Below are 51,432 nucleotides of genomic sequence, written 5' to 3' on the forward strand. Positions count from 1 at the left end.
CCCGGCTCCGGCTCCCGCCCCCGCGCCGGCTCCCGCCCCCGCGCCGGCACCGGCCCCCGCGCCGGCAGTGGCCCCGGCGGTGGCGGTGACCGCTGCCTCCCCGTCCACGGTCGCCCAGATCAGCAACAGCTCCGGTCCCGTGCAGCCGCGCGCGCAGGCCGCCGCGAACGCCGTCGTGACCGACGTGCCGGGCGCCACGGGCATCACCATCGGTGGGACGCGGGCCAGCGCCACCGACCCCAACGGCCACCCCTCCGGGCTCGCCCTGGACTACATGGTCATGTCCGACACCGCGCTCGGGGATGCGATCGTCGAGTACCACATCGCCAACTGGGACGCCCTCGGCGTGGACTACATCATCTGGCAGCAGCGCATCCTCATGTCGCCGACCGGCTCGTGGAGCCCCATGGCCGACCGCGGGAGCGCCACGGCCAACCACATGGACCACCCGCACGTGAACTACCTGGCGGGCTGACCCGCCCGGTCCGCTCCACCCGGACACAGTGCCCCCCTGCCCGTACCGCGGGCAGGGGGGCACTGTCCGTCTCCGCCTCGGAGGGTCGCCGGCGGTGTCCGGCCGTCCGCATGGGATGGTCGGGGCAGAGCCCACCGCCACGGACGGCCCGCCACGGCGCGGGCACCGTCGACGGCGACCGTGCGACGCCCGTGATCCGATCGAGGTCCCACGACGTCGTCGCACGGCGGACGTCGCACGATCAGCACCCGACGCCGGTCGGGTGCTGGTCCCCCGGTGGGCTCGGCGTGGCTCGCCGTCGCGCCGGTGCCCGGACGACGACGAGGGATCATGTCCACGACCGACTTCTCAGCACCACGCAGGTCCAGGCGTCGCCGCGTGCGGCGGACCGCCGCCCTGGCCGCCCGACCGGTGACGCGGAGGTCGCGCGGGTGGTCGCGGCGTCAGCGCAGCGCACGGGCCGTGGCCCAGGCATGGCTGGGCCGCATCGTGGAGCGACGGATCCGCAAGAAGGGCATCGACCTCACCGAGCTGACCTTCTTCCCGGAGAGCGCTCGGCTGCCCCTGCTGCGGCGCGGGGTGGACCCGGTGCCGGAGCTCGCCGAACTGCGCGCCCGCTGTCCGGTGGAGCGACTCGACCTGCCCATGGGTCTCGCGGCGCACCTCGTCACCGGGTACGAGCAGGCCCGCGCCGTCCTGGCCGACCGCGACTCCTACAGCAACGACATCCGGCACCTGTTCGGCGACGCCGGGCCGGGGTCGACAGCCGACGTCGGCGGCCTGGGGTTCACCGACCCGCCGCTGCACACCCGGCTGCGCAAGCTCGTGGCCCCGGAGTTCACCCGGCGCCGGCTGGACCGGCTGGAGCCCACGGTCGAGGCGATCGTCACCCGCCGGCTGGACGAGCTCGCCGCGGCCGGATCGCCTGCCGACCTCGCCGAGCACGTCTCCTGGCGGGTCCCGATGGACGTGATCTGTGGGCTGCTGGGGCTGGACGACGCCGACCACGAGGCCTTCGTCCGGCTGGGCACCAAGCGCTTCGACGCCACGGGGGGCGCAGCCGCGGCGCTCGGTGCGGTGTCGGAGCAGAAGCGGATCCTCCTCGACGTGGTGGCGCGGCAGCGGACGGCGCCCGGGCACGGCCTGATCGGGCGGGTCCTCCAGGCCGAGGGCGACGCCCTCTCCGACGACGACCTCGCGGGCCTCGTCGACGGGATCGTCACCGGCGGCTACGAGACCACCGCCAGCTCCCTCTCCCTGGGCACCATGGTGCTGCTGCGCGACCCCGCTCATGCCGCCCTCGTCCGAGAGGGCTCACCGGCCGAGATCGACGGCCTGGTGGAGGAGCTGCTGCGGTATCTGTCGGTGGTCCAGGTGGCCTTCCCGCGGTTCGCCAAGCAGGACCTGGAGCTGTCCGGCTGCCCGGTCCGGCGGGGCGACCTCGTCGCCGTCTCCCTCAGCGGGGCCGACCGCGACCCGGCCTGGGCCGGCCCGCAGCCCGACCGGTTCCAACCGGACCGGTCCCCCGCCGGCGGCCACCTGGCGTTCGGCCACGGGATGCACCGCTGCGTCGGCGCCGAGCTCGCGCGCATGGAGCTCCGCATCACGCTCCCGGCGCTGTTCCGCCGCTTCCCTGACCTCGCTCTCGCCGTTCCCGAGGAGACGCTCCCCTGGCGGGGGCTGTCGTTCGTCCACGGCGTCGAGGAGCTCCCGGTCTCCTTCTGACCGCAGCCGCTCGGCCGGGCAGGTCGTCCCGGCCCGGCGGTCGGGTCAGCGCTGTTGCCGTCGCGCGACGACGACCAGACCGGCCAGCACCACCGCGATGGGCGCCCAGGCCGGCAGCCCGAACGGCCCCAGCAGCAGCGCCGCCACGAACAGCAGCAGCTGGAAGGCCACGAAGAAGCCCGCCAGCACGACGACCCAGAAGACCACGGGCCGCTCGATCTGCAGTCGGCGCAAGTGCTCCACGTCCACATCCCCTCATCGGTGTGCGTCCCGCAGGGGACACCAGCCACATCGGCACGCGAGGCCGCAACTCCAGTCGACCACACCCGGCCCCCGGCGCGACGGCCCGGGACGCACGGGTCGCGGGCTCAGGCCGGCTCGACGACGACCTTGCCCTCGAGGCGACCGGCGGCGGCCTCGACGTGCAGCGCGGGCAGCTCGGTCAGCAGGATGCGGCGGGTGACCTCGACCTGCAGGTCCCCGCTGTCGACCAGGGACACCAGCTCGGTGAGGCGGTCCCGGTCGGGCAGCACGAACACGGTCGCTGCGCTGACGCCGCGGGTCTCGTCACCGGGGGTGGCCATGAACGCGGTCGTGCTGACGACCTTGCCACCGTCGCGGACCAGGGCCACCAACGCGGCGAACCGGTCGGGGTCGACGGGGGCGAGGTTGACCAGCACGTCGACCTGCTCGTCGACCGCGTCCAGCACGTCCGTGGTGGTGTGGTCGATGACCTGGTCGGCGCCGGCTGCGCGGACGGCGGCGCTGCTGCGCGGACTGGCGGTCGCCACGACGTGCACCCCGGCTCGTGCGGCCAGCGCGACGGCGTACTTGCCGACCACTCCCCCGGCACCGTTGACCAGGACCCGCTGCCCGGCGGTCAGCTCCCCGAGGTCGAACAACGCCTGCCAGGCCGCCAGCGCCACCGACGGCAGACCTGCCGCGTCGGGCAGGGGGATCTTCGTGGGGGCCGGGACGAGCGCCTCCACCGGGGCGATCACGTACTCCGCCGCGCCGCCGTCCCGTTCCATCGGCAGGAAGCCGATCACCGCGTCCCCCACCTGCAGGCCGCCCTCGCCGGTGGTGCCGCCGACGCCGTCCCCGAGCGCGTCGACCGTGCCGGAGACGTCGTATCCGGGCACGTGCGGCAGCACGACCGGGATCGGCAGGAAGCCGCCGCGCATGCCGGCGTCGGCGGCGTTGAACGCCGAGGCCGCCACCCGCACCCGTACCTCGCCTGCCCCCAGGGGTGGGCCGGTCGACGTCCTCGTAGCGCAGGACCTCCGGACCGCCGACCTCGTGGAAACGCACTGCCTTCATCGCTGGACCCGCTCTCGTGGTGGTGACGTCGTTGAGACGTCACCCAACGTCGCAGGTCCCGGCGCGGTCAGCCTGGGCCGGTTTGGCCCACTTTGACGACCGCCCGTTCGTCGGCTGCGCCGACCACCTCCACCAGCCGCGCCGCATCGCGCGAACCCGGCTCCGCGGTCAGCATGACGGCCGCCAGGTCGTCACCGGGGATGGCGATCAGGTTCTCGACGAGGGTGAGGGAGTCCCCGTCGGACTGGGTGAAGGTCGCGCTGCTCTCGTAGGCCGCCACCGGTCGCGGTGCCCGCCAGAGCGTGTCGAACCGCCGGCTCCGGGTCCGCATCTCGTCGACCATCGCGGCGAGCGACGCATCGCCGGGGTACCGCAACAGCGCGGCTCTCAGCTGAGCCACCTGGATCGTCTCGTGATCGGCGGCGTCGGCGTCGGACTGCTGGAAGGCAGCGAACGGGTGGCAGAAGATGCGCCAGGCCACGTTCCACTCCCAGCGCTCCCCGGTGAGGTCCCAGTGCTCCAGGGCCAGGAACCCGCTGTTGACCGCGACGACGTTCATCGCCGCATCGGTGACGATCATCGGGGTGTCGGAGAACCGCTCCAGCAGCCGCGTCGCGCCCGGCCCCAGGTCGGTCGGCACCTGCCCGTCCGCGGCGGCGTACCCGGCGAGCGCAGAGAGCCGTTCGTAGTCCGCCCGTCCGACGCGCATGGCCCGGGCGATGGCCTTGACCACGCCGGCCGAGGGATGGCTCCGTCCCTGTTCCAGTCGGCGGACGTAGTCGGCGGACATGCCGGCGAGCTCACCGAGCTCCTCCCGCCGCAGGCCGGGGACCCGCCGCCCGCCGACTGGCAGCCCGACACCCGAGGGGTCCGTGCTCTCCCGCAGGTGGCGCACTGCTGCGCCGAACTCATGACGCTCCACAGCGCGAGTGTGCCCTGGAGACCCGCACCGATGGTGTCCGTCGGCCGCCTCCAGCGTCACGAGCGATGCGCGCGGCTGCCGAGAGGTGATGTCCGCTCACCGGGTCCGACGTCGCCCGGCGGGCCCCTCGCCGAGCGGGTCCGGGTGCTCTGGACGCGGCGGACCACATCGACGGGCTGTGCGCGGGGACAGCCGCTGAGGGGACTGCGGTCACCGCACGAGTCGACGGAACTGCGGCGGCGATCGAGCGGCCGAGGCCACCCGGGACACGGGAGAGGTGGGGCGCGGTGCCCGGACGGCACCGCGCCCCACCAGGAACGGATCAGCCACCCAGCTCGGTGAGCAGCTGCCGCATCTCCTCGATCTCCTGCGCCTGGACCTCGCTGATCGAGCGAGCCAGGTCGACGGCCTCGGCGTTGCGGCCGTCCTCGACCTCGGTCTGCGCCATCTCGACGGCGCCCTCGTGGTGCTCGATCATGGCGTCGAGCCACATGCGGTCGAAGTCCCGGCCGGCCGCAGGCATCTCCTCCATGCCCATGCCCATGCCGCCGTCCATGCCCATGCCGCCCATGTCCCCGGACCCGTGGTCCATGCCGCCCATCGGACCGGGCTCCTCGAGCGGCTGGCCCCACTCCTCCAGCCAGGCCGTCATGAGGTCGATCTCCGGGTCCTGACCTGCTTCGATCCGCTCGGCCAGGTCCACGACCCGGGGATCGGAGGCGCGGTCGATGGCGACCGCGGACATCATGAGCGCGCCCTCGTGGTGCGGGATCATCCCCTGCGCGAACGCGACGTCCGTGTCGTTGAACTCCGCGCCCTGCTCGGCGGAGCTGTCGTCGGCCGCGTTGCCGCCGGTGGCGGAGGTCTGCTCGGTGTCCGAGCAGCCGGCGAGGACGATGACGGCGGCCATCAGCCCACCGGTGAGGCGGACGAGGCGAATGCTGGTGCGGGTCATGCTGGGTCTCCTGTCTGACAGATGTGGGCATGCGTGCAGGACCCCGGGACAGCGGGAGCTGTCGGGGTGCAGCTGTTCGGCCTAGATCCGCAGGAGACAGAGAGCAGAGAGGGTGGGTGGTCGAGGCTGCCTCGACCACCCGGTGGGCCAGCGGGAAGGTGTGGGCGAGCCGCGGGCGGGCGGGAGCGCCGAGCCTCGGCGGAGCACCACGGCCGCGAGGACGGTCAGCCCCGCGAGCAGAACGGCGAGGCACACCGCCAGGAGGTGAGCGTCGTGCCACGGGGCCGGCAGGCCGCTGGACCCGGTGGCATCTGCGTCTGCTGCCCCGCGTGTGGCTGCGACGCGCCGGTGGTCGGGCATCGCACCTGCGACGGGGCCCAGATGGACGGACGCTGCCGATACATCGACCGAGGCAGCCGCACTGAGCGATGTGGACCCGTGTGCCAGCGCTGAGCCCGCGGCCGCGCACTGGATCCCGTGCATGGCGAAGACAGCGGCCAACAGCAGCAGCGCCGCCCATAGCCGTGCCACCAGGACCACCTCCTCCACACGAAGGTACGACGGCCTGGCTGGCGCACCCGAGAAGGCCGTCGGCCGCTTGGACCGAGTGTCGGCCTCGGTGCCGGTCCATCTCCTGCTCGGTTGCCGCCTCGCGCCACGGTTCCCGCATGGCTGATCCCCCGAAGCCGACCCTGACAGCCTCCAGGGGGACGTGACGCCCGGGCCCTTCCTCCCACGCTGAGCATGACCGCAAGACGGCGTGACGGTCCCACGGCAACCACCACTCAGCGGCGCTGACCGCCCAGTGGTGTCAGCGACTGACAGCGTTCGAGGCCCCCGAGGTCAGCCGCAGCTACCGCCCAGCGGCAGGCCGCGGGCGGCCAGCCACGGAACCGGGTTGCTGCGGTCCTGGTAGAGCCCACCCTGATGCACTTCGAAGTGCAGGTGCGGACCGGTGGACTGACCCGTGTTGCCCACCATCGCGATCTGCTGCCCAGCGGACACCTGCTGTCCCGCTTCGACCGAGTAGCTGTCGATGTGCCCGTAGAGGGTGATCGAGCCGTCCTCATGCTCCAGGTAGACAGCCAATCCGAAGCCGGATGCGGGGCCGGCCTGGAGCACCACGCCGGCTTCGGGCGCATAGATCGGTGTGCCGATCGGGGCGGCGATGTCCACGCCGTGGTGCATGGTCCCCCACCGGGCGCCGTAGCAGGAGGTCACCCGGCCCGCGGTCGGGATGCCGGCGTTGGGCACGGGCCGTCCACCTCCCCGGGAAGCCGCACCGTCCAGCCGTTCCGCCAGTAGTGCATCGACATCGCCACTGCTCGGTTGCTCCGTCGGTACCGCAGTGACATCGCTGCCGGCCTGCTGTTCCACCGGCTCCGCAGCAGCATCGCCCCCGAGGGTGACCACCCGCTCCCGCGCCTCCTGCAACTGCTGCTCCAACGCGGCCCTGTCCCCCACGGCGGCGTCGTAGGTCTGCTGCGCCGCGGCGAGCTCGTCGTTGGCGACCCGTTCGGCCTCCGCGGCGGATGCGGCGGCCGCATCGCGGGCAACCACGGCGGCCTTCGCTGCCTCGGTAGCCGCCTGCTGCTGGCGCTGGACGACCTCGAGCTCGTCCAGTCGCTCGCCCCGGTCATCACCCAGCAGCTCCAGCGTGGCGGCTCGTTGGAGGACTTCCTCGGGGCTTCCTGCGGCGAAGAAGGCCGACGCACTGCCGTAGGCGTCAGCGCCCATGTAGCTCTGCCGGGCCAGTGCGACGACGTCGGCTCGCGCCTGCCCGACTGCTGCCTGCGCAGCCGTCAGCTCGGCCACCCGGGCGTCGGCCTCCTGCCGGGCTGTGAGCAGCGCGGCCTGGGCGACCAGGCTCTGGTCGGCGACCGCCTCAGCCTCCACCGTGAGCCGCCGCAGGGTCTCCTCCGCCGCCACCACCGACGCCTCGACGCTGGCCAGCGCGGCCTCGGCCTCGGCGAGTCCGGGTTGGCCTGCCGGGGCCGGCGGGGGCTCAGGTGCGGCGTGGGCTGCCGGACCGGTGAGCACCAGCAGGGCAGCACCGGCGGCCAGCGTCGGCGCAGTGAACGCGGCGCGCCATCGGGCGCGGCGGCGTCGGTGGACATGGTGCTGCAAGACGGTGTCGTGCGACGTCGCCAACGCGGCGAGCTCCGTTCTCCCTCGCCGTCTACCGAGTTAGCTGACGGGTTCGGGCCGGAGACAGCCCTACTCGCGGCGGCGCATGGGCCAGGCGAGATTCACCCCAGGGAACGATGGGTCCCCGGTCTTCCACCGCGTGAGCGGTAGCAGTTCGACGGGGTCTGCGCGAGGACCTCTGGGCGAGATCGGGGCTCGGGCGGACCGGCCGAGACGCTACAACGAACCCCGATGGACGTCACAATCCAGTAACACCAGGCAACCATCGCGGCCGGCCGCACCATCAGGGGCCAGTGCATGTGTGCAAGCGCCACAGGCGGCCGATCAGGCGGACGCCGGACCAACTCCCATGTGCCTCAGCAGATCAGCAAGCCGACGCGACACGTCCACGGAGGCCACTCCTCAATCGCCATCACCGACGACGTCTCCCCCGACGTCTTCCGGAACGCCGTGGCCACCTTGAACGCCGTCCTGGGGTACTCGGGTCGGCTGACGGTGGTCGAAGACGTGGTCGAACACCCGGAACAGCGACAGGGGCCGCCCCCGGTCTCGCGGGAACGGCCCCTGTGTCGTGCTCTGTCGGGCTGACAGGACCCGAACCTGCGACCCCTTGACCTCCATCTCCTGCGCGGGGTCCGCCGCCGTCCACCCTGATCAGGATTCCCGTGGTCAGCGCGTCACCACGTCCGAACGCGCAGCGGCAGGGGGTGCCAGGACTTGCCTCCGTGCCACCCCGTCCCGGACCCGGCCCGGGCTGGACGGCGGATCGCCGCCCAGCCCGTCGTCCTCAGCGGGCCCCGGCGCCCTCGAGCCGGTCGGCATCGGTGCGGTCGGTCCCGTCCCGGTCGGCGTCCTCGTCCGCCGCCCCGGGAGGCGAGGGGCGGCCGTCCGGCCCGGGGACGCCGGTCCCGTCCTCCCGGCGCCGCAGCCACCGGTCCACGACGAGGTTGAGCAGCAGTCCGATGACGCCCCATACGGCGATGACCAGGAGGTCCCGGCCGACCCCGGCACCGTCGAAGTAGACCAGCGACCTCGCCGCGTCCACCGCCGCGGGCAGCGGCAGCACCTCCGACAGGCCGCGGAAGACCTCGGGGACCATGTACAGCGACAGTCCACCCCCCGAGGCCGGGACGCCGGCCAGCATCAGCACGACCATCACCGGCACGATCGCGGCCAGCCCCAGCGTCCGGGTGAAGACGCCGGTCACCACCGCCATGGCGAAGATGGTCGCCGCCCCGAAGCCGATCATCTGCCAGGCGTTCCCGTTGACCGCACCGATGACCACGTCGAAGAGCAGCCACAGCCAGACGGCCATGCCGACCGACCAACCGGCGAGGTGCGGTCCGAACTGGCGGAAGCGCTTCAGCTCGGGAGCACCACCGCGGAAGACGGCCATGATCAGGAAGCCGGCCATGATCCAGGCCATGCCGACGTACATGCTGTTGCTGCCCATGGTGTCGGAGTCGCGCAGCGGCGTCAGGTCGGTCTCTGTGAGTGGCACCTGCTGCCCGGCAGCGACCTGACCGAACACCGCGCGCACCACGCTCTGCTGGCTGACGCCGGCGCCCGCGGAGGTGTAGAGGGTGGCGTCCTCACCTGGGCCGGCGGGGAGCACGTAGGCGGCGACGACCTCCCCGTCGACGACGGCGTCGGTCGCGGCGTCCACCGACCCGGCCACCTGGACGTCGACCATCGACCCCAGGCTCGACTGGAGACCGTCGGCCACCTGCGACGCCTGCTGCCCCGTCGACCCGACCACGGCCACCGGGAGCTCACGCACCGTCGGCTCGTGCATGGCGAAGCTCATCAGGCCGACCACCATGACCAGGATGGACAGCGGGAACGCCGCTGCGGTCACGTAGCGGAACCGCAGGGACCGCAGCGGGCCGCCGGCCAACGCCGGGAGCGGCGCGTCTGGGTCGGTGACCGCCGGGGCGCCGGGGACCGCCAGGCCGCTCGCGCGCTCCTTGAGCAGCGACAGCCCCAGCGCGACCACGACCCAGACGGTGAGCGTGAGCAGGTGCCTGCCGAGCCCGTCACCGTCGAAGTAGACGAGCGAGCGCAGCGCCTCCCCCGCGGCCGGGAGCGGCAGCACGCCGTGCAGGAAGGAGAAGAAGCCCGGCATGACGTCGACCGACAGCGCCAGGCCCGAGGCCGGCATGCCCAGCACGACGTAGAGCAGCATGCCGATGAGGACGGCGAGGGGGCCCATCAGCTTGGTGAACAGCAGCTGGGCCGCCCCGACCGCGCCAACGGCCAGCATGCCGACGCCGAAGAAGCCGAGGAAGTGCCCGTCCACGGCACCCACGATCGGCCCGAGGATGAGCCAGATGAGCGCGCTCGTCCCGGCCGCCCAGCCCAGGAGCACCGGCACGAACCGCCGGACCGACAGCAGGTGCGGCAGGCCCAGCAGGATCACGCTGAGCGGGACGTACCCGGCCAGCATCATCCCCATGGCGGCGAAGAGCACCGCCGTGCCGGAGGAGTCACCCGGGTTCAGCGGGGCGACGTCCTCGGACTCGATGGTCCAGCCCTGCTGGACGGCGACCGGCGCGAGCAGCTGCTGGACGGTCGTGGCCTGCGAGGGCCCGGCCGCGTTGGCGGTGTAGAGGGTCGCCGCGTCGGTGCCCGGCTGCGGGACCTCCAGCGCGCCGACGACCTCCCGGCTCTCCAGCAGCTCGACAGCTTCGCCCGCCGAGCGGACCAGACGCGGGGCCACGGCGTCGTCCGGGACGGCGGCGAGCAAGTCCACGACCGCTTCCGCCTGCGCGCCGACGCCGACCACCGCAACGGGCATGTCCCGCGGGTGCGGCGCGTGCATGGTCCCGACGTACGTCGCGTACATCATCGTGACCATCAGGAAGGGGATGAGGAACAGGAAGACGTAGCGCGCGATGCGGGTCCGGCGGTCCTCGATCGGCGGGCCGACCACGGGAGGACCGGCGGCGGACGATGCGGCAGTGAGGGGCTCCATGCGACTGCTCCTGACGAGGGCGGGCGAGCATCGGTGAGGTGACCGACTCCGGCTGCGGCGGCGGAGCGGGACGCGTGCGCCCGGGCTGAGACGATCTGAATGTAAGTCATATGACTTACAAAGTCAGCAACCGGCTAGCTTGACGCGGGTCACAACAGAGGAAGCCAGCCGAGGAGGCACCCAGGTGGCACGGTCCGACGCTGCCCGCACGGCTCTGCTGGACGCGGCCGAGCGCCTGTTCGCCGAGGCCGGCATCGCCCAGGTCTCCGACCGGAAGGTCGCCGAGAGCGCGGGCAACACCAACCACTCCGCCGTGCGGTACTACTTCGGCGGCCGGGAAGGGCTGCTCCAGGCGCTGATCACCCGCCACCTCGTCGCGCTGGAGCCCCCCCGGCGGGCGATGTTCGCGGGCTCCGACTCGGTCCTGGAGGACGTCCGCAGCCTGGTGGTCCCGTTCACCGACGCGTTGGGGGCGTTGCCGCAGCCCAGCAGCCGGGCCCGCTTCCTCGCCCAGGCGCTGCACGACCCGATGGCCGCGGGCCTGCTGGGCGATTCGACGGACCTGGCACCATCCGCTTCCGCGATCACCCATTCCGTGGTGGCTCGTCTCGACCACCTGGACCGGGACGTCGTCGTGGGGCGAGCGAGACTGATGACCCGGATCGTCTCGACGACGTGCGCGGACGTCGAGCGGCTGTCCGACCACGACGGCGCGGCCCCCTCCTGGCAGGCGGTGGGCGACTTCCTCGCCGACGCGATCGCCGGGATGCTGTCGGCTCCTGTCACCCACCGGCCCGGCGTCCCGCTGGACGTGACCGACCACCCGGCCGCCCTGGTGCTGTGACGCACCAGGGCCGCGCCGGGCCGGCGTCAGACATGGCCGCCGACCGCAGGCCCTGTCGATCTCGACGACCCGGGCGCCGACATGTGGCCAGACCGGCCGACCCGAGGCCAGCCGAGATCCCCGATGTCGTGATGGGCGCGCCCGAACACGTCGAAGGCGGGCCGACCTGATGGTCGACCCGCCCCTGACCTGCAACTGCATCTGTCGGGCTGACAGGATTTGAACCTGCGACCCCTTGACCCCCAGGTAGCTGCGCGGGATCCGCCGCCGTTCGCCCTGGTGCCGTTCGTGCAGGTCAGGTCGTCGCCGCGTCCGTCGGCGTCCGCCCCGGTACGCCGTCGTCCGGGCCGCGTTGCTGTACCGGTTGCTGTAATCGTGTCCGAGCCGAGGGGGCGGCGACCCTTCCGCTTGCGCGAGGGAGTGGCCTACCACAGGACTCGGCCGCGCGTGGCTGAGCATCGCCTCGTCATGACCCGGCCGTGTCCAGCAGATCGGTCGCCGGCTCGCCCAGTGGGATTCCTGCGCCCTGCGCCTTCCACGGACGACCCAGCGAGCAAGGGCAGGGCTTCAGACCGGTGGCGCGGTGGCCAGCTCCGGGGCGGTGAGGGTCCGCGCTGAGTCGTACGCGCTGGGGACGATCCCGCCGTCGGCGTCGAACACCATGACGGCCTGCCCGTCGTCGTGCGCCGGCCAGCCCGGGTCCTGGTCCCGCACAAAGGCGACGTACGCCCCGTGGACCCGATCGGCGAGCTGCTGTGGTGCGCCGGGGCCGGCAACCCGGGTCACGTCGGGGTCATCGAGCAGGTCGAAGGCGAAGGGCACGTCCAGGCAGTGCTCGGCCACCCCGCTGACGGCCGATCGCCAGGCGAAGTCGTACACCCAGGTCGGCGCGGCGCCACGGCGCATCTCCAGCCAGTCCACGACCCTGCGACGGAACATGACGTCGCTGACGTAGCGGCCCATCACGTCGGCCGGGTGGTGGCCGGGCAGCACCCCGGCGAACCGGCGGGCCACCTCCGGCGCCACCCCGAGCGCGTCGAGCACCCCGGCGACGTCGTGCTCCTCGAACAAGTGCCGGAACGCGTGCGCGATCCCGCCGAACTCCTGCCGGGTGCTGCCCATCAGCAGGGGCACGTCGGCACCGGCACCCGCTTGCAACCCCTCCTCGACCGTGCCTGTCAGCAGGTCGCCGTCCACGACCGGTCCCAGCGGCAACCGGCCGTCCATCGAGCGCATCACCGTGATCAACCCCTCGGCGGAGAGCTCCCCCATCGACGGCAGCCCCCAGCCCTGTGCGGCCAGCAGCGCCTCCTCGGTCACGCCGGCGAAGCCGGCCCGGTCCGGCGCGACCCCCAGCGCCGCGGCGATCCGTTGCGTCGTCGCCCGGGCGTCCTCCAGCGACACGTCGGCCGGAGCGCCGGACATCGAGACGACCCCGGTGAACAACCCGCGCGCCCGCGGCATCGTCAGCAGGGTCATCGCCGCGCCGCCACCGGCGGACTGGCCCGCGATGGTGACCCGCTGGGGATCACCGCCGAAGGAGCCGATGCTGTCCCGCACCCATTCCAGCGCGAGCAGCCAGTCCAGGACACCGCGGTTCGCCGGGGCATCGGGCAGCAAGCCGAAACCCTCGAACCCCAGCCGGTAGGACACCGACACCGTCACCACGCCGTCCCGGTTGAAGGCGGCGCCGTCGTACCAGGGGCTGGCCGGGGAACCGGCCACGTACCCGCCGCCGTGCACGTAGACCAGCACCGGCAGCGGCGTCTCCCCCGCCTCCGACGGGCGAGGGCGGGGCGTGAAGGCGTTGACGCACAGCACGTCCTCGCCCGGGACGCTGGGCTCGGGGATGGTGGTGATCTCCATCAGCGCCTTGCGCTGCGGGGTGGACCCGTACTGCAGTGCGTCCCGGACGCCGGACCACGGCGCTCGCCGAACCGGCGCCTGGAACCGCAGGTCCCCGAACGGCGGCTCGGCGAACGGGATGCCCAGGAATGCAGCCGATCCTGCGCGCCACAGGCCGCGGACAGCTCCGGCGGGGGTCTCGACAACGACGTGCTCACCGGTCGGGGTGGGGCGCATGGCGGGTGTCCTCCAGGGGTGGTGGTGTCAGGGCAGGGCGTTGCCGCGCGCGACCGCGCCGAGCCAACGGGCGCTGGGCTTGACCGTCCGCGCGAAGGTGGCCCGGTCGACGGCGACCAGGCCGAAGGTGGGCCGGTAGCCGGCGACCCACTCGAAGTTGTCCAGCAGGCTCCAGTGGTAGTAGCCGCGCACGTCGACCCCGTCCGCGATCGCAGCGTGCACAGCACGCAGCGCACCCTCGGTGTAGTCGCGGCGCCGGTCGTCGTCGGCGGTGGCAATGCCGTTCTCGGTGACCAGCAGCGGCACGCCCGGCGCGCGTTCCGCGGCCGTGCGCAGCCCGACGCCGACGGCACCGGGGAAGTACTCCCACCCCGTCAGCGTCGTCTCCGTGCCCTCGGTGACCGACAACGGCCCTTCGGGGCCGACGAAGGTGCGCGTGTAGGCCTGGATCCCGAGCCAGTCGTCGTCGGCCGCCTCCTGCAGGAACCGGGTCTCCCGTGCACCGGCGTAGCGGGCGGTCTGCTCCTCGGCGCCGGGCAGCGGGGTGAACGCCTGCGTGGCGACCGCCCAGCCGACCTGCGGGCCGTCCCACGAGCGGACGATCTCAACCGCGCGGTGGTGGGCGCGGGCCAGCCCGTCGGCGATGTGCGGATCCGGGGCCGGCAGCCCGGCACCGCCGAAGGTGGTGTCCTGGCCCAGGTTCGCGAAGGCCGCGGTGATGTTGGGCTCGTTGATCGTGCAGACGTAGGGGACGTCGCGGGCGACGACCGGCTCGACGAACTCGGTGAACCGCGCGAAGCGGTCGGCTGCATCGGCCGCCGCCCACCCGCCCCGATCGGCGAACCACTGCGGCAGGGTGAAGTGGTTGAGGCTCACGTTGGGCACGACGCCGGCCTGCAAGCAGGTATCGACCATCCGCCGGTAGTGGTCGCGGGCGGCGCGGGAGAACTCCCCCGGAGCCGGCTCGATGCGGCTCCACTCCAGGCTGAACCGGTAGGAACCCAGCCCGAGGTCGGCCACGATCGCGACGTCCTCGGGGTAGCGGTGGTAGCTGTCGCAGGCGTCGCCGCTGGGCTCGGTCATGAACGTGCCGGGGGCGTGCTCCCGGGCCCACCAGTCGTTGTTGACGTTGCCGCCCTCGATCTGATGCGAGGAGGTGGCGGCGCCCCAGAGGAAGCCGTCGGGGAACCGCAGGACCCTGGGCTGGTCCGCGCTGGTCATGCCCGACCGTGCACCTGGAACTTGGCGTACATGTCCTCGAACATCAGCCGGTTGTCCAGCTGGGTGTAGACCCGCATCGGCCGCGCACCGGGAACGGGCGTGTACTGCCCCTCCGGGGTGATCCCGGGCGTCTCCCGGGTGACGTACCGGCTGGACGAGGGATCCGGCTCGAACGCCGACTGCAGCGCCGTCAGCAGCACCAGCGGGCTGTCGCCGAGGATGTAGGTCTCCCCCAGGTCGAACCCGTGCTGCCCGGCCATGGTCCGGACCCCATCCAGGGCCTCGTACAGCCATGCCCCCAGCGCACCGGCACCGCCCAGCCGCAGCTGCAGTTCGGCGAAGGAGGCGAGCGTCTGCCGGTAGGCGTCCCGGGGCACCAGCCAGACGGGGATCGTCGAGTCGCCGAACACGATCGAGGCGGCCAGCACGTCGATGAGCAGGTTGTACTCGATCGGCATCGCACCGGGCGGCGGCTCCGCCAGACCCGGGTGTTCCGGGCCACCGATCCACACCAGCGTGAGCCGCTCGGCAATCCGCGGATCGAGCAGCCAGGCGCTGGCCACCTCGGTGAGCCCCGCGCCGGCGCAGACGAAGAGCGGGGTGTCGACGTCGGAGCGCATCGCCTCGGCGACCAGCGCCTCCGCGGCTGCCGACCGGACGGGCGTGGCCCGGTCGACCAGCCCGACATTGGACCCGGCGAGCACCGGGACGTCGTCGCGGCCGGCCAACGCGAGCACCTCACGAGCCCGCGCCGCGGCGTTGTCGGCGGTCGTGCCGGAGGGGTCGAAGGGGTCACCGGGCCGCAGATGCGAGCCGATGACCAGCCTCAGGTCGACCGACGGGGACAGCGCGTGGTGCGCCAGCTGGACCAGCCCGTCCGGATCGCCGCTGAGGTCGTTGTCGACGATGACGCGCAGCCGTGGGCGGGCCGATGCGGTCACGGAGGCGCCCTCAGAGCTCGACGGTGAGCAGCGACTGGACGTAGCGGCGAACCTCGGCCGCCATGTCCACCGAACGCCGGTCGAGCAACCACTGCACCTGCAGCCCGTCCATCAGCGCGACCAGCTGGCGCGCTGCGCTGGCGGGCTCGGTGCCGGGTCGCAGGTCACCGGCCGCATCGACCGCCACGAAGGCGTCGGTGATGTACCGGATGACCCAGCTGTACCGGTCGACGAAATAGCCGTGGACCGGGTGGTCCAGCGCGGTCGCCTCCGCCGCCAGCACGGTGAAGAGCTCGACGAGCTCCGGCGTGCTGGCGTTGTACTCGACCAAGTTCAGCAGCGCGCGGATCTGGTCCAGACCGGCGACCGCCTCGAAGTCGAACCGCTGTCGGGACTGCTCGTCGCGCCAGGCAAGCACTGCCTCGAGCAGGTGCGTCTTGCTCGGGAAGTGGTGCAGCACGCCGGCCTGGCTCAGCCCCACCCGCTCGGCGACGTCGCGCAGCGAGCCCTTGTGGAAGCCGGCAGAGGAGAAGACCTCGACGGCGGCGTCCAGGATTTCCTGCCGGCGCGCCGCGGTCTTGGCGTACTCACCGCGTGGCCTGGATGTGATCGCCGTCATGGCCGCACCGTAGCGCGAAACATTTTCAAAACAAACCTAGTGGTCGGTAGGTTTTCCGGCTACGTTGTGCGCCACGTCACCCCGCTGGGGGGTGCGCTCCCCCGGAGGTTCCACCGTGCTCGGAAACAAGAGGGTTGGCATCGCCGCCATCGCCCTGGCCGCCTCGTTGGTGATGACCGCCTGCGGGTCCAGTGACGGCGGCGGCAGCGACGGCGGCGCAGAGGGCGGGGGCACCCTCACCCTGGGCTCCATCTTCGCGCCGCAGACGCTCGCGGCCAGCGGTGCCGAGTGGGCCAACGTCTCCCCGTACATCCAGTCGGTCTACGACTCGCTGCTGCGCGAGACGCCGGACGCCGAGGTGGAGCCCTGGCTGGCCACCGAGTGGTCCTACAACGAGGACAAGACCGTCCTCACCATGCAGCTGCGGGACGACGTCACGTTCACCGACGGCGAGAAGTTCACCGCCGACGTGGCTGCCCAGAACCTGCTCCGTTTCAAGGCCGGCACCTCGCCCAACGCCTCGTTCCTGGCCAGCGTCGCCGACGCCAAGGCCACCGACGAGTACACCCTCGAGATCACGCTGACCGCACCGGACCCGGCGCTGCTCAACTACCTGGCGCAGAACGCCGGCGCCCAGGCCAGCCCGGCGACCTTCGCTGCGCCCGACGCCGCCACGGACCCGGTCGGCTCCGGTCCCTACATCTTTAACGCCGACCGGACCGTCGTGGGCTCCAGCTACGTCTTCGACCGGAACCCGGAGTACTGGGCCGGCGCGGAGGAGCAGCACTACGACCAGGTCGTCATCAACGTCCTGGACAACTCCCAGGCCCAGCTGAGCGCCATCCAGGGTGGTCAGGTCAACGGCCTCAACCTGTTCGACAACTCGGCCCTCGACCAGATCGAGGGCGCGGGCTTCACCGCCTACCCGCACGAGCTGGACTGGCAGGGCCTGATCCTCTTCGACCGAGCGGGCACGATGGCCCCCGCGCTCGGTGACGTGCGGGTCCGCCAGGCGATCAACCACGCGGTCGACCGAGACGCCCTGCTCAAGGCGGTGGTCCAGGGCTACGGCACCGCGACCACCCAGGTCTTCGACGAGAGCTCGGCGGCGTACGTCGAGGAGCTCGACGAGCGCTACCCCTACGACCCGGAGCTGGCCAGGGAACTGCTGGCCGAGGCGGGCTACGCCGAGGGCTTCACGCTCTCCATGCCCAACGTCAACCTCGGCAGCACGACGGCGGCCGACCTGACCGCCCAGTACCTCGGGGACGTCGGCATCACCGTGCAGTACGACCAGCTCTCGCTGCAGGAAGCCATCGCCGCCCTGTTGGCACCCAAGTACCCGGCGTCGTGGATCCAGTTGCAGTCGGACCCGACCGCCTGGCAGCTGGCCAACTTCGCGCTCACGCCGACCGCGTCGTGGAACCCGTTCCGCGTCGAGGACCCAAAGGTCGCCGAGCTGGTCTCGACGCTGCAGAGCGGCACGGAGGAGGAGGCCGAGCAGGCCGGCCAGGAGCTCAACGAGTACATCGTCGAGCAGGCCTGGTTCGCGCCGTATTACCGCGTCGAGGGCACCTTCGTCGCCGACGGGGACACCGACGTGGTGCACCAGAGCAACAACGCCTACCCGCTCCTGCAGTACATCACGCCCAACGGCTGACCCGAGCAGGGATGGGCCGCCACCCCTAGGCGGCGGCCCATCCCGTCCACCTCCTCCTTCCTGACCCCCTGGGGAATCCCTTGCTTCGTTTCGTGCTCCGGCGTCTGGTCTCCGGTGTCGTCCTGGTGGGCGTCCTGTCCACGCTCGCCTTCTTCCTGCTGTACGCCGGCAGCGGGGACATCGCCCGCACGATCCTGGGCCAGCAGGCGACGCAGGAGACCGTGGACCGGCTGACCCAGCAGCTCGGCCTGGACCGCCCGGTCCTGAGCCGGTTCGGCCAATGGGTGTCCGGCGCCGTCCGTGGCGACTTCGGCACCTCCTGGTTCACCAGCCAGCCGGTCACCGACGCGATCCTCAGCCGCCTCGCCGTCACCCTGTCCCTCGTCATCGGCGCGACGGTCGTGACCGCGATCGTGGCAGTCGTGCTCGGGGTCCTGGCCGCCACCCGCGGCGGGGTCGTCGACCGCGTCGTCCAGATCGGGTCCGTGGTCGCCGCTGCGGTCCCCGGCTTCCTGGTGGCCATCGGACTGGTCATGGTCTTCGCCATCAGCCTCCGCATCTTCCGGCCGACCGGGTACGAGGCGTTGGCCGACTCCCCCACCGGCTGGCTGGCCACCGTCACGCTGCCGGTGATCGCGCTCTCGCTGGCCAGCATCGCGGGTGTCGCGCAGCAGATCCGCGGCGCGATGCTGGACGCGCTACGCAAGGACTACGTGCGCACGCTGCGCAGCCGCGGGCTGCCGGAGAGCCGGATCGTGTACGAGCATGTGCTCCGCAACGCCGCCGGTCCCGCGCTGTCGGTCCTGGGCCTGCAGTTCATCGGCCTGCTCGGCGGCGCGGTCATCATCGAGCAGATCTTCGCCATCCCGGGCCTCGGTCAGGTCGCCGTCGGCGCGACCGCCCGGGGCGACATCCCGCTGGTGATGGGCCTGGTCGTCGTGACCGCCGTCATCGTCGTCGTCCTGAACATCATCGTCGACCTGCTGCAGGGTTGGCTGAACCCGAAGGTGCGCCAGTCATGACCGAGACACTGACCTCCGCCCAGGTGCCGCCGGTCGCAGGGAGCGCCTCGGCCGCCCGCACCTCGCTGTGGCGCCGCCTGGTCAAGAACCCGCTCGGTGTGGCATCCCTGGCGTTCCTGGTGCTGGTCGCGCTCCTCGCGGCCCTGGCCCCGGTGCTCGCACCCACCGACCCTGCCGTTCCCTCGGCGGTGGACGTCCTTGCCCCGCCGGGGGGCGACTACCTCCTGGGCGCCGACGGCTCGGGCCGGGACATCCTGAGCCGACTGCTGTACGCCTCCCGGCTGAGCCTGCTCGGTGGGCTGCTCGCGCTCACCGTCGCCGCCGCCCTGGGCATCACCTCCGGCCTGGTCGCCGGCTACTACAGCCGGTGGTTCGAGACGGTGTCCTCGTGGGTCGCAGGCCTGCTGCAGGCATTGCCCGGGATCGTGGTACTTCTGGCCGCGCGCGCGGTGCTCGGCCCCTCGATCTGGACGTCGATGGTCATCTTCGGGATCCTGCTGTCCCCGGCCTTCTACCGGGTGGTCTCCGCCGCGGTCTCCGGCGTGCGGCACGAGCTGTACGTGGACGCAGCCCGGGTGTCGGGGCTGAGCGACGAGCGGATCATCGCCCGCCACGTGCTCACCGTGGTGCGCGCGCCGGCGATCATCCTGGCCGCCGGCATCGCCGCGATCGTCATAGCCATCCAGGCGGGGCTGGACTTCCTCGGCCTGGGCGACCCGACCCGGCCGACCTGGGGCGGCATGCTCAGCGACGCCTTCGCCAACATCTACCGCGCGCCGCTGATGCTGCTGTGGCCGAGCCTGGCCATCGGGCTGACCTGCATTGCGCTGGCCCTGCTGGGGAACGCGCTGCGCGACGTGCTGGAGCGCACGAGCACCCCGAAAAAGCGCCGCCGGGGCGCGGCGCCGGCGACCGTGGAGGTGCGCAGCGAGCCGGTGGTCGTGCACGACGAGCTCCCCGGCACCGGTTCCGGCGAGGAGTTGCTGCACGTCGACGGGCTGTCGATCGGCTACGACCAGCCCGACGGCTCCCTCACGACGGTCGTCGAGGACGTCGACCTCACCGTCCGGCGCGGCGAGGTGCACGGCCTCGTCGGGGAGTCCGGCTCGGGCAAGACCCAGACGGCGTGGTCGATCCTGCGGCTGCTGCCCCCAGGCGGCCGCATGGTCAGCGGCGCCATCGAGTTCGAGGGCGAGGACCTGGCCAAGCTCTCCGAGAAGGCGATGACCCGCCTGCGCGGCCGCAGGATCGCCTACATCCCGCAGGAGCCGATGTCGAACCTGGACCCGGCCTTCTCCATCGGCCACCAGCTCACCGAGCCGATGCGGGTGGCCCTCGGCATCAGCCGCGCCGAGGCCAAGGGGCGGGCACTGGACCTGCTCGCGCGGGTCGGCATCACCGATCCGCAGCGGACCTTCGCGGCCTATCCGCACGAGATCTCCGGCGGCATGGCGCAGCGCGTCCTCATCGCCGGCGCCGTCTCCTGCAACCCCGACCTGCTCATCGCTGACGAGCCGACCACCGCCCTCGACGTCACCGTCCAGGCCGAGGTACTCGATCTGCTCCGCGACCTGCAGTCGGAGTTCCACATGGGCGTCCTGCTGGTCACCCACAACTTCGGCGTGGTTGCCGACCTCTGCGACCGGGTCTCGGTGATGCGCAACGGCCGGATCGTCGAGACCGGCCCGGCCCGGTCGATCTTCGCCGACCCCCGGCACGCGTACACCCGCTCGCTGTTCGCCGCGGTCCTCGAGGACGCCGAGCCCCGCGGCGAGCTGACCACCGTCCCCGTCGCCACCCGCGAAGGAGCCCATTCATGAGCGACCGCCTGCTCGAGGTCGAGGACCTGGTCGTCGAGTACCCGGTCAAGGGCCGGCGCGCCGCGCCGCTCCGCGTGCTGAAGGACGTCTCGGTGGACATCCGCGCCGGCGAGTGCGTGGGCCTGGTCGGCGAGTCGGGCTCGGGCAAGACCACCCTGGGCCGCGCAGTGCTCGGACTGGCCCCGGTGACCGGGGGCAGCATCCGGTACGGCGGCCGCGACATCAGCCACCTGTCCCGCAGGGAACGGCGCGCGCTGTCGGCCGACATCCAGGTGGTCTTCCAGGACCCCTACACGTCGCTGAACCCGGCGATGACGATCGAGCAGATCCTCGCCGAACCGCTCACCGTCCGGGATGTCGACCGCGCCGAGGCCAGGCGCCGGGTGCGCGACCTGCTCGACCAGGTGCAACTGCCGGCCGACGCCGGCAACCGGCTGCCACGCGAGTTCTCCGGTGGGCAGCGGCAGCGGATCGCGATCGCCCGGGCGCTGGCGCTGGAGCCTCGGCTGATCGTCTGCGACGAGCCGGTCTCCGCCCTGGACCTCTCCACCCAGGCCCGGGTGCTGGAACTGTTCAAGGAGATCCAGGAGCGCACGGGGGTCGCCTACCTCTTCGTCTCCCACGACCTGGCCGTCGTACGGCACCTGTCGCACCGGGTCGCGGTCATGTACCGCGGCGAGATCGTGGAGTGGGGCGACGGCGACCAGGTCACCAGCCGGCCCCAGCACCCTTACACCCAGAAGCTGCTGCTGGCAGCTCCCGTGCCCGACCCCGTGAAGCAGCAGCAGCGCCGCGCGGAGCGCCGGCGCCTGCTGACCGCCCAGCGTCAGGCCGGCCAACCCGCCGGCGCCCTGAGCTGACCAGTCCTCCCCCGCCACCCGCCCGCGCTGCAGAGAACGGACCCATGACCGACACCGCCGCACCCACCGACACCTGCCTCACCGAGGCACTGGCGACCCTGACCCTGGAGCAGAAGGTCCAGCTCCTGACCGGCCGGAACTTCTGGAGCACCTGGCCGATCGAGGAGATCGGCCTGCGCCGCATCCTGGTCTCCGACGGCCCCTCCGGCGTCCGCGGTGAGGTCTGGGACGAGCGGGACCCTTCGCTGAACCTGCCCTCGGCCACCGCCCTGGCCTCGGCCTGGGACCCCGACATCGCCCGCCGCTACGGCGCCGCCGCCGCGGTCGAGGCCCGGCGCAAGGGCGTGGACGTCGTGCTCGGCCCGACCATCAACCTGCACCGGTCCCCGCTGGGCGGCCGGCACTTCGAGTGCTTCAGCGAGGACCCGGTGCTCACCGCCGAGCTTGCCGCCGCCTACGTCACCGGCGTGCAGGACAACGGCGTCGGCGCCACCCCCAAGCACTACGTGGCCAACGACTTCGAGACCGACCGCTTCACCGCCGACGTCCGGGCCGACGAGCGCACGCTGCGCGAGCTGTACCTGCTGGCGTTCGAGAAGGCGATCACCGAGGCGCGCGCCTGGCTGGTGATGAGCGCCTACAACTCGGTCAACGGCGCCACCGCCACCGAAAACGAGCTGCTGGAGACCCCGCTGAACAGCGAGTGGGGCTTCGACGGCGTGGTCATCAGCGACTGGACGGCGGTGCGCAGCCTGGACAGCGCCCGGGTCTCCCAGGACCTCGTCATGCCCGGCCCGGACGGCCCGTGGGGCCAGGCGCTGGTCGATGCGGTGCGCGCCGGCGAGATCGACGAGGCGATCGTGGATCGCAAGGTGCTGCGGATCCTCACTCTCGCGCAGCGGGTGGGTGCGCTCAAGGGCTCGGAGTCCCGCGAGCCGGTCCTGGTGGAGGACGGCGTGGCCCTGGCCCGTGAGGCGGCCGTCGAGGGCACCGTGCTGCTGGAGAACCGCAGTGTCTCCGGGAACCCAGAGCTGCCGTGGGACGCCGGCACGCTGCGGAAGGTGGCGGTCATCGGCAACAATGCCTCCGCCGCCCGCACCCAGGGCGGCGGCAGCGCCACCGTGCTGCCCGAGTACACCGTCTCCCCGCTGGAGGGGGTGCGCGCGGCGCTGCCGGGCGCCGAGGTCAGCTACTCCGTCGGCGCGGTGGTGCAGGACGGGCTGGTGGAGCTGCCGCTGGCGGAGATGACCAATCCGGTCACCGGCGAACCGGGGCTGCGGGCCCGCTTCCTGGACGCCAAGGGCACCGAGTTGTTCGGCGAGGACCGCCGCAAGAGCATGCTGGTCTACTTCGGCGGCGACGCCCCCATCGCCGACTCGGCGACCTACGAGCTGAGCACCCGGCTGACCCCGGCGCAGTCGCAGACGGTGCGGCTGGGCTTCGCGCTGATCGGCGCAGCCCAGCTCTACGTCGACGGCGAGCTGCTGGTGGAGTCCGACCTCCAGCCCAACGGCACCGATCTGGGCGCGGCGTTCATGAACCCGCTCACCGCCTCCGCGCAGGTCCAGCTGACCGCCGGCCGGCCGGTCGACGTCCGGCTGGTGCTCGACCTGACCGCCAAGGAGGGCATGGCCGCGCACGCCCTGTTCCTGCAGCTGGGGACCGAGCCGGCCGAGCTGGACGAGGACGCCCTCATCGCCGAGGCCGCGCAGGCCGCCGCCGTGGCCGACGTCGCGCTCGTCGTCGTCGGCACCAACTCGATCGTCGAGTCCGAGGGCTACGACCGGGAGTCATTGTCCCTGCCCGGCCGGCAGGACGACCTGGTCCGCGCCGTCGTGGCCGCCAACCCCCGCACGGTGGTGCTGGTCAACGCCGGTGCTCCGGTCCTCATGCCGTGGCGGGACGATGTCGCAGCACTGCTGCTGGGCTGGTTCGGCGGTCAGGAGTTCGGCAACGCCGTCGCCGACGTGCTGCTCGGCGTCTCCGAGCCCGGCGGCCGGCTGCCCACCACCTGGCCCGCGGCCGAGGCCGACGTCCCCGTCCTGTCCTGCGCCCCGCTCGACGGGGTCGTGGAGTACAGCGAGGGCATCCACATCGGTTACCGCGCCTGGCTCAAGGCCGGCACCACGCCGGCCTACTGGATCGGCAGCGGCCAGGGCTACACCCAGATCGAACTCACCGGCGTCGAGGGACCGGCTTCCGCGCTGCCCGGCGAAGTCGTGACGCTGGACGTCGAGGTGGCCAACCGCGGCGAGCGCGACGGCAAGCAGGTCGTGCAGGTCTACGCCGAGAAGGCGGACTCGACGGTGGACCGCCCGGTGCGCTGGCTGGTCGGCTCCGCTCCGGTCCGCGTGCCGGCCGGGCAGATTGCGCGGGTTGACGTAGCCGTGCCCACCCGGTACCTGGCGTACTGGGCCGAGGGCTGGCAGTACGAGCTGGGCTCGTACCGGCTGCGGGTGGGCACCACCGCGGTCGACCTGCCGCTGGAGGCGACCCTCGAGGTCACCGCGTGACCCGGGGTCCCAACCCGCTGGTCCCCGGCTTCAACCCCGACCCCAGCATCGTCCTCGCCGACGACGCCTGGTACCTGGTCACCTCGACCTTCGAGTACCTGCCGGGCATCCCGGTGTACCGCAGCACCGACCTGGTCGAGTGGATCCAGGTCGGGAACGTGGCCACCCGCCCCGAGCAGCTGCTGATCGGCGAGGTGCCCACGGGCCTGGGCGTCTGGGCACCGACCATCCGGTACCGCGAGGGCACCTTCCACGTGATCGTCACCGTCCCCGGCAGCCCCAAGGGCTGCGTGGTCTACACCGCCACCGACCCGGCCGGGCCATGGGACGACGGCACCACGCTCGAGGGCGTCGACGGCATCGACCCGGACCTCGCCTGGTACGACGACGGCACCGCCTACGTCACCTACTCCGGGCTGGTGCTGGCCGGCCCCAACCTCGGTAAGCACCGGGGAGTGCAGCAGGTGCGGGTCGATCTGACCGCGGGCAAGGCACTGGAGGAGCCGCGGGACCTGTGGTCGGGCACCGGGCTGAAGTTTCCGGAGGCACCGCACCTGCACCGCCGTGGGGACTGGTGGTACCTGGTCATCGCCGAGGGCGGCACCGAGCGCGGGCACGGCGTGAGCGTCGCGCGCGGCCGGTCCCCGGAGGGCCCCTTCGAGGGTCACCCGGCCAACCCGGTGCTCAGCGCCCGGAGCACGCCCCGGCCGATCCAGAACACCGGCCACGGCGACCTGATCCAGACCCCGGACGGCGGTACCGCGCTGGTGCTGTTGGGCATGCGGCCGCTCGGCGGCACGGTGGCGTTCTCGCCGCTGGGCCGGGAGACCTTCATCACCGACGTCGCCTGGGTCGATGGCTGGCCGCAGCCCGAGCCGGTGGAGCTGGCGCCCCGCGCCGAGGTCGAGGAGACGGTGTTCGACTTCGCCACCACCGATTTGAGCGATCCGGGCTGGCTCGCCGTCCGCAGGCTGCCGACCGACGTCGCCATGGTCACCGGCGGCCGGTTGGCCATCACCGGCGACGACAGCACCCTCGCCGACACCCACCCCCGGTTCGTCGGCCGACGGCAGCGACACCTGACCTCGACCGTCGCCACCCGGGTCGACGTCTCCGCCGGCACCGGTGGGCTCGCCGCCCGCTACGACGAGCACTCCTGGTACGGCCTGGAGGCCCGCACCCACGGCGGCGGCAGCACCGTCACCGCCCGGGCTCGGGTCCCGGGCCTCGCCCAGGACTGGACGGCCACCCTGCCCGCCGGGGAGGTCGAGCTGCGGATCGAGACCCGGCCGCCGGCGCGCGGGTTCACCGTCGAGGCCATGGGCGGCGACCGCATCCGTCTGGTCGCCGCCGCCGGCGGCGAGGAGGTGCAGCTGACCGAGCTGGACGGCCGGTTCTGGACGGCGGAGACCTGCGCGTCCTTCACCGGCCGGGTGGTGGGCCTCTACGCCACCGAGGGGACGGCGACCTTCGCGGACTACCGCTACCGCGGCTCGGAAGAGGACACCCAGTACCGCCCCGGCGAGGTGGGCGCCGGCTGAGCCGGCGCCTCCCCGTCCTGCCCGCACCACCCCGAGGAGCTCGTACCCGCATGCGCCGAACCCCGTTCACCGCCGGCTGGCAGACCCGGCCGAAGGCCAACCCGTTCGCCGAGCTCACCGGCGGCGCCCCGCCCTGGGAGACGGTCACCCTCCCGCACGACGCCACGCTGGGGCGGCAGCGGGGGCCGGAGCACGGCGCGGCCTCCGGCTACACCCCCGGCGGCACGTACGAGTACCGGACGACGCTGGCGGCACCCGTGCAGTGGCGGGACCGCACGGTGCTGCTGGACTTCGAGGGCGTCTACCGTTCGGCGAGCGTCTACCTCAACGGCGCGCTGGTCGCGCAGCAGGCTGCGGGCTACACCGGTTTCGCCGTGCCGCTGGATGGCCACCTGCGGCCCGGTCAGGCCAACGAGATCCGCGTCGAGTGCCGGGCGCACGCCGACTCCCGCTGGTACGCGGGTGCCGGTGTCCACCGCCCGGTCCACCTCGTCGTCGGCCCGCTACTGCACATCGCCCTGGACGGCGTCCGGGTCACCACCCCGGACGTCGAAGGTGACCTGGCGCTGGTCGAGGTGGCGACGACCATCGAGAACGACGGCCGCGGACTGCGCACGGTCACCGTCGGCACGCAGCTGCGCGACGCCGCCGGCACCGTGGTGGGCACCGACCGGGTCCCGGTCAGCGTGCTGCCTGGTGAGCCCGCGGTCGTGCGCCAGCGGATCGCGGTGCGGGAACCGGCGCTGTGGGAACCGGACTCCCCCGCGCTGTACACCGCCGCCGTCGCGCTCGTCGACGGCGACGAGCGGATCGACGACGACACCGTCTCCTTCGGCATCCGCAGCCTCTCCGTCGACCCGCACCGTGGGCTGCGGGTCAACGGGGAGCCGGTGCTGCTGCGCGGCGCCTGCATCCACTCCGACAACGGCGTGCTCGGCGCCGCCGCGATCGACCGGGCCGACGAGCGCCGGGTCGAGCTGCTCAAGCACGCGGGCTTCAACGCGCTGCGCAGCGCGCACAACCCGATGAGCCGGGCGATGCTCGAAGCCTGCGACCGGCTCGGCGTCCTGGTCATGGACGAGCTCACCGACGTCTGGACCCAGGGCAAGACCGACTTCGACGCCGCACTCACCTTCTCGCACGAGTGGGAGCGTGACCTGGCGGCGCTGGTCCGCAAGAACGTCAACCACCCCAGCGTGATCATGTACTCGATCGGCAACGAGATCCCCGAGGTGGGCCGGCCGGCCGGCGCGTTGTGGTCGCGGCGGCTGGCCGAGCGGGTGCGGGAGCTGGACCCCACCCGGCTGGTGACCAACGGCGTCAACGGCACGCTGAGCACCCCGTTCGACCCGGAGACGATGGCCCTGCCGTCCGCCGACGAGGTCGGGATCAACACGATGATGGCCACGATGGGCGATCTCATGACGTCCATCGCGGCGTCGGAGGCGGTGGGCAACGCGACCGCCGAGACCTTCGGGGTGCTGGACGTGGCCGGGATGAACTACATGGACTCCCGCTACGAGGCCGACCGCGAGCGCTATCCGAACCGGGTCATCGTCGGCAGCGAGACCTTCCCGGCGCAGATCGACCGGCTCTGGCGCCAGGTACAGGACCTGTCGCACGTCATCGGCGACTTCACCTGGACCGGGTGGGACTACCTCGGCGAGGCGGGCATCGGGCGGGTGTCCGACGCCGAGGACCCCGCCGCGGCGCAGTTGGCCGCGCCCTGGCCGTGGCTGGCCGCCTGGTGCGGCGACATCGACATCACCGGGCAGCGCCGGCCCGCGTCGTACTACCGGGAGATCGTCTTCCGCCTGCGCCGCGAGCCCTACCTCGCCGTCGAGCGTCCCGAGCGGCACGGCCGGGAGCAGGTGCTCTCCCCGTGGTCGTGGACCGACACCGTGGGCAGCTGGAGCTGGACCGGCGCGGAGGGCCGTCCGGTCACCGTCGAGGTCTACAGCGACGCCGACGAGGTGGAGCTGCTGCAGGACGGCCGGTCGCTGGGCACCGCCCCGGCTGGGCAGGAGTGCCGCTTCCGGGCCACCTTCCAGGTCACGTACACCCCCGGCGAACTGACCGCGGTGGCCCGCACGGGCGGCAAGGAGACCGGGCGCACCACCCTGCGGTCGGCGACCGGCCCCATGCACCTCACCGCGACCGCCGACCGGGACGTCATCCGCGCCGACGACACGGACCTGGCCTTCGTCGACCTGTCGATCACCGACGCCGCCGGCACCGTCGTCCTCGGCACCGACCGGGAGCTGACGGTCGCCGTCGCCGGGCCTGCCGTGCTGCAGGGCCTGGGCAGCGCCGCGCCGGCGACCGAGGAGTCCTACCTCGATGACGTGCACGCCACCTTCGACGGCCGCGCGCTGGCCGTCGTCCGGCCCACCGGGCCCGGAGAGATCACCGTGACCGCGACCGCTCCCGGGTGTGCCTTGGTGACCGTCCGACTGGAGGCCCGATGAGCACCAACCGACGAACGGCGGTCTCCCCCGAGGGGATCCGCTTCCGCGACCTGGACGGCGACGGGGTGATGGCACCCTACGAGGACGCGCGGCTGTCGGCCGAGGAGCGGGTGGCCGACCTGGTCCCGCGGCTGTCGCTGGCCGAGAAGGCCGGCCTGCTGTTCCACACGATCATCGGCGTGGGCGATCCGGGCGCACACGACGTGCCGGCCGGGATTAGCCCCTACTCGCCCCGGGAGCTGGTCGGCGAACGGCTGATCAACCACCTCAACGTGCACGCGCTGCCCTCGCCGCGGGAGACGTCGCGCTGGGTGAACGCGGTGCAGGAGCTGGCCGAGCAGACCCCACACGGGATCCCGGTCACCTTCTCCACCGACCCGCGGCACTCGTTCACCGAGAACAGCGGCGTCTCTTTCGAGGCCGGGTCTCTGTCCCAGTGGCCCGAGGGCCTGGGCCTGGCCGCGATCGGCAGCGCCGAGCGGGTCCACGAGTTCGCCGATGTGGTACGCCGCGAATACCTGGCGCTGGGGCTGCGGGCCGCGCTGCACCCGCAGGTCGACCTGGCGACCGAGCCGCGGTGGGGCCGCCAGGCGCAGGCCTTCGGGCAGGACGCCGGAACCGCGTCGGCGTTCGTCGCCGCCTACCTGCAGGGCATGCAGGGCGAGCGGCTCGGGCCGGACAGCGTGGCCTGCACGACCAAGCACTTCCCCGGCGGGGGCCCGCAGCTCGACGGCGAGGACCCGCACTTCCCCTACGGCCGGGAGCAGGTGTACCCGGGCGGCCGGTTCGCCGAGCACCTGGAGCCGTTCCGCGCGGCGATCGCGGCCGGGACCAGCGGGATGATGCCGTACTACGGGATGCCCGTCGGGCTGCACCTGGACGGGGAGCCGGTCGAGGAGGTCGCGTTCAGCTTCAACCGGCGGATCATCACCGACCTGCTGCGCGAGGAGCTCGGCTACGACGGCGTCGTGCTCACCGACTGGGGCCTGCTCACCGACGTCGAGGTCTTCGGCAAGCCCTTCCCGGCCCGCGCCTGGGGCGTGGAGCACCTGTCCCCGCTGGAGCGAGCGGCCCGGATCCTGGACGCCGGCGCCGACCAGTTCGGTGGCGAGACGCGCACCGATCTGGTGCTGGAGCTGGTGACCAGCGGCCGGGTGGAGGAGGCGCGGATCGACGGTGCGGTGCGCCGCCTGCTGCTGGTGAAGTTCTCCCTCGGCCTGTTCGACGACCCCTACGTCGACGAGGACGAGGCCGAGCGCGTGGTCGGGGCCGCGGAGTTCCGCGCCGCCGGGCACCGCGCGCAGGCCGAGTCGGTCACCGTGCTGGGCAACGACGCGGTCCTGCCGTTCCCGCCGGGCGGACGGCTCTACCTGGACGGCATCGACCCGGCGGTAGCAGCCGGGTACGGGGAGGTCGTCGACGACCCGGGCTCGGCCGATCTGGCCGTCGTCCGGCTGCAGGCACCGTTCGAGCCGCGGGACGAGTACTTCCTGGAGGCCATGTTCCACCAGGGGTCCCTGGACTTCCCCGCCGAGGTGGTCGAGCGCATCACCGCGCTGGCCGCCCGGGTGCCCATGGTCCTGGACGTCACGCTGGACCGGCCTGCCGTCCTCACCCCGTTCGACGGGGTGGTCGCCGCGCTCACCGCCACCTTCGGCACCTCCGACGCCGCACTGCTCGACGCGCTCACCGGCCGCATCGCCCCGTGCGGGCGGCTGCCGTTCGAGCTCCCCCGCTCCATGGACGCCGTGCGGGCCAGCCGCTCCGACGTGCCATCGGACACCGCCGATCCGCTGTACCCCCACGGGCACGGCTTCGATCTGCAGGGACACCCGGAGCAGTGACCGATTCGACCGTCACCGTCGTCCGGCTGCGGACCGCCGACGACGCCGGCCTCGTCGCCACCGCGAGTGCGCAGCCCCGGCTGTCCTGGTCGCTGGCCGCCGACCGGCCGGGCGTGCTGCAGCGCGGCTACGAGGTGCAGGTGGCCGCCGACCCGGGGTTCACCGACCCGAAGTCCAGCGGCGAGGTGCACTCCGACGTGGTCGTTGATCATGACTGGCCGGCTCCGCCGCTGGCCAGCCGCCAGGTGGCCTTTTGGCGAGTCCGCGTCCGGACCGACGCCGGGTGGACGGCGTGGAGCCGGCCCGCCCGCGTGGAGGCCGCGCTCCTGCTCGACGCCGACTGGACCGCCCGGCCGGTGACCGTGCCCAGTGACCGCGGGCGGGCCGAGGCAGGGCCGGTGCCGCTGGTCCGGCGGGAGTTCGAGCTGACGGCCGAGCCGGTGTCGGCGCGGCTGTACGTCACCGCGCTCGGCGTGCACCGGACCTCGCTGAACGACCGCTCGGTCGGCGACGAGCTGCTGGAGCCGGGCTGGACCAGCTACCCCGGCCGGCTGCTGTACGCGACGCACGACGTCACCGCCCTGCTGCAGGCCGGCCGCAATGTGCTCAGCGCCGCGGTCGGTGACGGCTGGTACCGCGGCAACCTCGGCTGGGAGGGCGTGCGCAACTTCTACGGCGACGCCTTGGCGCTCCTCGCCCAGCTGGAGGTGACCTGCGCCGACGGCAGCACGGTCATCGTCGGCACGGACGCGAGCTGGCGCGGCGGGTACGGCGCCGTCCGGGCTGCCGACCTCTACGACGGGTGCGACGTCGACCTGCGCGCGGAGCCGGCCGGCTGGCACTCCGCAGGCTTCGACGACACCGGCTGGGAGGCGGTGGACACCCTGCCCCTGCCGGAGGGGCTGGGTCAGCGCGCCCATCCGCCGGTGCGCGTGCTGGAGGTGATCGAGCCGGCGGTGACGCCCCTGCCCGACGGGATCCTGTCGGTGGATACCGGGCAGAACCTGACCGGCTGGCTGCGGCTGCGGGTGACCGGCCCGGCCGGTGCCCGGGTGACCGTACGGCATGCCGAGGTGCTGGACGAGCGGGGTCGGCTGATCACCACGCTGCTGCGCTCGGCCCGGGCCACCGACAGCTACGTGCTGGCCGGCGGCACCGTGGAGCTCGAGCCGGAGTTCACCTTCCACGGTTTCCGGTACGCCGAGATCGAGGCCGCACCGGAGGTGACCGTGGACCGGGTCGAGGTCGCCGTCGTCGCGAGCGACCTGCGGCGCACCGGCTCCGATCCCCGGGTGGACCAGCTGTTCTCCAACGTAATCTGGTCCCAGCGGGACAACTTCCTGTCCATCCCGACCGACTGCCCACAGCGGGACGAGCGGCTGGGGTGGACCGGCGACATCATGGCCTTCGCGCCGACCGCGGCGGCCAACTTCGACAGCCGGGCCTTCCTGGACAGCTGGCTCACCGATGTCGGCCTCGAACAGCGGCCCAGCGGTGGGGTGCCGATGGTGGTCCCCGACTGTCTGAGTTTCGAGTTCCCCGCGCCGCTGCCGAAGGCCGATGGAGCCGCGGGCTGGGCCGATGCGGCCACCGTCGTCCCCACCGCCCTGTTCCGCGCCGCCGGCTCTCGCGACCTGCTGCGCCGCCACTTCCGGCTGATGCAGCGCTGGGTCGACTACGTCGCCGGGCTGCTGGGCGAGGACGGCACCTGGAGCGGGTACATGCAGCTCGGCGACTGGCTGGACCCCAACGCGCCGCCGGAGCAGCCGTTCCGGTCGATCACCGACTCCGACTACGTCGCGACCGCCTTCGTCGCGCACAGCGCCAGGCTGCTGGCCCAGGCCTGCCGGGAACTGGGGGCCGACGAGGGCGCACAGCGGTACGCCGCCCTGGGCGACCGGGTCGCGCGGGCGGCCTGGGGGAAGTGGGCCGAGCACGCCCGCACCACCCAGACCGGCTGCGCGCTGGCCATCGAGTTCGGTCTCGCCCCGGCCCAGGAGCGGGCCGGTGTCGGGGAGGCGCTGGCCGCGCTGGTGCGGGCCAACGGCGGCCGGGTCGGCACCGGCTTCCTCGGGACGCCGTTCGTGCTGCCCGCGCTGACGGCGACCGGCCACCTGGGGGCGGCTCACCAGCTGCTGCTGAACGAGGACTGCCCGGGCTGGCTCTACCAGGTCGGGCACGGTGCGACCACCACCTGGGAGCGCTGGGACGGCATCCTCCCCGACGGCACGGTGCACCCCGGCGACATGGCCGACGGGTCGGCGATGTCATCGTTCAACCACTATGCCTACGGGGCGGTGGCCTCCTGGCTCTACGAGTCCGTCGCCGGGCTCGCACCGGCCGCGCCCGGCTACCGCGAGATCCGGATCGCCCCCCAGCCCGGCGGTGGGCTCGCCCGGGCGTCGGCGGCCATCGAGACCGAGTACGGCCGGGCATCGGTGGGCTGGTCGCTCACCGGCCCGGTCCTGACCGTCGACGTCGAGCTGCCGCCGGGCACCACCGGCCGTTTCACCACCCCGGCCGGCTGGTCCTCCGCAGAACCGGTCGCCGAGCTCGGCTCCGGGCACCACTCGGTCGTCCTCACCCAGGGAGCAAACACGTGACCGGCCGCCTCACCGGCAGGACTGCCCTCGTGACCGGCGCCGCGGCCGGCATCGGCCGGGCCGTCGCCGACCGGTTCGTCGCCGAGGGAGCCCGGGTGGCCTACGCCGACCGGGACACTGCCGGTGCCCAGGCGGCGGCCACCGCCGCGACCGCCCGGGCGGTGCCGATGGACGTCACCGACGAGTCGGCTGTCGTGGCCGGCTTCGCCGCGCTCGCCGCCGACGGCTGGGTGCCCGACGTGGTCGTGGTCAACGCCGGGGTGCAGCTGTTCGGCCAGGACGCCGAGATCGCCGACCTCGACCTCGACGTGTGGCGCCGCACCCACGAGGTGAACCTGACCGGAGCGTTCCTGTCGATGAAGCATGCCGTTCGCGGGATGCTGACGATCGGCGGCGGGTCGATCGTGCTCACCGGCAGCCCGACCGCCGTGCGTGGCGAGGGGCGCGACTTCATTGCGTACGCCTCGTCCAAGGCCGGCATGCACGGGCTCGGTCGCACGGTCGCCGCCGCCTACGCCGACCGCAGCATCCGGGTCAACACGGTGGTGCCGCCCTACACCGAGACCGGCCTGGTCAGCACCATCGCGACCGACCCCGCCGCCCGGGCGGCCATCGTCGGGCGCATCCCGATGGGCCGGCCCGGCACCGTGGCCGACCTCGAGGGCGTCTACGTGTTCCTCGCCAGCGATGAGTCGACGTTCGCCACAGGGGGCACGTTCGCCGTGGACGGCGGGATGACAACGCTCTAAGCCACGACGAACTACCGGCCCGCGCGGTCGGCGGTCGCCATGAGTGGTCAACGACTGTCCCGCGCCGGGTCTGATGGAGCCTCCACTAAACCCGGGACAGGACGCCAGCAGCAGGAGCGGCGGGCGACCGGTGGCAGCTGGGTGGTGGAACAGGGGCTCGTCTTCACCACCGAGATAGGCACTCCCCTGGAGCCGCGAAACGTCCTGCGCCGGTTCGAGCAACTCGCCCGAAGGGCGGCCTTGCCGGGGTCAGCCTCCACACACTCCGGCACACCGCGGCCAGCCTGCTCCTGGCTGCGGGCACGCACACCAAGGTCATGCAGGAGCACCTGGGGCACTCGTCGTATGCGATCACCGCGGACCATCTACAGCCACGTCACGCCGGCACAGCAGCGAGAGGTCTTGCAGTCGACCCCCATCGGCCATGAGTACATCGAGATCGTCGAGCAGGCGTAACTGGCAGGTGTTGTCGAACCAGGCGAAGGGCGCAGTGACGGAGTCGCCGCGCTGGACGTGTCGGATTCCGAGCCGACCTCCGCGACCACGCCGATGAATACGTCGCCCATCGGAGTGCCCTGCTCAGCGGCGGGCATGGCGTGGCAGCGGTACAGGCCAGAGCCGCGGACACAGGCACGGACGACGCGGACCAGCGCGTCGGTTGACTGCTCGACCTTCGGATCGGGCGAGTTCTCCACGCGGACGTCGACGGCGCCGTCCATGACAGTTGCTCGCGTTATCCTGCGCCTTCCTGTTGGAGTCAGCGACGGACGGAGCTGCGTAACGGGCCGCGACGGCGCCCGACATGGCTGCGACGGGCTTCTCCAGCGTGAAGCGCACATAGAGGTGCAGTTCGGCGAGACCGTGCTGGTGCTGGGCATCGGACCGGTTGGCCGCATGGGTGTGGCCGGGGCCGCCCTGCGTGGCGCCGGACGGATCATCGCGATGGCTCGCGCCCTCGAACCGTAGAGCTCGCGCGTCGTTACGGCGCCACCGACGTCGTCGACTACGAGGAAGGGGACGTCGCTGCCCGTGCTGCCCCCTGACCGGCGGTGAGCCGGTCGACACCGTGTCGATCGCCAGCGGCGGTAGCGCCACCGACGCCTTCACGACCGCACTGACCGCGGCCAATTCGACAGGCCACGTGGCCTGTGTGGCCGACTCCTTCGACGATACCGTCACCGTGCCACTGGATTTGTCGGACTTCGGGGTGATGAAGAGTTCATCACCGGGGCGCCCGTCAACGACTGCCGCGATCACCTGGAATGCGGGCGTTCGTCGAGGACGTTCACGCGGTGGCGGCCGCGTCAGTCAGCGGTGTGCGGGTCCGCCTCGGGCACCAGGTTTTGCCGAACCGCCAGGATCGCCAGGTGCACGCGGTTGGGACTGCCGGTCCGCTCCATCAGGTTGGCCACGTGCGTCTTCACGGTCGTCACTCCGATGTGCAGGCGCGCGGCGATCTCCAGGTTGGTCAGTCCGAGCCCCAGGCAGCCGAGCGCGTCGCGTTCGCGCTCGGACAATTCCGGCAGCGCGGCGCTCAGCGGTGTGGCGCTCGTCCGGGAGCGGACGGCGCAGTCTACGAGGCGGCGCAGGACCTGGGGGCTGTAGGCGTTCTCCCCCCGCTGCCGCCCGTCGAACGGCAGCGAGCAGGTCTTTCGGTGCCGCGTCCTTGGTGAGGAATCCGCAAGCCCCGGCCGCCAGCGCCGGATAGAGGTGATCGTCGTCATCGAAGGTGGTGACCACGCCGATTCGGCTCGTCGGTCGGGCCTGCAGAATCAGCTGCGTGGCGGTGGTGCCGCCCATGCCAGGCATCCGCAGGTCCATGAGGACGACGTCCGGGACGAACTCGTCGGCCAGCCGGACCGCCTCGCTGCCCGTCCGTGCCTCACCGACGACCTCGATGTCCGGCTGCGCCTCGCACAGCATCCGCAGGCCGGCCCGGATGAGGTCCTGGTCGTCGACCAATAGGACGCGGATCACCGGGGCGCGGACGCAGTCGCCGGAGACGGACGGTGCGCCTCGGCCGCCGTCGGCTCCTCGAGCGCGCGCACCAGCGAAGCACTCGCCGTGTCGCCGTCCAGTGGCAGCTCGACAGCCAGCCGCCAGCCGGAACCGACGGGACCGGCGGACACGGTGCCGCCGCGCAGGCCGACGCGCTCACCCAGCCCCGTGAGGCCGTGACCCGGCGGTGAGCCGAGGTAAGCCAACTCGGGTGCGTTGCCGGTACCTCCGCCACCGTCGTCGGTGACCAGGACGTGGACGGCACGGTCCCGGACGTCGACCTGGGCGACGGTGCGAGCGCCCGGTCGCGCATGCTTGGTGACGTTGGTCAGGCCTTCCTGAACGATGCGGAGCACCGTGAGCGCGCGGACGGCGTCGACCTGGGCGACGGCCGCATCGACAGTTCCCTCGACCGCGAGCCCCGCAGCCGAGGTGCGGTCGAAGACCGACTGCACCAGGACGGGAAGATCCGCAGGGTCGACCAGGTTCTGTGCCAGGGGCCGCCCGGCTGTGCACCGGCTGTCGGGTCACGCAGCACGGTGACCAGCTCACGCAGGTCACCCAGTGCGAGGGTCGCCGCCTCGTGGACCTCGTCGAGGACGGTGACCACCCGTGGATCGAGGTCGGAGATGACCTCGCGGGCGACGGCGGTCCGCAGTGCGATCGAGGCGACGTGGTGGCCCACCAGATCGTGCACCTCACGCGCAATGTCGGTCCGCTCCGCCAGTCGCACGGCGCGCTCGCTCTCGAGCCGCCGTTCCTCCGCCGCCCTTGCCGCGGCGCGCGACTGACGGAGGGTCTCGGCCACCGACCGCAGCAGTGCGCCGAGCAGCAGAGGCGCCACGACGACGAACGTGATGCGGTGCGCCAGGAGGTCCAACGACGCATCGTTGATCCCCAGGAGCCAGACGCACACGGCGGCCAGGGCGGTCGCACAGGCCAGCGCCAGCCGGGGCGGCCTGCGCACCGACACCTCGAACAGGGCCACCGTGGCCAGTATCTTCACCGGCATCGGCGGCGCGACCGCCCAGACCTCCGCGCCCGCCAGGAGAGCGGCTTGCGCTACCGCGACGGTGGCCGGCGCACGTGCGCCGAGCACGGTCAGCACGCCGGCGACCATGGCGAGCACCCAGTCCCGCTCCGTCGCAACGCTGCTGCCCGCCGTCAGGAGGCAGCCGACGCCGACCAGGGGACCCGCGAAGCGGACGGCCGCCCAGCGGCCGGTCACCAGGCGCTCCGAGCGGACGGGATTCACCGCACAAATTCTAGGCGTCCGACGACCGGCGCCCTCCTGCCAAAGGGGGACGCCGGCAGGTCGAAGACACGAGTGGGCCCGGCGCGCCGGCCGCAAGGTCCGGCTGCTCGGGTGAGGCTGGATCCGGATCTGTCGGAAACGTAGAAGGCCACTCCCCACCACGCCATTTCTCGACGGAGGCTCCGTGAGCACCCTGGGTGTTCCTCCAGGAGTTCGTCCGGGCACCGCTGCGCACCGCGTCGGTGATGCCGAGTTCCCGGGCCCTCGCCGCCCGCATGATCGAACCCCTCCAGCGGTCAGCCCGGGACGCGCAGGATCCCCCGGTCGTCGTCGAACTCGGCCCGGGCACGGGCTCCTTCACCGCCGCGCTGCACGACGCGAGGCCGGACATCTGCTACCTCGGCATCGAATTAAACGACACTATGGCCGACCATCTGGCCACTCGGTTTCCCGGCATCGACCTGGTCCATGGGCCGGCGTCCTCCCTCTCCCGCGCCTTGGCCGACCGCGGCCTGGTCGGGGCCGATCTCGTGGTCAGCGGCCTCCCGTGGCAGGCCTTCGCCGGGTCCGCCGGCACCGACCTGGTCGCCGACATCGCCTCGAACCTAGCGCCGTCGGGCGCCTACATCCAGTTCACCTACAGCTGGAGCCGCTGGGCCCCGCCCGGCCGGCGGCAGCACCGGGAGCTCCAGCGGTTCTTCGGATACGTCGAGCTGCCGACCACGGTGTGGGGCAACCTGCCTCCGGCCGTCGTGTATACGGCCACCGAGCCCCGGTGGGTAGACGTCCCCGAGTCAAACACCCGATGAGCACCTGGCTCGGGGACGTGCCCGCGGCAGCCGCTCTCGCGCTGATCGCCGTGCTGCTCGTCGCGGAGGCGGGTCTCCTCGTCGGCGTGGTGATGCCCTCGGCGTCGCTGGTGCTCGGGCTGGGCGTGCTGGCGGGGGCAGGCTCGATCCCCGTTCCCGCCGCCGCGCTCATCGCCGCCGGGGCGACCGTTCTCGGCGCGGCTCTGGGACACCGCACAGCGGCCCGCCAAGGTGCACGCTCGCTCCTGCCGGGGTCGTGGGTGCTCGGCCGGCTTCTCCCCGCCTGGGCCGCATCGGTGGCCGACCGTCTGTGCGCGACGTGGGTCGAGGCCGTCGGCCGACGACCGGTCCGGACAGCGGTCACCGCCCAGTTCGTCGCCGGCGGCCGCACGCTGGCCCCCCGCATCATGGCGCAGGCCGGAGTGCCCCTGACCACCATGCTCCGCGGGACGCTGCCTGCCGCGCTCGTCTGGTCATCGTCGCTGGTCACGGCAGGAGCGCTCGCTGCGGCCGCCCTGCCGTACCTCCGCATCGCCTTCGCGGTGGTCGGCGTCCCGGTCGTCGTCGCCGCCACGCTGATCCTGGCCCGTCGTCGCGCGACACCGCCGTTCCCTCCGCGGGTTGCGCGGGCGCTGTCCGGCGTCGAGGCACTGCCTGCCGAGCGGACTGGGCGACATCGTCAGGCGGGGCGACCGCGGTCAACGACGACCACGCACGACCTCGTCGCCGCACCCCGGGCGGCGCTGCCCGGACGCGCCTGACAAACGGACTGCCGGCCGTTCATCCGCTGACCGTCTGAAAGAGTTGATGGCGGTCGCCGCGCACGCTCGAAGCTGCTCAGTTGCGTCTCGTCGAAGGTGCCACGTCCAGGCGCCCGAATCTGCGACACCTGTAAGGCCCCGTCGTCCCCGCGCCATCCAGAAGAGAGCACCCGACCTGACCACCTGGACGTCTGGCGTACCGCCGCCCCTCGAGGGAACGATGCGGCCGTGTTTGAGACCGTGCGCTCGGCAGTCCTCCACTGCTGACCGCCCCGTCCCGCCGGCGACTCCACCGGCAGCCCCGGCCTGCCTGCCAGGGCCGGGACGGCGGCATCGACGAGTCGGGGTGTGCTGTGGACGGCCTGCGCTACGTACTAGGGCCGGTGACCGGCCGGCCAGCCAGGGCGGTGACCACCTCGACGGCGGCGCCCCAGAACCGCTCGTAGTGGTACGGATCAGCGTTGCGCTGAGTCCGGTGCGCAGCGATCGTCGGCTGCAGCGCCTGCCAGTCGGGCACCCGCTGCAGCGCCTGGAAGAAGTTCGTAGCGCTCGTGGCGGGGTCCATCCGGTCGGCGTACGAGCCCCAGGCGCCGTTGGCCCGCTGCTGGAACAGCCCGCGGGAGTCGGGCCCGACGGCGTCACCGCGGTCGAGGACCCGCAGCGAGGACTCCCCCATCGCGGTCATCACACCGATCGTCTGCGCGCAGGTGTCCAGCCCCAGCGCCTGCCCGGCGTTGACGATCGAGGCCGCGTTGACCAGCTGCTCACCGCGGTACCCGGCGACCGGCCCGCCCGGCACGTCGGCCAGGTCGACCCGCACCCCGGGCTCGGCCACCGAGCACTCCGCCGAGCGCGAGCGCTCGGCGGACCCGTGGTCAACGACCAGGAAGATCACCCCGAGAAGCGACAGGGCAACCAGGGTGGACGCGAACCACGAGCGCCATGGCAGAACCACCCTCGCGCCGGCGTCTTCGCCACGACCCGCCAACCCGCACCCGCTTCCCTGCTCACCGTGCTCGACACCACTCCAACGCACGGAACGCCGATCCAGTCCCCTGCCCGGTGAAGCACGCAGCCCTCGATACACGAGCCAGTAGCTGCAGCCGCAAAGACCGAGAAGAAGCGACGCGCCGACCGCAGGACGGACGCCGGACAGGAGCTTCAGGCTCGGCGGCAAGGACACGATCTTCGCCGTGCAGTCAGCTCTGCCGCTAATGGGCGGAGGCGCCTGGAACATCGTCAACACGTTCATCACGAAAGAGACGGGAGTCGAAGGGGCGGCCGCATACCTGGAGCGGGGTCGTCGAGGAGATCGCGGTGAGTCGCATCGGTCAGCCGGAGCACATCGGCAACGCCGTCGTCCTGCTCGCACTTGATGCCACCCGCTCTGGCACCGGCAGAGAGTTGTCCGTCGACGGTGGCCAGGGCCAGGTCAACGTCGGCCACAACTGGGTCCGCAGGGTAACGGCGGAGACGTCGAGCTCAGTACACGGGGGGTCCGGTTGAAGACCGCGTGGCCGTGGGCCGATGCTGCGCCAGGGGGTCGTGCCGATCCCGGCACTGACAGTGCCCCCCACCTGCCGTGTGACCGGAGCGCCGCCGGGGATGACTGCAACCGTCCGTGGTCGTGCCGGTGCGACGACGCCCGCACTCCCGGCCTCTCGACGTCGTCCCCGGTCCCTCGCGGACCCTCACCGACAGGAGCCACCGTGCCCGCGAACATCGGCTACGCCACCCCCGACGCCAGCAGCCCGCTCGCCCCGCTGGAGTTCGACCGTTCACCGGTCGGACCCGAGGACGTGCTGATCGACATCCGCTACTGCGGCGTCTGCCACTCCGACGTCCACCAGGCCCGCGACGAGTTCGACGGCGCCCTGGCCACCACCTTCCCCTGCATGCCCGGCCACGAGATCGTGGGCATCGTCGCCGAGACCGGCTCCGCCGTCACCCAGCACTCCATCGGCGACCGGGTCGGCGTGGGCTGCCTGGTCTATTGGGGCGCTGAGGACCAGCGCGGCGGCACCGACGAGCAGTACCAGAACCCACCGGCGGTCTTCACCTACAACGCACCCGACCCCCGAACCGGCGAGATGGCCTTCGGCGGCTACTCCGACCAGATCGTGGTCAACGAGCACTTCGTCCTGCGCATCCCCGACTCCCTGCCGCTGGAGAAGGCCGCACCGCTGCTGTGCGCCGGGGTGACCACCTGGTCACCGCTGCGGCGCTGGAACGTCGGCGCCGGCCAGGTGGTCGGTGTCGCCGGCATCGGCGGCCTCGGTCACATGGCCATCCAGCTGGCCAAGGCACGCGGCGCCGAGAAGGTCATCGCCCTCACCACCACCCCGGACAAGAAGGACGAGATCCTGCGCCTCGGCGCCGACGAGGTCCTCGTGATGAGCGACGAGGAGGACGCCGAAACACACGCCGCGTCCCTCGACTTCCTGCTCTCCACCATCCCGACGCCCTTCGACATGAACCCCTACCTCGCGCTGGTCAAGACCGGCGGAACGCTGGCCACTGTCGGGATGCTCGAGCCCAGCTTGCCCGGGGCCATCGACTTCGGCCCTGTCACGATGCGGCGCATCACGATCGGCGCGTCTCTGATCGGAAACATCGCCGAGACCCAGGAGGTACTCGACTTCTGCGCCGAGCACGGCATCACCGCCGACGTCCAGGTCATCCCGGTCCAGCAGATCAACGAGGCCTACGACCAGATGGTGGCCAAGAACGTCCTCTTCCGGTTCGTCATCGACAACGCCACCCTGCGCACAGCGGGCGCCTGACCGCGACGAGGCACACCCAACCGTGACCAGGCGCATCTCGCCCCGGCCCGGCCACGCTGCGAAGGAGCCGGGCGACCGCGCTCCCTCGACAACGGTCCGCATCCAGCTGGCCATCGTCCTCGGGGCGGTGCTCGGGTCGGGCGCGAGCGTCACGGCCGGGACGGAGGCCCACGGTCCGTCCCGGTCGGCCCGAGACGCTGGCGTCGCGGCGGTGCTGGCGTTCGGCGACGTGGGAGCCCTGTCGGTCGCTGTGGCCGGCGGAGCGCCCCGCCGGATCCTGGGGACGACGGCCGACGCCATCGGTCGAGCGCAGGCCCTGACACCGCAGGCCACCGCTCCCTCACCCCGAGGAAGCCCGGGAGCGGACGAGCAACAGCACCATCGTGAGGTCACCGCGCTCGGGCGTGCGGGCGACGGAACCAGGCCGGCACTGAACCCGGCCGTCACCATCCTCGACTCGTGCTGCCCCATGCCGTCTGTGACGCTGAACCGATCACGAACTAGCGTCATCCGTGGGTCCTGTCTGCGGATGACATCGCGGGGTTGCGCTGGACCCCTGTGAGCCACGGCGCATCGGCAGGCGCTCGCCTACAAGCAGCCCTTCACCACCACGCCATCCCCGTTCCAATGGAGGAGTACGTGAGCAGCACCATGCGTGCCTACGTGAGCACTGACGCCGCCCCCCTGATCCTGACCAACCGGCCAGTCCCGGCACCCGGCCCCGACGAGGTGCTGGTCCGAACTCGTGCGGCATCGCTCAACAACGCCGACCTCACCGCCTCCGGCGACGGGAACATCGCAGGCTTCGAGTTCGCCGGAGAGGTGGTGGAGGTCGGCTCGGACGCACCCGCGCACCTCCGCGGCGCCCGCGTGATGGGCATCGCGGCCGGCGCCTTCGCAGAGGTCGTGGTCGCTCACCACCGGCACGTCGTCGTCATGCCGGAAGCCCTTCCGTTCGACGAGGCGGCCACTCTGCCCACCGCGTTGGCCACCGAACACGGCGCTCTCACACTCGGCTCCGTGGGACCCGCGACGTCTGTGCTGGTCACAGCCGCGAGCTCTGGCCTCGGCCTGATCGGGGTGCAGGTCGCCAAGGCCCTCGGAGCCGCGACCGTCGTGGCCACCACCCGCTCGCCGGGCAAGCGCCCCCTCCTCGAGCGGGTCGGCGCCGACGCCATCGTCGTCACCTCTCGCGAGGATCTGGCTGCCGGCACGAGGGATGCCACGGGCGGCGACGGCGCCGACGTGGTCCTCGACCACGTCGGCGGGGACCACCTGGCCGACGCCCTCGAAGCGGCGTGCGATGGCGGTGAGGTGATCAGCGTCGGGCGCCTCGGCGGCGCCCGAGCCAGCATCGACCTGTTCGTTCTCGCCCGCCGCCATGTCAGGCTGCGCTCCGTCTCCTACGGTGTGACCCCACCGTCGGTGCTGGGGGACCTGTTCGACGCCCTGGCGCCGGTGGTCCTCCCCGCCGTCACCGACGGGCGGATCCGCGCCATCATCGACCGCTCCTACGACTTCGACGAGGCCCATGCGGCCCTCGAGCGGCTCGCCTCCGGTCAAGCCGAGGGCAAGGTCGTGCTCCACCTCGGCTGACTGTGAGGTTGGCCGGGTCGGCTCATCGGTGATGGGCTGACGGCTGGCAGCAGCGGGCGTGACCCTTCGTCTGACTGGCTTCGTGCCTTTCGCCTGACTTGTCCGTCTGCTGCTGCCGGCACCGGCCCGGCCGGAGACGTTGGCCTGATCAGGAGCTTGACCGCCAGTGGCTGCTGGCGTGTCTCATTACAGTCCTGCCATCTCCGCACCGGACCGGGACCTGCTGCGTCCGATCGTCGCGGCCACCGTCCTCACCGCCTGGTCCCACCCCGGGCGCTGCCGCAGCGACGCGGCGTTCGCGATGCTCGCCGGCACCGCCCCCATCCCGGCCTCGTCAGGCAAGACGGTGCGCTACCGGCTCAACCGCTCCGGCGACCGCCAGCTCAACCGCGCCTTGCACACCGTGACCCTCACCCGGCTCCAACGCGACGAGCGCACCCGCGCCTACGCCGATCGCCGCCGAGCCAAGGCAAGACCGACCGCGAGATCAAACGCTGCCTCAAGCGCTACATCGCCCGAGAGCTCTAGCGACGACTCGAAAACCCACCCGCTGCCCTTGACGCGGCATAGGAGCGTCGGGGCGGACAGCTACCGCGTGGCGCCTGGAGACGGTCCTCCGGGCGCTGGAATAGTGGTCGTGGTCAGCCTGGTCTGAGGCGGAAGTTGCGTTGTCAGATCGGATGACGGCGGAATCCGATGCTCTCGGAGGCGTAGAGCCCGACGCGCAGGTGGTCCCTCCCCAGCCCGCCGGCGGGGGCGGTGCAGCGGACCAGGCCCAGTCGCGGCCGGACGACAGGACCAGGCCGGTGCTGCCCAGCAGGTCAGGACACCGACGCGTTGACAGGGCCGGTAGCCGCACGCGGGCTCCGTCGTCCCTGAGGGAGGCACTGGCTGTCCCCGGGACGGGAGGTACTGCCACGCGAACGCCACGGCGCGTTCGCTGGTCCTCACCCCGGCTCCTGCCGTCCGCACCGACCCCGGTCGGGTCGACGCGCAGGAGCCCGAGCCTCCGTCCGACGACGCTAGGAGAGCATGACGACCGACGACCCGGAACGTCGCCCCGCCGTTCCGACGCGCGCCGGAGCACTGTGGGGCGCCGGCCTCGCGCTGGTGCTCGTGGCCACCGGCGGTCTCATCCTCGTCGACCGCGACCGCGACTCCCGCGCACAGGCGGGGGCAGCGGCCCCGACGTCGGCCCGGGCTGAGCCGGCGCAGCCTTCGTCGCCCGTGGAAGGGTCGGCGCCCGGCAACCCCTTCACCAACAGGGTCCGCACGTAGTTCGTGCCCGTGCGGACGGGACGCTCCCTCATGGGCTCGACGGACGACGCCACTCGGGCCGACGGCACCGAGAAGCCGCAGCACGAGGTGACCATCAGCAGACCGTCCCACCTGGGCCGCTCCGAGGTGACGCAGCAGCAGTGGAAAGCCGTCATGGGCTCCACCCCCTACTCGCTCGACCGCTCGAACCCGTACTACGACCTGCCCGGCATGGCTGAACGGATCACCGGCCGGATCACCCCGCGACGGTGTCGTAGGACGACGCGCAGACCTTCTTCGACCGCCTCAACGCGCTGGAGGACGGCAGTCGCTACCGCCTGCCCACCGACGCCGAGTAGGAGTACGCCGCATGCGCGGGAACAACCACCGCCGACTCCTTCGGCGACGACCAGGGTGATCTCGACCGTCACGCCTGGTACGGCGAGGACTTTTCCTCGGGCGGCACCCATCCGGTCGGGAGCAAGCTGCCGAATCCGTGAGGGTTGTACGACGGGCACGGGAACGCGTGGGAGTGGGTTCAGGACTTCTTCGACCCGGCCTACTACCCCGTCAGCCCGTCCGTCGACCCGACCGGCCCCGACCGGGGAACCGAGCGCGTGGTGCGCGGCGGCAGCTGGCACGTCACGGCGGACGACTGGCGCAGCGCCTTCCGACGCGGCTGCGCGCCCGACTACCGAGGTATCAGCATCGGCTTCCGCCTGGTGCGGACGGCCGACCAGCCCGAGACCGGAACTGACTGAGCGGGCGCCCTCGCTACGCCCGTGGATCCGGTGACCGGAAGGCGACCGGAGGAGCGGAGTTCAGGATCGGCGTCATGGCGTCGTTCCAGATCGTCGCCGGTCGGCCGCCGCCGAAGCCGCCGACGTTCTCGTTCTCCTTGGGGTTGAGCACCATCACACTGGCGGCGTACTCCGGTGTGTAGCCCACGAACGTGGCGGAGAAGTTGTCCTGGCTGGTCCCGGTCTTACCGGCGATCTGGTGACCGGGCACGTACGCTCCCGCACCAGTCTGCCCAGGGTATTCCGGCTCGACGTCCCGGCGGAGGATCTGGTTCAACGTGTCCGCAACGCGCGCCGGGACGGCGGAGTCCACGCAGTCGTCCGACGTGTCGATCCTGGTCCCGTCGGGGAGCGTCGCCGGCGCACCGTTCGGGTCGGTGATCGCCGTGACCGGGATGGGGTCGCATTGGGTGCCGTTGGCGGCGAGCGTCGAGTAGGCACTGGCCAGGTCCAGGGGACTGGTGGCTTCGGCACCGAAGGTGTACGAGCCACGGTTCTCGTCGATGATCTGTTGGGCCGGGGTCTGGTTCGCCTGGTCGAAGTTCATGCCCATCCGCTCGGCCATGCGCACCGGTCCCTCGACGCTGCCCAGCGCGTCTTCCAGCGCCAGGAAATAGGTGTTCGAGGAACGGATCAGCGCGCCCTCCAAGTCCAGCGTCGTCGGTTGCCCGCCGGAGTTGCTGACGTCGTACGGGTCGCGGCCGTCGCGGTAGACGCGGGAGACGTAGGTATCGCCGGTGGTCATCGTGTAGGACGGCGAGTACCCCTGCTCCAACGCCGCCGCGGCGGTGAACACCTTGTAGGTGGAGCCCGATCCCTGGCTGGCCGCGGTGTTGAGCACCACGGACTCGCAGGAGATGTCGGCAGCCGAGTTGCAGCCGTAGTTCCGGTTCACGCTCATCGCCAGGACGTGCCCGGTCCCGGGCTGCACGGCGGTGAACATCCCAGCCAGCGAGTTGCCCATCGGCACTGCAGCGCGCACTGCCTGGTCCCCCGAGCGTTGGACGTCCGTCCGGAGCGTGGTCTCGATCGTGTAGCCGCCGTTCTCGAGCTGCTCCTGGCTCATCCCGAGCGTGTCCACCAGGTACGACTGCAGGTACGCGCAGAAGAAGCCACCCACCGCGGCGTCGATGCACCCGTTGGGCGGGTTCGGCTGCGCGGTGACGACCACCGGCTGCGAGGTGGTGTCGGCGAGTTCGGCGTCGGTGATGTAGCCGAGCTCGTGCATCCGCGCGAGCACCAGGTCACGCCGGCTCTGGGCGTTCTCCGGGTTGACCAGGGGGCTGTCGATCGCCGGGCTCTGCATCAACCCGGCCAGCACGGAGGCCTGGGCCAGGTTGAGATCAGCCGAGTCGACCGAGAAGTACCGCTGGGCTGCAGCCTGCACGCCGTAGGCACCGGAACCGAAGTACGCGATGTTCAGGTAGCGGGTGAGGATCTCCTCCTTGGAGTACCTCTCCTCCAGGGCGAGAGCCAGCCGCGCCTCGACCAGCTTGCGGTCGATCGATTCCTCCGTGGCCTCCGCACGCTGCTCGGGGGTCTCCGCGGTCTGGAGCAAGGTCTGCTTCACCAGCTGCTGGGTGAGCGTCGACCCGCCTTCCTCCACGGCACCGGCGGCCAGGTTCCGGCCCAGCGCGCGAAGCGTCCCCTGCACGTCCACGCCGCCGTGTTCGTAGAAGCGACTGTCCTCGATCGAGATCAGCGCCTCGCGCATGACCGGCGGGATCTGCTCGCCGGTGACCGGGGTGCGGTTGTTGGCGTAGAACTGCGTGATCACCGACCCGTCGGCGGCGAGCACCGTGGTGTTGCCGTTGAGCGTCTGGTCGGTCAGTTCGACCGGCAGCGCGTCGAGCAGAGAAGCCGAGTCCCGGGCGAGCAGCCCGGTGCCGGCGACGAACGGGAGCATCATCCCGGCGAGGAGCGCCCCGGCGGCCACCACGGCAGCCCCGAGCTTCGCCATACCGCCGGCCGTGGAAGCGACGTGATCATTCATCCCTTCCGAAGCTAGGTGTCGGATCGCGGCAGGGTGCGGGTCCTGGGGGGCACTGTCTTTACCTGGAAGAACAGGCCACCGATGGCCGAGGATGCGGTCTCGCCGTCGGCCGGCGGGCGGGAGAGGCGCGCAGCGCCACGCCATAGCCGCCGCGACATGGCGCCAAACCTCCGTGGGTGGCCCCGCTGGTACCTGGAACGACAGGGACTGCCACCGGGTCCACGTCGCCGGTTGCCTGGACGTCACCCCCCTTCGGTCGCTCGAGCCCCGAGGAGAACGCCATGCCGCCCACCATGGGCGAGGCCGCCCACGCTGCCGCCTCGCCGCTGGCGCCGTTCGAGTTCGACCGGCAGCCGGTCGGCCCGGAGGACGTCCGCATCGACATCGCCACGCGGGATGCCGGCTTCCGGTTCGTCATCGACAACCCCTCGCTGTCTCAGGCCAGCGCGTGAGAGCCGTGTTCACGGCCGGGCGGCGGAGACGTCGAGGGCTCAGGTGACCGGCTGGTTCGATGCGGTTCCCGCTCATGCGCTGCCCGCGGTCGTCGCTCTCGTGCTGGTGGCCGAGTCGGGGCTGCTGATCGGCATGCTCCTGCCGGCGGCGTCCTTGGTCCTCGGTATGGGCGTCCTAGCAGGCTTGGGATTGGTCCCCGTGCCCGTCGTCGCCCTGGCCGTGGCCGGCGCGACCGTCCTGGGCGCGGCGCTCGGCCACCGCACCGCGGCGCGCGCCGACTCCGGCTCGTCCCTCCCGACAGACGGACGGCTCGGTCGGCTGCTCCCCGAGCGCGCCCGGGAGACGGTCGACCGCTCAGCTCTGGCCTGGTCCGGCGCCATCGGACGCCGACCGGTGCGGGTCGCCGCGATGTCGCAGTTCGTCGCGGGGGCGCGGACCCTGGCGCCGCGAGTCGCCGCGCAGGCCGGGGTCCCGCTGCGCGTGATGCTGAGAGGGACGATCCCCGCGGCACTTCTGTGGTCCTGGGGACTCGTCGGAGCAGGAGCCGTGGCCGGTGCTGCGCTCCCACTCCTGCGCTGCTCGGTCGCGGCCGCCGGCATCCCGCTCGTCGTCGCGGCCACCTGGCTGCTGCTCCGCCGGAGGGCGAACGCCGTTCCGGCGTGACGGACACCCACTGCGCACCCACGCGACCCCGACAACGCGGCCCGGAGTGCCGATCCACACGAGAGCAGGCCTCCCATGCACCTGCACCTGCTCCGCCACCGCGGGTGGCTGGCCGCACTCCTGGGGCTGCTGACCGTCGGCGTCGCGACCGTCGCGATCGTCGGCTGCTGCATCACCGGGGTGGAGGCCGTCGCGGGGAGATCGGTCGCGTCGTCGCCGCCGACCATCAGCGCACCGCCGAGCACCGCCGCGCTGGCGACCGCGACGCCCTCCATCGACCCGGCAGCGGTTCTGGCAAACGTCCGGGCAGCCGCCGCAGCCGCCCAGGGGTCGATCCGGGTCGTCGTCCTGGACCCGGACGGTCGGCCGTTGATCACCGGTCCGGATGCCGGCGCGCCGACGTACACGGCCTCGCTGGTCAAGATCCTGGTCGTCGCCCGGTTGCTCGCCCTCGATGCAGCGGGGTCACTCGCGCTCAGCGGCGAGGATCTCGACCTGGTCCAGCGTGCCGTCGTCCAGTCCGACGACGGCGCCATGAGCAGGTTGTGGGACCGGTACGACGGCGCCCAGCTGGTGAGGCACGTGGCGACGGCTGTCGGGCTCACCGGAACGCGCCTTCCAGCGGTGCCCGGTCAGTGGGGACAGGCGGTGACGACCGCCGCGGACGTGGCCACCGTGCTGTCTGCGCTCGGCGACATCCTGGACGACGACGATGTCGAGACCCTGCTCGGCTGGATGCGGTCGACCTCCGCCATCGCGGCGGACGGTTTCGACCAGTGGTTCGGACTGCTCGCCCCGGTGCACGGCGGGATGGCGGCCAAGCAGGGGTGGATGTGCTGCGTCGACGGCGTCCGGCAGCTGCACTCGGCCGGCGTCCTCACCGACGGACGCGTCGTCGTCCTGCTCGGTGAGTTCCCCGCCTCCACCTCCTGGGGTAGCGCCGTCCGCGCACTGGACGACGCCGGTGCCGCCGTCCTCGCCGAGCTCCCAGAAGGCACTTGAAGCCCGTCCTGGATCAGCCGGTGAGGGGAAGTGCACCGCAGGCCCAGCCCTCCCCGCGCGCGCTGGACTGCCTCTGGGTCGGAGAACGAACGGGGCGTCGCCGGCGGGGGCTGCACGCGGTGATGTCCGGGCGCCGGTCGAGCGGCGAACCGGGTCCGCTGGACGAGCTGCGCCGCCGCAACGACGGTGGACGGAGCGTTCTGGGGACGCGGGCCCCGCCATGTCCCACTACCCGTGCCTCGATCGTGATCCGATGCGCACCAGCACGTGTGGCACACCGGCATGGGCTCGCGTGCGGCGTCCTTGGGGCCGCACCACCAGGCGTCGCCGGCCCGCGCCCCTGGCCGACGAGTGGGCTCACGTGCGGCCAATCACCAGCTCAGCCGACTGCGCCGCCTTGCCCGGCTCGCTGGCGACACACCTACGACCATCGCCGCAGCCACACCGCGCGCGACGGACACCGGCTGATCAGCCGCACAGCCGCCTACAACCCTGCTGTGGATCATACTCAGGGGGCCGGGTTGTCTCCGGAGATCACCGCTTGGTCAGGCGAGTGATGTCCTCGCGGACGGCGTCGGGCTCCTCCTCCAAGGGCGGCAGGCTGTCCGGATCGCCCGCGGCGTTCAGTTCACCGCCGCCGTCGGGCGTGAGCGGCGCGAACAGCTCCTCCCAGTCAGCCGGTGCGGCCCCGGGCTCGGCGAACAGCTCAAAGGTCTTGTCGACCGCTGAGTCGGTGAGCAGGCTGCGGACGAGCACCGCGGCCAGCTGGTCCCGGCCGATGCCCCCGTTGCCAGTGTCGGTCTGCTCGAGGACCAGGCGCTCGTCGCGGGGGCCGACGTTGTCGAACCAGCCGGGACGGACGATCGTGTACGGGGCGCCGCTGGCTCGCACGAGCCGCTCCGACCGACGCTTCCAGTCCAGCAGCTGGCCGGTGCTCCCGCTGTACGCGCCGCGGCGGCTGACGCCGATGGACGTCATCAGCGCAACCCGGGGCGTACGGCCGTCGAGCGCAGCCAGGACGTTGGCCACGCCGCCGTAGTCGATCCGCCGAGCCTGGTCGGGACTGCCGTTCCCGCCGTGGGTGAAGACGATCGCGTCGACGCCACGCACGGCGGTGGCCAGGCCCGTGGTCTCCTCGAGATCACCCCAGACCAGGTCGGCGCCGGGCAGCACCCGCTCCGCCCGGGCCGGATCCCGGACCAGCGCGCGGACGTCGAGTCCGTGCAGTAGTGCGGCGGCGACGACGCGGCGGCCGATGCTGCCGGTCGCTCCGACGACGAGCACGGAGCTGGGTTGATCGGTCATCTGTCTGCTCCTCCTGGTCTTGATGCGGTGTGCTGCCTGGTGCTGCGGACGGGCTCGACAGGTCCGTACTGCGCTGCCGCCCGATCGCGCCGCCTGGCCTGCGATTCTCAGTGAGGCGCGACGGCCCCTGCGCCCTCGGGTGCGGCGAGCCGCCAGGGGCGGACGACGAGTGCGAGGACGACGAGCGCCGAGGTCAGGCCCGCCACGACGACCGTCCCCATGGCAACGGCGTCGTTCCCGAGCAGCCCGACCACGGGTGAGACCACCGCTCCGACGCCGAACTGCACAGCACCCAACAGTGCCGCCGCTGCGCCGGCGGCGTCGCCGTGCCGGGACAGCGCGAGCGCGGGAGCGTTCGGCATGGCGAGCCCGGCGGCGAAGAGCACTGCCCAGAGGGGCAGGGCGACTCCGAGCAGTCCCCCGGTTCCCGTAGCGGCCAGCGCCAGCAGGACGACGCCGGCCAGCGCGGCAGCCGCGGTCCCGGCGACCAGGATCTCCCCCGGCGCCCAGCGGCGCAGCAGCACCGGATTGAGCTGGGTGGCCGCGATCAGCCAGACGGCGCCCACGCCGAAGAACAGGCCGAACTCCTGCTCGTCGAGGCCGTACTGCCCCTGGTAGACGAACGACGACCCCGCGATGTAGCTGAACAACGCTGCCATGGTCAAGCCGGCGACGAACACCAGCCCGACATAGGTCCGGTCGCGGAACAGGGACCCGTAGGTCCGCATGGTGGTGGCCACCCCGCTGCGGCGCCGGCGCTCGGGTGGCAGGGTCTCGCGCAGCGCGAACCAGCCGCCGATGACCAACAGGAGCCCGTACACCGCGAGGACGACGAAGAGCCCCCGCCAGGTCGTGAAACGGAGGACCTCGCCACCGATGGTGGGCGCCAGCACGGGCGCTGCGCCGATCACAAGGAAGAGGCGGGACAACATCGTCGCGGCCGCACGTCCGTCGAAGAGGTCACGGACGACAGCCAGGGCGATGACCGCGCCAGCTGCCGCCCCCACGCCCTGCAGCACGCGCAGAGCTCCGAGAACGGCGATGTTCGGCGCAATGAGGATCAGCAGTGAGGCGACCACGTGGAGCGCGGTGCCGGCCAGCAACGGCCGGCGACGTCCGATGGCGTCGGACAGCGGACCGAGCACGAGTTGGCCGAGAGCCAGGCCGATGAGCGTCCCGGTCAGCGTCAGCTGGACCGCGGACGCGGTGGTGCCGAGATCTGCGGCGATGGTCGGCAGCGCCGGCAGGTACATGTCGATGGTCAGTGGACCGACCGCGACGAAGGCCCCGAGGGTCAGTGCGGTCCGTGCGACGCCGGGGCGCCGTTCGTCGCTGCCGGGAAGTCCGGCGGGGGGTGTGTGGAGGGCGGTGCCCTCTCGCAGGGTGGTCACGTCGTTCTCTCTCAGATGATGGGCTTCGGCCTGCCGTTGCCTCAGCCGGCTGCGGCCGGG

Annotated in this window: 40 protein-coding genes, 5 pseudogenes and 1 riboswitch; of the genes and pseudogenes, 26 read left to right on the top strand and 19 right to left on the bottom strand. The window is 72.2% G+C overall.

The window, feature by feature from the left end; genetic code table 11:
- Both IN07_RS09750 and IN07_RS09755 read left to right on the top strand, forming a co-directional pair.
- Positions 1-475, top strand: a pseudogene (locus IN07_RS09750) (hypothetical protein); the annotation flags it as partial.
- A 462-nt stretch (positions 476-937) separates the two neighbouring features.
- Positions 938-2,200 carry a cytochrome P450 gene (locus IN07_RS09755; RefSeq protein ID WP_036335482.1) on the top strand — a complete coding sequence of 421 codons (1,263 nt, stop codon included), beginning with the start codon at positions 938-940 and terminating at the stop codon, positions 2,198-2,200.
- A 45-nt stretch (positions 2,201-2,245) separates the two neighbouring features.
- Here IN07_RS09755 and IN07_RS09760 read toward each other — a convergent pair whose 3' ends face one another.
- From IN07_RS09760 to IN07_RS09785, 7 genes are all read right to left on the bottom strand, one after another.
- The gene (locus IN07_RS09760; RefSeq protein ID WP_036335543.1) at positions 2,246-2,443 is read right to left on the bottom strand and encodes a hypothetical protein; all 198 of its coding nucleotides are present in this window, start codon (positions 2,441-2,443) and stop codon (positions 2,246-2,248) included.
- A gap of 125 nt (positions 2,444-2,568) precedes the next feature.
- Complete coding sequence (locus IN07_RS09765) at positions 2,569-3,420, bottom strand: NADP-dependent oxidoreductase (protein ID WP_231558080.1); 852 nt, start codon at positions 3,418-3,420, stop codon at positions 2,569-2,571.
- A gap of 167 nt (positions 3,421-3,587) precedes the next feature.
- A complete protein-coding gene (locus tag IN07_RS09770; protein ID WP_036335483.1) occupies positions 3,588-4,442 on the bottom strand; it encodes a helix-turn-helix domain-containing protein in 855 nt (284 codons plus the stop codon).
- Between the two features lie 322 nt (positions 4,443-4,764).
- Complete coding sequence (locus IN07_RS09775) at positions 4,765-5,397, bottom strand: DUF305 domain-containing protein (protein ID WP_036335484.1); 633 nt, start codon at positions 5,395-5,397, stop codon at positions 4,765-4,767.
- A gap of 81 nt (positions 5,398-5,478) precedes the next feature.
- Positions 5,479-5,946 carry a DUF6153 family protein gene (locus IN07_RS26935; protein WP_407937435.1) on the bottom strand — a complete coding sequence of 156 codons (468 nt, stop codon included), beginning with the start codon at positions 5,944-5,946 and terminating at the stop codon, positions 5,479-5,481.
- 294 nt (positions 5,947-6,240) lie between these two features.
- Positions 6,241-7,329 carry a peptidoglycan DD-metalloendopeptidase family protein gene (locus tag IN07_RS09780; RefSeq protein ID WP_231558081.1) on the bottom strand — a complete coding sequence of 363 codons (1,089 nt, stop codon included), beginning with the start codon at positions 7,327-7,329 and terminating at the stop codon, positions 6,241-6,243.
- Positions 7,330-7,559: 230 nt separating this feature from the next.
- A riboswitch (cyclic di-AMP (ydaO/yuaA leader) is annotated at positions 7,560-7,711 on the bottom strand.
- A 621-nt stretch (positions 7,712-8,332) separates the two neighbouring features.
- Positions 8,333-10,519 (bottom strand): ABC transporter permease, encoded by a 2,187-nt coding sequence (locus IN07_RS09785; protein ID WP_036335486.1) that lies wholly within the window; start codon positions 10,517-10,519, stop codon positions 8,333-8,335.
- Positions 10,520-10,703: 184 nt separating this feature from the next.
- On the opposite strand from IN07_RS09785, the gene IN07_RS09790 reads away from it, so the two are divergent.
- On the top strand, positions 10,704-11,363 hold the full coding sequence (locus IN07_RS09790; protein ID WP_036335487.1) for a TetR/AcrR family transcriptional regulator: 660 nt from the start codon (positions 10,704-10,706) through the stop codon (positions 11,361-11,363).
- A gap of 567 nt (positions 11,364-11,930) precedes the next feature.
- Here the strand turns inward: IN07_RS09790 and IN07_RS09795 are convergent.
- From IN07_RS09795 to IN07_RS09810, 4 genes are read right to left on the bottom strand one after another with little or no spacing between them, the layout of a single operon-like run.
- Positions 11,931-13,445 (bottom strand): carboxylesterase/lipase family protein, encoded by a 1,515-nt coding sequence (locus tag IN07_RS09795; RefSeq protein WP_064972393.1) that lies wholly within the window; start codon positions 13,443-13,445, stop codon positions 11,931-11,933.
- Between the two features lie 27 nt (positions 13,446-13,472).
- A complete protein-coding gene (locus tag IN07_RS09800) occupies positions 13,473-14,666 on the bottom strand; it encodes a glycoside hydrolase family 1 protein (RefSeq protein WP_036335488.1) in 1,194 nt (397 codons plus the stop codon).
- Complete coding sequence (locus IN07_RS09805) at positions 14,663-15,607, bottom strand: nucleoside hydrolase (protein WP_036335489.1); 945 nt, start codon at positions 15,605-15,607, stop codon at positions 14,663-14,665. Before IN07_RS09805 ends, IN07_RS09800 begins: the two co-directional genes overlap by 4 nt.
- A gap of 10 nt (positions 15,608-15,617) precedes the next feature.
- A complete protein-coding gene (locus IN07_RS09810) occupies positions 15,618-16,226 on the bottom strand; it encodes a TetR/AcrR family transcriptional regulator (protein ID WP_036335490.1) in 609 nt (202 codons plus the stop codon).
- Positions 16,227-16,341: 115 nt separating this feature from the next.
- Here IN07_RS09810 and IN07_RS09815 point away from each other — a divergent pair, with 115 nt between their 5' ends.
- The 11 genes from IN07_RS09815 to IN07_RS26940 all read left to right on the top strand — a co-directional run bounded on the left by IN07_RS09815 (position 16,342) and on the right by IN07_RS26940 (position 33,734).
- Entirely contained in the window at positions 16,342-17,886 is a 1,545-nt protein-coding gene (locus IN07_RS09815) for an ABC transporter substrate-binding protein (protein ID WP_036335491.1), read from the top strand.
- A gap of 92 nt (positions 17,887-17,978) precedes the next feature.
- Positions 17,979-18,908, top strand: coding sequence for an ABC transporter permease (locus tag IN07_RS09820; RefSeq protein ID WP_231558082.1), 930 nt, complete (start codon positions 17,979-17,981; stop codon positions 18,906-18,908).
- On the top strand, positions 18,905-20,728 hold the full coding sequence (locus IN07_RS09825; protein WP_036335493.1) for a dipeptide/oligopeptide/nickel ABC transporter permease/ATP-binding protein: 1,824 nt from the start codon (positions 18,905-18,907) through the stop codon (positions 20,726-20,728). Before IN07_RS09820 ends, IN07_RS09825 begins: the two co-directional genes overlap by 4 nt.
- A complete protein-coding gene (locus tag IN07_RS09830) occupies positions 20,725-21,588 on the top strand; it encodes an ATP-binding cassette domain-containing protein (protein WP_036335494.1) in 864 nt (287 codons plus the stop codon). The genes IN07_RS09825 and IN07_RS09830 overlap by 4 nt, the downstream gene beginning before the upstream one ends.
- A gap of 44 nt (positions 21,589-21,632) precedes the next feature.
- Positions 21,633-24,101: a beta-glucosidase family protein gene (locus IN07_RS09835; protein WP_036335495.1), complete on the top strand. Its 2,469-nt coding sequence runs from the start codon at positions 21,633-21,635 to the stop codon at positions 24,099-24,101.
- A complete protein-coding gene (locus tag IN07_RS09840; protein WP_036335496.1) occupies positions 24,098-25,642 on the top strand; it encodes a glycoside hydrolase family 43 protein in 1,545 nt (514 codons plus the stop codon). Before IN07_RS09835 ends, IN07_RS09840 begins: the two co-directional genes overlap by 4 nt.
- 50 nt (positions 25,643-25,692) lie before the next feature.
- Entirely contained in the window at positions 25,693-28,110 is a 2,418-nt protein-coding gene (locus IN07_RS09845; protein WP_036335497.1) for a glycoside hydrolase family 2 TIM barrel-domain containing protein, read from the top strand.
- Complete coding sequence (locus tag IN07_RS09850) at positions 28,107-29,954, top strand: glycoside hydrolase family 3 protein (RefSeq protein ID WP_036335498.1); 1,848 nt, start codon at positions 28,107-28,109, stop codon at positions 29,952-29,954. Before IN07_RS09845 ends, IN07_RS09850 begins: the two co-directional genes overlap by 4 nt.
- On the top strand, positions 29,951-32,557 hold the full coding sequence (locus IN07_RS09855) for an alpha-L-rhamnosidase (protein ID WP_036335499.1): 2,607 nt from the start codon (positions 29,951-29,953) through the stop codon (positions 32,555-32,557). Before IN07_RS09850 ends, IN07_RS09855 begins: the two co-directional genes overlap by 4 nt.
- Positions 32,554-33,306, top strand: a complete 753-nt coding sequence (locus IN07_RS09860; RefSeq protein ID WP_036335500.1) for an SDR family NAD(P)-dependent oxidoreductase — start codon at positions 32,554-32,556, stop codon at positions 33,304-33,306. The genes IN07_RS09855 and IN07_RS09860 overlap by 4 nt, the downstream gene beginning before the upstream one ends.
- A 137-nt stretch (positions 33,307-33,443) precedes the next feature.
- Positions 33,444-33,734, top strand: a complete 291-nt coding sequence (locus tag IN07_RS26940) for a tyrosine-type recombinase/integrase (protein WP_081975305.1) — start codon at positions 33,444-33,446, stop codon at positions 33,732-33,734.
- On the opposite strand, the gene IN07_RS25160 is transcribed toward IN07_RS26940, so the two are convergent.
- From IN07_RS25160 to IN07_RS09870, 4 genes and pseudogenes are all read right to left on the bottom strand, one after another.
- On the bottom strand, positions 33,672-34,025 hold the full coding sequence (locus tag IN07_RS25160) for a hypothetical protein (protein WP_156119113.1): 354 nt from the start codon (positions 34,023-34,025) through the stop codon (positions 33,672-33,674). The two genes, IN07_RS26940 and IN07_RS25160, sit on opposite strands and share 63 nt — an antisense overlap.
- Before the next feature lie 585 nt (positions 34,026-34,610).
- Positions 34,611-35,030 (bottom strand): LuxR C-terminal-related transcriptional regulator, encoded by a 420-nt coding sequence (locus IN07_RS26300; protein ID WP_231558083.1) that lies wholly within the window; start codon positions 35,028-35,030, stop codon positions 34,611-34,613.
- Positions 34,996-35,229 (bottom strand): annotated as a pseudogene (locus IN07_RS26845) (response regulator); the annotation flags it as partial. The gene IN07_RS26300 and the pseudogene IN07_RS26845, both read right to left, overlap by 35 nt.
- A gap of 403 nt (positions 35,230-35,632) precedes the next feature.
- On the bottom strand, positions 35,633-36,559 hold the full coding sequence (locus tag IN07_RS09870) for a histidine kinase (protein ID WP_052091091.1): 927 nt from the start codon (positions 36,557-36,559) through the stop codon (positions 35,633-35,635).
- A gap of 197 nt (positions 36,560-36,756) precedes the next feature.
- Between IN07_RS09870 and IN07_RS09875 the strand changes: the two genes are divergently transcribed.
- Both IN07_RS09875 and IN07_RS09880 read left to right on the top strand, forming a co-directional pair.
- Entirely contained in the window at positions 36,757-37,368 is a 612-nt protein-coding gene (locus IN07_RS09875; RefSeq protein ID WP_036335501.1) for a class I SAM-dependent methyltransferase, read from the top strand.
- Positions 37,365-38,129, top strand: coding sequence for an SNARE-associated domain-containing protein (locus IN07_RS09880; RefSeq protein WP_036335502.1), 765 nt, complete (start codon positions 37,365-37,367; stop codon positions 38,127-38,129). Before IN07_RS09875 ends, IN07_RS09880 begins: the two co-directional genes overlap by 4 nt.
- A gap of 367 nt (positions 38,130-38,496) precedes the next feature.
- Here the strand turns inward: IN07_RS09880 and IN07_RS09885 are convergent, their stop codons facing one another.
- A complete protein-coding gene (locus IN07_RS09885) occupies positions 38,497-39,024 on the bottom strand; it encodes a hypothetical protein (RefSeq protein WP_052091092.1) in 528 nt (175 codons plus the stop codon).
- A gap of 383 nt (positions 39,025-39,407) precedes the next feature.
- Here IN07_RS09885 and IN07_RS26945 point away from each other — a divergent pair.
- The 7 genes and pseudogenes from IN07_RS26945 to IN07_RS23930 form a co-directional block, all read left to right on the top strand.
- Positions 39,408-39,635, top strand: a pseudogene (locus IN07_RS26945) (SDR family oxidoreductase); the annotation flags it as partial.
- 203 nt (positions 39,636-39,838) lie between these two features.
- Positions 39,839-40,912, top strand: a complete 1,074-nt coding sequence (locus tag IN07_RS09895; protein ID WP_036335504.1) for an NAD(P)-dependent alcohol dehydrogenase — start codon at positions 39,839-39,841, stop codon at positions 40,910-40,912.
- Between the two features lie 558 nt (positions 40,913-41,470).
- Positions 41,471-42,508 (top strand): quinone oxidoreductase family protein, encoded by a 1,038-nt coding sequence (locus IN07_RS09900; protein WP_156119114.1) that lies wholly within the window; start codon positions 41,471-41,473, stop codon positions 42,506-42,508.
- A 229-nt stretch (positions 42,509-42,737) separates the two neighbouring features.
- A pseudogene (locus IN07_RS24620) lies at positions 42,738-43,036 on the top strand (transposase); the annotation flags it as partial.
- Between the two features lie 504 nt (positions 43,037-43,540).
- Positions 43,541-43,786: a hypothetical protein gene (locus tag IN07_RS25165; protein WP_156119115.1), complete on the top strand. Its 246-nt coding sequence runs from the start codon at positions 43,541-43,543 to the stop codon at positions 43,784-43,786.
- 9 nt (positions 43,787-43,795) lie between these two features.
- Positions 43,796-44,044 (top strand): annotated as a pseudogene (locus tag IN07_RS26950) (SUMF1/EgtB/PvdO family nonheme iron enzyme); the annotation flags it as partial.
- A 224-nt stretch (positions 44,045-44,268) separates the two neighbouring features.
- The gene (locus IN07_RS23930) at positions 44,269-44,526 is read left to right on the top strand and encodes a formylglycine-generating enzyme family protein (protein ID WP_052091094.1); all 258 of its coding nucleotides are present in this window, start codon (positions 44,269-44,271) and stop codon (positions 44,524-44,526) included.
- A gap of 13 nt (positions 44,527-44,539) precedes the next feature.
- Here IN07_RS23930 and IN07_RS09915 read toward each other — a convergent pair whose 3' ends face one another.
- Entirely contained in the window at positions 44,540-46,525 is a 1,986-nt protein-coding gene (locus tag IN07_RS09915; protein WP_231558085.1) for a transglycosylase domain-containing protein, read from the bottom strand.
- A gap of 314 nt (positions 46,526-46,839) precedes the next feature.
- On the opposite strand from IN07_RS09915, the gene IN07_RS25175 reads away from it, so the two are divergent.
- The 3 genes from IN07_RS25175 to IN07_RS09925 all read left to right on the top strand — a co-directional run bounded on the left by IN07_RS25175 (position 46,840) and on the right by IN07_RS09925 (position 48,676).
- Positions 46,840-47,010 (top strand): hypothetical protein, encoded by a 171-nt coding sequence (locus tag IN07_RS25175; protein ID WP_156119116.1) that lies wholly within the window; start codon positions 46,840-46,842, stop codon positions 47,008-47,010.
- A gap of 43 nt (positions 47,011-47,053) precedes the next feature.
- Complete coding sequence (locus IN07_RS09920; RefSeq protein WP_052091096.1) at positions 47,054-47,674, top strand: SNARE-associated domain-containing protein; 621 nt, start codon at positions 47,054-47,056, stop codon at positions 47,672-47,674.
- A gap of 75 nt (positions 47,675-47,749) precedes the next feature.
- Positions 47,750-48,676 carry a serine hydrolase gene (locus IN07_RS09925; RefSeq protein WP_052091097.1) on the top strand — a complete coding sequence of 309 codons (927 nt, stop codon included), beginning with the start codon at positions 47,750-47,752 and terminating at the stop codon, positions 48,674-48,676.
- A gap of 534 nt (positions 48,677-49,210) precedes the next feature.
- Here the strand turns inward: IN07_RS09925 and IN07_RS09930 are convergent.
- Together IN07_RS09930 and IN07_RS09935 are read right to left on the bottom strand one after the other, a co-directional pair.
- On the bottom strand, positions 49,211-49,981 hold the full coding sequence (locus IN07_RS09930) for an SDR family oxidoreductase (protein ID WP_036335506.1): 771 nt from the start codon (positions 49,979-49,981) through the stop codon (positions 49,211-49,213).
- A gap of 107 nt (positions 49,982-50,088) precedes the next feature.
- Positions 50,089-51,372 carry a multidrug effflux MFS transporter gene (locus IN07_RS09935; RefSeq protein WP_231558086.1) on the bottom strand — a complete coding sequence of 428 codons (1,284 nt, stop codon included), beginning with the start codon at positions 51,370-51,372 and terminating at the stop codon, positions 50,089-50,091.
- Positions 51,373-51,432 lie beyond the last annotated feature (60 nt).

Source organism: Modestobacter caceresii (assembly GCF_000761485.1).
GTDB classification, from domain to species: Bacteria; Actinomycetota; Actinomycetes; order Mycobacteriales; family Geodermatophilaceae; genus Modestobacter; species Modestobacter caceresii.

Bases quoted from the DNA above. Each gene is read 5' to 3' on its own strand.
- IN07_RS09925 (WP_052091097.1), top strand. From the start codon at position 47,750: ATGCACCTGCACCTGCTCCGCCACCGCGGGTGGCTGGCCGCACTCCTG.
- IN07_RS09930 (WP_036335506.1), bottom strand. From the start codon at position 49,981: ATGACCGATCAACCCAGCTCCGTGCTCGTCGTCGGAGCGACCGGCAGC.
- IN07_RS09775 (WP_036335484.1), bottom strand. From the start codon at position 5,397: ATGACCCGCACCAGCATTCGCCTCGTCCGCCTCACCGGTGGGCTGATG.
- IN07_RS09845 (WP_036335497.1), top strand. From the start codon at position 25,693: ATGCGCCGAACCCCGTTCACCGCCGGCTGGCAGACCCGGCCGAAGGCC.
- IN07_RS09850 (WP_036335498.1), top strand. From the start codon at position 28,107: ATGAGCACCAACCGACGAACGGCGGTCTCCCCCGAGGGGATCCGCTTC.
- IN07_RS25160 (WP_156119113.1), bottom strand. From the start codon at position 34,025: ATGGACGGCGCCGTCGACGTCCGCGTGGAGAACTCGCCCGATCCGAAG.
- IN07_RS09785 (WP_036335486.1), bottom strand. From the start codon at position 10,519: ATGGAGCCCCTCACTGCCGCATCGTCCGCCGCCGGTCCTCCCGTGGTC.
- IN07_RS09800 (WP_036335488.1), bottom strand. From the start codon at position 14,666: ATGACCAGCGCGGACCAGCCCAGGGTCCTGCGGTTCCCCGACGGCTTC.
- IN07_RS09915 (WP_231558085.1), bottom strand. From the start codon at position 46,525: ATGGCGAAGCTCGGGGCTGCCGTGGTGGCCGCCGGGGCGCTCCTCGCC.
- IN07_RS09835 (WP_036335495.1), top strand. From the start codon at position 21,633: ATGACCGACACCGCCGCACCCACCGACACCTGCCTCACCGAGGCACTG.
- IN07_RS09825 (WP_036335493.1), top strand. From the start codon at position 18,905: ATGACCGAGACACTGACCTCCGCCCAGGTGCCGCCGGTCGCAGGGAGC.
- IN07_RS09795 (WP_064972393.1), bottom strand. From the start codon at position 13,445: ATGCGCCCCACCCCGACCGGTGAGCACGTCGTTGTCGAGACCCCCGCC.
- IN07_RS09880 (WP_036335502.1), top strand. From the start codon at position 37,365: ATGAGCACCTGGCTCGGGGACGTGCCCGCGGCAGCCGCTCTCGCGCTG.
- IN07_RS09810 (WP_036335490.1), bottom strand. From the start codon at position 16,226: ATGACGGCGATCACATCCAGGCCACGCGGTGAGTACGCCAAGACCGCG.
- IN07_RS25175 (WP_156119116.1), top strand. From the start codon at position 46,840: ATGCCGCCCACCATGGGCGAGGCCGCCCACGCTGCCGCCTCGCCGCTG.
- IN07_RS25165 (WP_156119115.1), top strand. From the start codon at position 43,541: ATGACGACCGACGACCCGGAACGTCGCCCCGCCGTTCCGACGCGCGCC.
- IN07_RS26300 (WP_231558083.1), bottom strand. From the start codon at position 35,030: ATGACGACGATCACCTCTATCCGGCGCTGGCGGCCGGGGCTTGCGGAT.
- IN07_RS09830 (WP_036335494.1), top strand. From the start codon at position 20,725: ATGAGCGACCGCCTGCTCGAGGTCGAGGACCTGGTCGTCGAGTACCCG.